General features: G+C 33.8%; 56 protein-coding genes and 2 pseudogenes. 12 read left to right on the top strand and 46 right to left on the bottom strand.

The annotated features are described in order from the left end of the window. Positions 1 to 6: 6 nt before the first annotated feature. From arsD to BAQ44_RS14185, 12 genes and pseudogenes are all read right to left on the bottom strand, one after another. Entirely contained in the window at positions 7 to 366 is a 360-nt protein-coding gene (gene arsD / locus BAQ44_RS14245; protein ID WP_000717840.1) for an arsenite efflux transporter metallochaperone ArsD, read from the bottom strand. 65 nt (positions 367 to 431) lie between these two features. After that, entirely contained in the window at positions 432 to 836 is a 405-nt protein-coding gene (gene arsC, locus BAQ44_RS14240; protein ID WP_000428325.1) for an arsenate reductase (thioredoxin), read from the bottom strand. A gap of 26 nt (positions 837 to 862) precedes the next feature. Further along, entirely contained in the window at positions 863 to 1,918 is a 1,056-nt protein-coding gene (arsB, locus tag BAQ44_RS14235) for an ACR3 family arsenite efflux transporter (RefSeq protein WP_000072354.1), read from the bottom strand. A 28-nt stretch (positions 1,919 to 1,946) separates the two neighbouring features. Continuing rightward, positions 1,947 to 2,294, bottom strand: a complete 348-nt coding sequence (locus BAQ44_RS14230; protein ID WP_000416301.1) for an ArsR/SmtB family transcription factor — start codon at positions 2,292 to 2,294, stop codon at positions 1,947 to 1,949. A 585-nt stretch (positions 2,295 to 2,879) separates the two neighbouring features. Further along, positions 2,880 to 3,421, bottom strand: a pseudogene (locus tag BAQ44_RS14220) (recombinase family protein). 363 nt (positions 3,422 to 3,784) lie between these two features. Then, positions 3,785 to 4,126, bottom strand: coding sequence for a zinc ribbon domain-containing protein YjdM (locus BAQ44_RS14215; protein WP_000067663.1), 342 nt, complete (start codon positions 4,124 to 4,126; stop codon positions 3,785 to 3,787). A 135-nt stretch (positions 4,127 to 4,261) separates the two neighbouring features. Further along, positions 4,262 to 4,501: a D-alanine--poly(phosphoribitol) ligase subunit DltC gene (dltC, locus tag BAQ44_RS14210; RefSeq protein ID WP_000077294.1), complete on the bottom strand. Its 240-nt coding sequence runs from the start codon at positions 4,499 to 4,501 to the stop codon at positions 4,262 to 4,264. Positions 4,502 to 4,542: 41 nt separating this feature from the next. Next, positions 4,543 to 5,067: a hypothetical protein gene (locus BAQ44_RS14205; protein WP_000426344.1), complete on the bottom strand. Its 525-nt coding sequence runs from the start codon at positions 5,065 to 5,067 to the stop codon at positions 4,543 to 4,545. An 86-nt stretch (positions 5,068 to 5,153) separates the two neighbouring features. After that, positions 5,154 to 6,917, bottom strand: a complete 1,764-nt coding sequence (locus BAQ44_RS14200) for a SulP family inorganic anion transporter (RefSeq protein ID WP_001214613.1) — start codon at positions 6,915 to 6,917, stop codon at positions 5,154 to 5,156. Between the two features lie 131 nt (positions 6,918 to 7,048). Next, a complete protein-coding gene (locus BAQ44_RS14195; protein ID WP_000021465.1) occupies positions 7,049 to 7,489 on the bottom strand; it encodes a hypothetical protein in 441 nt (146 codons plus the stop codon). Between the two features lies 1 nt (position 7,490). Further along, positions 7,491 to 7,844 (bottom strand): ArsR/SmtB family transcription factor, encoded by a 354-nt coding sequence (locus tag BAQ44_RS14190; protein WP_000536398.1) that lies wholly within the window; start codon positions 7,842 to 7,844, stop codon positions 7,491 to 7,493. A gap of 272 nt (positions 7,845 to 8,116) precedes the next feature. Beyond that, positions 8,117 to 8,659, bottom strand: a complete 543-nt coding sequence (locus tag BAQ44_RS14185) for a recombinase family protein (RefSeq protein ID WP_000904931.1) — start codon at positions 8,657 to 8,659, stop codon at positions 8,117 to 8,119. Between the two features lie 180 nt (positions 8,660 to 8,839). On the opposite strand from BAQ44_RS14185, the gene BAQ44_RS14180 reads away from it, so the two are divergent. The 3 genes from BAQ44_RS14180 to rnjA all read left to right on the top strand — a co-directional run bounded on the left by BAQ44_RS14180 (position 8,840) and on the right by rnjA (position 12,516). After that, positions 8,840 to 10,303: a SulP family inorganic anion transporter gene (locus BAQ44_RS14180; RefSeq protein WP_000229539.1), complete on the top strand. Its 1,464-nt coding sequence runs from the start codon at positions 8,840 to 8,842 to the stop codon at positions 10,301 to 10,303. A 22-nt stretch (positions 10,304 to 10,325) separates the two neighbouring features. After that, on the top strand, positions 10,326 to 10,745 hold the full coding sequence (locus BAQ44_RS14175) for a universal stress protein (RefSeq protein ID WP_000277007.1): 420 nt from the start codon (positions 10,326 to 10,328) through the stop codon (positions 10,743 to 10,745). 103 nt (positions 10,746 to 10,848) lie between these two features. Next, on the top strand, positions 10,849 to 12,516 hold the full coding sequence (gene rnjA, locus BAQ44_RS14170; RefSeq protein WP_000854867.1) for a ribonuclease J1: 1,668 nt from the start codon (positions 10,849 to 10,851) through the stop codon (positions 12,514 to 12,516). 150 nt (positions 12,517 to 12,666) lie between these two features. Here rnjA and BAQ44_RS14165 read toward each other — a convergent pair whose 3' ends face one another. The 10 genes from BAQ44_RS14165 to BAQ44_RS14120 form a co-directional block, all read right to left on the bottom strand. After that, positions 12,667 to 13,155: an arsinothricin resistance N-acetyltransferase ArsN1 family A gene (locus BAQ44_RS14165; protein ID WP_000405749.1), complete on the bottom strand. Its 489-nt coding sequence runs from the start codon at positions 13,153 to 13,155 to the stop codon at positions 12,667 to 12,669. 110 nt (positions 13,156 to 13,265) lie between these two features. Next, on the bottom strand, positions 13,266 to 14,336 hold the full coding sequence (locus BAQ44_RS14160) for a flavin-containing monooxygenase (RefSeq protein ID WP_000658827.1): 1,071 nt from the start codon (positions 14,334 to 14,336) through the stop codon (positions 13,266 to 13,268). Between the two features lie 26 nt (positions 14,337 to 14,362). Then, positions 14,363 to 14,566, bottom strand: a complete 204-nt coding sequence (locus tag BAQ44_RS14155; protein WP_000236376.1) for a hypothetical protein — start codon at positions 14,564 to 14,566, stop codon at positions 14,363 to 14,365. A gap of 79 nt (positions 14,567 to 14,645) precedes the next feature. Beyond that, positions 14,646 to 16,031 (bottom strand): FAD-dependent oxidoreductase, encoded by a 1,386-nt coding sequence (locus tag BAQ44_RS14150; protein ID WP_000802654.1) that lies wholly within the window; start codon positions 16,029 to 16,031, stop codon positions 14,646 to 14,648. Between the two features lie 182 nt (positions 16,032 to 16,213). Beyond that, positions 16,214 to 16,534, bottom strand: a complete 321-nt coding sequence (locus BAQ44_RS14145) for an ArsR/SmtB family transcription factor (RefSeq protein ID WP_000658768.1) — start codon at positions 16,532 to 16,534, stop codon at positions 16,214 to 16,216. A 180-nt stretch (positions 16,535 to 16,714) separates the two neighbouring features. Continuing rightward, complete coding sequence (locus BAQ44_RS14140) at positions 16,715 to 17,437, bottom strand: hypothetical protein (RefSeq protein WP_002019908.1); 723 nt, start codon at positions 17,435 to 17,437, stop codon at positions 16,715 to 16,717. Between the two features lie 105 nt (positions 17,438 to 17,542). Further along, a complete protein-coding gene (locus BAQ44_RS14135; RefSeq protein ID WP_001124741.1) occupies positions 17,543 to 17,992 on the bottom strand; it encodes a hypothetical protein in 450 nt (149 codons plus the stop codon). 362 nt (positions 17,993 to 18,354) lie between these two features. Further along, positions 18,355 to 19,668 (bottom strand): DUF3854 domain-containing protein, encoded by a 1,314-nt coding sequence (locus BAQ44_RS14130; RefSeq protein ID WP_001108764.1) that lies wholly within the window; start codon positions 19,666 to 19,668, stop codon positions 18,355 to 18,357. Further along, positions 19,658 to 21,433 (bottom strand): LPD1 domain-containing protein, encoded by a 1,776-nt coding sequence (locus BAQ44_RS14125; protein WP_001048059.1) that lies wholly within the window; start codon positions 21,431 to 21,433, stop codon positions 19,658 to 19,660. Before BAQ44_RS14125 ends, BAQ44_RS14130 begins: the two co-directional genes overlap by 11 nt. 112 nt (positions 21,434 to 21,545) lie before the next feature. Beyond that, positions 21,546 to 22,097 (bottom strand): hypothetical protein, encoded by a 552-nt coding sequence (locus tag BAQ44_RS14120; RefSeq protein WP_001027668.1) that lies wholly within the window; start codon positions 22,095 to 22,097, stop codon positions 21,546 to 21,548. A gap of 348 nt (positions 22,098 to 22,445) precedes the next feature. On the opposite strand from BAQ44_RS14120, the gene BAQ44_RS14115 reads away from it, so the two are divergent. Next, entirely contained in the window at positions 22,446 to 23,261 is an 816-nt protein-coding gene (locus BAQ44_RS14115) for a hypothetical protein (RefSeq protein WP_001165543.1), read from the top strand. Positions 23,262 to 23,499: 238 nt separating this feature from the next. On the opposite strand, the gene BAQ44_RS30850 is transcribed toward BAQ44_RS14115, so the two are convergent. From BAQ44_RS30850 to cpaB, 14 genes are all read right to left on the bottom strand, one after another. Next, positions 23,500 to 23,661: a hypothetical protein gene (locus BAQ44_RS30850; RefSeq protein ID WP_000130911.1), complete on the bottom strand. Its 162-nt coding sequence runs from the start codon at positions 23,659 to 23,661 to the stop codon at positions 23,500 to 23,502. A gap of 111 nt (positions 23,662 to 23,772) precedes the next feature. After that, entirely contained in the window at positions 23,773 to 24,396 is a 624-nt protein-coding gene (locus tag BAQ44_RS14110) for a hypothetical protein (protein WP_001088469.1), read from the bottom strand. Continuing rightward, complete coding sequence (locus tag BAQ44_RS14105; protein WP_000029929.1) at positions 24,393 to 24,938, bottom strand: hypothetical protein; 546 nt, start codon at positions 24,936 to 24,938, stop codon at positions 24,393 to 24,395. Before BAQ44_RS14105 ends, BAQ44_RS14110 begins: the two co-directional genes overlap by 4 nt. Before the next feature lie 38 nt (positions 24,939 to 24,976). After that, positions 24,977 to 26,902, bottom strand: coding sequence for a WxL domain-containing protein (locus tag BAQ44_RS14100; RefSeq protein WP_000871008.1), 1,926 nt, complete (start codon positions 26,900 to 26,902; stop codon positions 24,977 to 24,979). Positions 26,903 to 26,933: 31 nt separating this feature from the next. Beyond that, positions 26,934 to 28,019, bottom strand: a complete 1,086-nt coding sequence (locus BAQ44_RS14095) for a DUF916 domain-containing protein (RefSeq protein WP_000844610.1) — start codon at positions 28,017 to 28,019, stop codon at positions 26,934 to 26,936. A 70-nt stretch (positions 28,020 to 28,089) separates the two neighbouring features. Next, positions 28,090 to 28,695, bottom strand: coding sequence for a WxL domain-containing protein (locus BAQ44_RS14090; protein WP_000672678.1), 606 nt, complete (start codon positions 28,693 to 28,695; stop codon positions 28,090 to 28,092). Positions 28,696 to 28,766: 71 nt separating this feature from the next. Continuing rightward, the gene (locus BAQ44_RS14085; RefSeq protein ID WP_000879954.1) at positions 28,767 to 28,973 is read right to left on the bottom strand and encodes a hypothetical protein; all 207 of its coding nucleotides are present in this window, start codon (positions 28,971 to 28,973) and stop codon (positions 28,767 to 28,769) included. A gap of 72 nt (positions 28,974 to 29,045) precedes the next feature. After that, positions 29,046 to 29,249 (bottom strand): hypothetical protein, encoded by a 204-nt coding sequence (locus tag BAQ44_RS14080; protein WP_000879955.1) that lies wholly within the window; start codon positions 29,247 to 29,249, stop codon positions 29,046 to 29,048. Between the two features lie 68 nt (positions 29,250 to 29,317). Then, positions 29,318 to 29,521, bottom strand: coding sequence for a hypothetical protein (locus BAQ44_RS14075; protein WP_000956364.1), 204 nt, complete (start codon positions 29,519 to 29,521; stop codon positions 29,318 to 29,320). Between the two features lie 42 nt (positions 29,522 to 29,563). Further along, the gene (locus BAQ44_RS14070) at positions 29,564 to 30,430 is read right to left on the bottom strand and encodes a type II secretion system F family protein (RefSeq protein WP_000201160.1); all 867 of its coding nucleotides are present in this window, start codon (positions 30,428 to 30,430) and stop codon (positions 29,564 to 29,566) included. A 1-nt stretch (position 30,431) separates the two neighbouring features. Beyond that, the gene (locus BAQ44_RS14065) at positions 30,432 to 31,364 is read right to left on the bottom strand and encodes a hypothetical protein (protein WP_000555803.1); all 933 of its coding nucleotides are present in this window, start codon (positions 31,362 to 31,364) and stop codon (positions 30,432 to 30,434) included. Next, the gene (locus BAQ44_RS14060) at positions 31,357 to 32,793 is read right to left on the bottom strand and encodes a TadA family conjugal transfer-associated ATPase (protein ID WP_000264622.1); all 1,437 of its coding nucleotides are present in this window, start codon (positions 32,791 to 32,793) and stop codon (positions 31,357 to 31,359) included. The genes BAQ44_RS14065 and BAQ44_RS14060 overlap by 8 nt, the downstream gene beginning before the upstream one ends. A 15-nt stretch (positions 32,794 to 32,808) precedes the next feature. Further along, positions 32,809 to 33,630, bottom strand: coding sequence for a CpaE/TadZ family protein (locus tag BAQ44_RS14055; RefSeq protein ID WP_000441034.1), 822 nt, complete (start codon positions 33,628 to 33,630; stop codon positions 32,809 to 32,811). Positions 33,631 to 33,646: 16 nt separating this feature from the next. Further along, entirely contained in the window at positions 33,647 to 34,507 is an 861-nt protein-coding gene (gene cpaB / locus BAQ44_RS14050; RefSeq protein ID WP_000804792.1) for a Flp pilus assembly protein CpaB, read from the bottom strand. Between the two features lie 374 nt (positions 34,508 to 34,881). On the opposite strand from cpaB, the gene BAQ44_RS31050 reads away from it, so the two are divergent. Then, positions 34,882 to 35,052, top strand: a complete 171-nt coding sequence (locus tag BAQ44_RS31050; protein WP_000404240.1) for a hypothetical protein — start codon at positions 34,882 to 34,884, stop codon at positions 35,050 to 35,052. A gap of 27 nt (positions 35,053 to 35,079) precedes the next feature. Here BAQ44_RS31050 and BAQ44_RS29680 read toward each other — a convergent pair. From BAQ44_RS29680 to BAQ44_RS14005, 9 genes are all read right to left on the bottom strand, one after another. Further along, positions 35,080 to 36,440, bottom strand: a protein-coding gene (locus tag BAQ44_RS29680) for an IS3-like element ISBce15 family transposase (protein ID WP_085963576.1) whose coding sequence is annotated in 2 segments (ribosomal slippage) — positions 35,080 to 35,984 and positions 35,984 to 36,440 — 1,362 coding nt in all. Because the reading frame shifts where the segments join, the coding sequence is not laid out codon by codon here. A gap of 263 nt (positions 36,441 to 36,703) precedes the next feature. Beyond that, complete coding sequence (locus BAQ44_RS31045; protein WP_000369764.1) at positions 36,704 to 36,865, bottom strand: hypothetical protein; 162 nt, start codon at positions 36,863 to 36,865, stop codon at positions 36,704 to 36,706. Positions 36,866 to 36,999: 134 nt separating this feature from the next. Beyond that, entirely contained in the window at positions 37,000 to 39,351 is a 2,352-nt protein-coding gene (locus tag BAQ44_RS14035) for a hypothetical protein (protein ID WP_000695233.1), read from the bottom strand. Between the two features lie 117 nt (positions 39,352 to 39,468). After that, positions 39,469 to 40,881: an S-layer homology domain-containing protein gene (locus tag BAQ44_RS14030; RefSeq protein ID WP_071722021.1), complete on the bottom strand. Its 1,413-nt coding sequence runs from the start codon at positions 40,879 to 40,881 to the stop codon at positions 39,469 to 39,471. Between the two features lie 192 nt (positions 40,882 to 41,073). Beyond that, complete coding sequence (locus BAQ44_RS14025; protein ID WP_001181745.1) at positions 41,074 to 41,469, bottom strand: DUF4320 family protein; 396 nt, start codon at positions 41,467 to 41,469, stop codon at positions 41,074 to 41,076. Positions 41,470 to 41,494: 25 nt separating this feature from the next. After that, complete coding sequence (locus BAQ44_RS14020; RefSeq protein ID WP_001168864.1) at positions 41,495 to 41,944, bottom strand: hypothetical protein; 450 nt, start codon at positions 41,942 to 41,944, stop codon at positions 41,495 to 41,497. 16 nt (positions 41,945 to 41,960) lie between these two features. After that, positions 41,961 to 43,460 carry a hypothetical protein gene (locus BAQ44_RS14015; RefSeq protein WP_000239320.1) on the bottom strand — a complete coding sequence of 500 codons (1,500 nt, stop codon included), beginning with the start codon at positions 43,458 to 43,460 and terminating at the stop codon, positions 41,961 to 41,963. Between the two features lie 19 nt (positions 43,461 to 43,479). Further along, entirely contained in the window at positions 43,480 to 44,433 is a 954-nt protein-coding gene (locus tag BAQ44_RS14010) for a hypothetical protein (RefSeq protein WP_001002940.1), read from the bottom strand. Between the two features lie 709 nt (positions 44,434 to 45,142). Beyond that, positions 45,143 to 46,279 (bottom strand): hypothetical protein, encoded by a 1,137-nt coding sequence (locus tag BAQ44_RS14005; RefSeq protein ID WP_000557422.1) that lies wholly within the window; start codon positions 46,277 to 46,279, stop codon positions 45,143 to 45,145. A gap of 906 nt (positions 46,280 to 47,185) precedes the next feature. On the opposite strand from BAQ44_RS14005, the pseudogene BAQ44_RS14000 reads away from it, so the two are divergent. Then, positions 47,186 to 47,293, top strand: a pseudogene (locus tag BAQ44_RS14000) (transposase); the annotation flags it as partial. Between the two features lie 11 nt (positions 47,294 to 47,304). Then, positions 47,305 to 48,417, top strand: coding sequence for an RNA-guided endonuclease TnpB family protein (locus BAQ44_RS13995; RefSeq protein ID WP_000160678.1), 1,113 nt, complete (start codon positions 47,305 to 47,307; stop codon positions 48,415 to 48,417). 317 nt (positions 48,418 to 48,734) lie between these two features. Here the strand turns inward: BAQ44_RS13995 and BAQ44_RS13990 are convergent, their stop codons facing one another. Beyond that, positions 48,735 to 49,340 carry a MerR family transcriptional regulator gene (locus BAQ44_RS13990; RefSeq protein ID WP_000564661.1) on the bottom strand — a complete coding sequence of 202 codons (606 nt, stop codon included), beginning with the start codon at positions 49,338 to 49,340 and terminating at the stop codon, positions 48,735 to 48,737. 586 nt (positions 49,341 to 49,926) lie between these two features. Here BAQ44_RS13990 and BAQ44_RS13985 point away from each other — a divergent pair. The 5 genes from BAQ44_RS13985 to BAQ44_RS13965 all read left to right on the top strand — a co-directional run bounded on the left by BAQ44_RS13985 (position 49,927) and on the right by BAQ44_RS13965 (position 57,415). Continuing rightward, entirely contained in the window at positions 49,927 to 50,262 is a 336-nt protein-coding gene (locus BAQ44_RS13985; RefSeq protein WP_000098927.1) for a hypothetical protein, read from the top strand. Between the two features lie 26 nt (positions 50,263 to 50,288). Further along, on the top strand, positions 50,289 to 51,596 hold the full coding sequence (repX, locus tag BAQ44_RS13980) for a plasmid replication protein RepX (RefSeq protein WP_000918313.1): 1,308 nt from the start codon (positions 50,289 to 50,291) through the stop codon (positions 51,594 to 51,596). A 436-nt stretch (positions 51,597 to 52,032) separates the two neighbouring features. After that, positions 52,033 to 53,319 carry a replication-relaxation family protein gene (locus BAQ44_RS13975; RefSeq protein WP_000837871.1) on the top strand — a complete coding sequence of 429 codons (1,287 nt, stop codon included), beginning with the start codon at positions 52,033 to 52,035 and terminating at the stop codon, positions 53,317 to 53,319. A gap of 191 nt (positions 53,320 to 53,510) precedes the next feature. Beyond that, positions 53,511 to 53,897, top strand: coding sequence for a hypothetical protein (locus BAQ44_RS13970; RefSeq protein ID WP_000365750.1), 387 nt, complete (start codon positions 53,511 to 53,513; stop codon positions 53,895 to 53,897). 17 nt (positions 53,898 to 53,914) lie between these two features. Continuing rightward, positions 53,915 to 57,415, top strand: a complete 3,501-nt coding sequence (locus BAQ44_RS13965; RefSeq protein ID WP_000447304.1) for a DNA translocase FtsK — start codon at positions 53,915 to 53,917, stop codon at positions 57,413 to 57,415. The last annotated feature ends 256 nt before the right edge of the window (positions 57,416 to 57,671 follow it).

Genomic DNA, 57,671 nt, shown 5'->3' with positions numbered 1-57,671 from the left:
CTTTCTCTATTTTTTTACGTTTACATTTAAACGTATCTTTGGCTTCTGACTTAACTCTTCTTCCGTCATATTCGTTAATTGTGCTAATTCTTCATTTGTTAAATGAACTCTTTCTTTTACTATCTTTCCATCTACTATAGTTACAGGTAACACATCTGGTCCTTTATCCATTAATAACTGACTAATAACACTGTTATTAGCAAAAGCATCTGGTTCACTCGCAAGATTATAACGAGTTACATCAATTCCTTTATTTTTCAAATTGTTAACAGCAACTGATATACGAATTAATTCTGAATCAACACTTGGGCCGCAAACTCCGGTAGAGCAACACATTGCAGGATCAAAAATTTCAATCTTTTTCATCTCTGATTTCTCCCCTTCTTTATAAAATAAGCCGAGAAAAAATTCTCGGCTTATTTTGTTTTCAATTATTCTCCTGTTTCAGCAAACTTTTTAATACGTTCACCAATTTCATCACGAACTTTTTGGAATACAGACCACTCTTGACCAGCTGGATCATCAAAGCCCCAGTGAACTCGTTTTACATGTGGTGGCGTTGTTGGACATACATCATTTGCATGGCCACAAAGCGTTACAACAAGATCCGCTTTGTCTAAAATGTCGCGATCAATAATATCAGATGTTTGATCCGTGATATCGATGTCTACTTCATTCAGTGCTTTAATCGCATTTGGATTTACTCCGTGTGCCTCAATACCAGCAGAAAGTACATTCCATTTGTCACCTAAATATTTTTTGCCCCAAGCTTCTGCCATTTGGCTACGACAAGAGTTTCCTGTGCATAAGAAGTAAATTGTTTTTTTGTTTTCCATGATAATTCCACCTTTATTATAATTAGTTATTTTGGTTGTGTTTGAAAGTATTTACGTTGGAACCAAAGTGCTACATTTACAAGCGCTATCATAACTGGCACCTCGACTAAAGGTCCGATAACTGCCGCAAACGCTGCACCAGACTGGATTCCAAATACACCTACAGCTACAGCGATTGCTAATTCAAAGTTGTTACTTCCAGCTGTAAATGCTAATGTTGTTGATACTCCATAACTTGCACCAATTTTCTTACCCATATAGAAAGAGATAAAGAACATTAATACAAAATAAATCAGTAATGGGATTGCAATACGTACAACATCGAATGGTACGCTAATAATAGCTTCACCTTGTAATGAGAACATCACAATAATTGTAAATAATAATGCGATTAATGTAATTGGGCTGATTTTGGGAATGAATACTTTTTCGTACCACTCTCGCCCTTTTGTTTTTACAAAAATAAAACGTGTTAACATTCCTGCGATGAACGGAATTCCTAAATAAATAAAGACTGATTTTGCAACCTCTGCCATTGTAATATCTACAACAGCTCCTTCAATTCCTAACCATTCTGGAATGACTGTTACAAACACATAAGCGTATACTGAGAAAAATAACATTTGGAATACAGAGTTAAAAGCAACTAATCCTGCCGCATACTCCGTATCACCTTTCGCTAAGTCATTCCATACGATAACCATCGCAATACAACGAGCTAAACCAATCATGATTAAGCCCACCATGTATTCTGGCTTATCCTGTAAAAATATAATTGCCAAGGCAAACATAAGAATAGGACCAATAATCCAGTTTTGTACAAGTGATAATACCAATACTTTTACATCTTTAAAAACGCGCCCCATCTCTTCATAACGAACTTTTGCTAATGGAGGATACATCATTAAAATTAACCCAATCGCAAGTGGTATAGAGGTTGTTCCTACTTGTAAGCTATTCATGCCCTCAACAAATCCAGGGGATATATAGCCAACTCCAATTCCTACTGCCATTGCAAGAAAAATCCAAAGGGTTAGATATCGATCTAGGAAAGACAGACGTTTTTTCCCCGTGTTGCTCATCCTTCTCACTTCCCTTTCTAACTATTTATTAACAACCACACTGGAGTGTAGGATTGCTCTTCTCAATTTGTTTAATTTTCTCTGTTTGGTCTGGTACATGCGCTAAAATATCTTCTAAAAGTGCGTATAAATCACTTGTTTGATTTAAAGAATAATAAATCCACTGACCTCTACGCTCTTCTTGCACCAAGCCTAAATCCTTTAACTTTCGAAGATGTTGACTGATTGAAGGTTGACTCATGTCAAACACTTCAAGAAGTTCACAGACACAACATTCACGTTGTTTGAGAATTGATACTATTGTTAGTCTTGTTTTGTCTCCTAGTAGCTTTAGTAACTGTGACACTCTTGTTAATTCTATAACCGTTTTTTCCATATCCACACCTCCTATTTATAAATACATAAGCATACACTTATATATTGAGCGAAAATTAAACATAATATTCATTAAATAGATTCTTTTTTAATTTTCTCTCCTTCTTGAAATAAGTATATAATTAACTACTTATATAATCAACCGAAAAGCTCATTCTTTACAAAACCTTTACAATACTTCTTTACAACGTATTCTTACAGACCTTTGTATCTCTTGCCACATAACAGATATAAAAGAAAACCGAATGGACCTGTTAAAAAAACAGCAACTAACCATACTACAAAATACTGTTTACTCATTTTATGCTGTCGATACTCTAATGTGATATATGTACACATAAAAATGATTAGTAGGTAAATCCCCACAATAAATAATTGATCAATCAAATAGATCTCCCCTTTTAATAAATTTTTCATCCCTTTTGTAAAGATTTGTTAGAAATTCTTTTCTATAACAATAACATAAGTATATAGTTATATACTTAATAATTCACTTTTTTCTATTTTTTAGTTGTTACTACATACTGTAAACATACTGTACCTAGATAAAATAAAAAGAGCCTTTTACAAAGGCCCTTAATGTGATTTAATTTTCTAAATATCTATATAAAGTAGATTTACTGATTCCAGTTTCTTCTCGTATTTCAGCTAAACTATAGTTACCACTTTGATACATTACAATAGCACGCTTTACATTCTCATCAGGTTTTCTTGGGCGTCCTGCTGTAACTCCCTTTTGTTTCCCTTCATACAAGCCTTTCTTCGTTTTTTCACTAATTACATCACTTTGAAAATCAACAAGATGTTTTATAATATCTCCAAAATGATACCCATTTGCATGACTCGTATCAATATCTTCTTGAACAAAGTAAATGTAAGCACCTTTATTATCAATGACTTGTAATAACTCAACAAGATGACGTGTTGAATCAGCTAATGTGAACAGTTTTGTAACAACAATTTTATCATCTTGCTTTAGGTTATCTATCATATTTTTAAGTTGTACTCTTTTTTTGCCGATGAATGTTCCTCTGAGATAATCATCGTACAATTACATTTCTCTAAGCTTTTGAGTTGTTCTTCACATTTCAAGTCATCTTGGGGTTCAGCCGGGATACGTGTAAAAATGGGTCATAGACTGGATTTCATTTCCATGACATAACCTTTTTCTACTTTTATAGATACATGACGGGGTCCCGCCAACCAAATGACATAAAAACCACTCTAAGACTCTAATTTCCAATTTAAAAACTGTTTTTCTATATATTAAGTAATTTCGGTTATTATACTTCCAACATACTCATGCATCGTTTTCCCCAAAAACACAGGTATGGTTGAAATAAGTTCAAAAAAACAGAAAGACCTCGTTCAAGAATATTTATCATGAATGAGGTCTTTTTATTATAAAAGTTGTTTCATTTCTACCTTAAAAATGTTGTATATTCATTGACTTTAAACAATTAAACTAGTTCTGTTGCATGAAAATCGCATTTATATCTTTTTAACAAATTCAGATTTTAATTTCATCGCTCCAAAACCATCAATTTTGCAATCAATATCATGGTCTCCATCCACTAAACGAATACTTTTTACTTTTGTACCGATTTTTACAACAGATGAAGTTCCTTTTACTTTAAGATCTTTAATGACTGTTACAGAATCACCATCGTTTAGTACATTTCCATTTGCATCTTTAATTACCTTTGTATCTTCACTATTTTCAGTTTCTGATTCTAAAGTCCACTCATGGGCACATTCTGGGCAAACAAAAAGATTTCCATCTTCGTAAGTGTACTCTGAATTACATTTTGGGCAATTAGGTAAATTAGACATATTTTTATTTCCTCCACTTGTAGTCATTCATTATATATAGCTTTTTAAAACTTCCCTTTTATAATTTCATAAGACTAACAATTCTAAAGTTGAAATTTAAGAAGTTGCCCTTATCTATGTTTCAAGAACCTATTTTTATCGCAGATCCTTCAGTTTCTTAATGATCATGTTCGGTGTTGCCCATTCATCACGGTCAAAGTCAGAAATAGACACTTCAATGTTTAAACGTTCTTGAAATTCTACTAATAAAGATACTGTAGCAAAAGAATCTAGAATTCCTTCTTCGAATAATTGCACATCTGGGTTCTCTTTTACGATATCATTTTCACATACGTCTTCTAACACATTTAATACTTGCTCTTTAAATTGAGACATTATTTATTCTCCTCTATATCCATGATTTATAATGAATTTCTTCATAGTATTCTATTTTTTAACACATCATTTAAAAGAATTTGCCCCATCATCATTACAAAGTTATCCCTGGTCTTTGTATAATAGTTATTAAGGCTTAACAGATAGTTGTTCCCTGGAACATATGTGATTACAAATCCATTGTTTGTTTCTTTAGGAAAAGGAATATATATGTTTTTAACATCCGGGTTTATGGCAGAAAAATCTTTTGGAAATAAACAATTTAGATTACTTAAGAACTCTTTTCCATTAGAGATAGGTTGGATTTTTTTAGCTATGTTCACACCATCTTTATTTTTACTCGAAGCTACTCCCCATATAATTACACCACCAGAAACATGAGAAAAAAACGAGACATTTTTTTCATAATTATTTTTATCCTCTTTTGAAAAGATACTGTTTGTATAATCCGTTTTTCGTTTAAATGTAAGGAAGATATTCTCTTCTTGCTGTTTCATGATCATATGTTGGATGTATGAAAAACCTTCTTGTTCACACCTTGCAAAAATCTTTTCCGCATTCTCCAAAGCAAACTTTCTCCTTCTCTATTTTTTAATAAAAGGATTAAAAGAGTAGATCTAATCAAACAAACTTTGTATGTGAAGTAAATTTTTTAAAAATCTAATGCATTTGCCTTATTCTTTATTGTATTCACTTCCTGAGATTGTTGAGAAAGCTCGGTACATTCATGAAAAGCGAAATGCTTACACCCTATACATTTCTTTGTATTCAAATGTCCTAAAGCACAGTTAATGGCTTCCCCGGTATGATCAAAAAAGTTTTCTTCCCCAATCTCAGCATACAATCCATTCTTATCTAGAGTTGCTTTTAGCTCTGATTGAATTCCTGAAATGAGAAGTACGCCACCTTGTTTTTTAAAATGCTGAACAATATTCCTAAAGTAAGACTCTCCTGTTGTATCAATAAAAGGAACTTTTCCCATACGTAAAATTAAAACTTTGGGTTTATAATGAATGGTTGCTAAAATATTTTGTTCAAATGTTTGAGCAGCCCCAAAGAATAATGGCCCTTCTATTGTGTAAATACCAATTTGCGGGCAATCATGAGCTTTATTTACCACATGGGGTAACAATTTTTCATTCTTTTTTGTATGATCAGGAAGCACTTTAGATATGACAAGCATATTACTCATACGTTTTGTAAACAAAATAACCGCTAAAATAAGACCGATTTCTACAGCTGTTGTCAAACTTGTAAATACAGTAAGCAAAAATGTTACAAGCAAGACAAGGGAATCCCCCGTCTTCATTTTAAGTATGTGAACAAAATGTTTTTGTTCACTCATATTCCAAGCTACCACCATTAAAATGGGAGCCATACTGGCAAGTGGAATATGTGAAGCATATGGAGCCAATAGTAGAAGTGTGAATAACACAAATACCCCGTGAAAAACACCTGACATCGCAGATGTAGCTCCGCTCTTAATATTAGTTGCTGTTCGAGCGATCGCTCCAGTTGCTGGAATTCCTCCAAATAACGGTGTAACAATATTGGCAATTCCTTGACCAATCAGTTCTTTGTTACTGTTGTGTTTACTATTTGTCATACCATCTGCCACGACAGCGGATAAAAGAGATTCAATACCACCCAACATAGCAATAACAAATGCAGGACCGATTAACTGTTTTATACGCTCTAATGTGATTTCGGGTATACCAAATTGAGGAAGTGTGTTTGGAATCGTACCATATGCTGTACCAATAGTAGGTACATGACCTGAGAAAAATATAGTTGCAATTAAAGTTGATATAACAACACCTACTAATGAACCTGGCACTTTTGGCAAAATCTTTGGTGTTATGAGTATAACAAAAAGGCAAATCAAAGCAGTTATAACACTGTAAAAATTGATCGTACCGATATGAGTGAAGATTTCCTTCAGGTTTGCTATAAATTCCTCATGCTTTTTTATACCTGTTAGACCTAAAAAACTAGCAATTTGTCCCGTAAAGATAATGACAGCAATACCTGATGTAAAGCCAATTGTTACAGGTCGTGGAATAAACTTAATTAAAGAGCCTAGTTTAAAAATTCCCATAAGACATAAGATAATTCCAGCTAATAAACCAGCAAGTAGTAAATTTTCATACCCATAGGTAATAACAATTCCTAAAAGAATCGGAACAAAAGCACCTGTAGGTCCTCCAATTTGATACTTTGAACCACCAAATAGCGAAATGAGTATCCCGGCAATACATGTTGTATAAATCCCATACTCTGGCTTAACACCAGAGGCTATAGCAAAAGACATAGCAAGTGGAATCGCAACAACTCCAACAATTATTCCTGAAAGAAGATCCTTTTGAAAATGTCCCAATGAATATCCTGCAAACCTTCCCGTAAATAACCCTCTCATTACAAACCCTTCTTTTCTATTTTTAATAAATCTTACTTCCTCCGAAAGAATATTATCTTTTATTGAATTTGAATTGCAAATTCATTTCTTATACTCTTACACTTTTTCCTTATTTAAAAGAGAGCATCATCCTAATATTGGTTATATGTTTTGCTTAAATGACGCTCTAGTTTGCTGATATCTCCACCTTGTTGTACGTAGAATTTCAATCTTTCCGCTAGAAGCTCTCCGGCTCGACTATCTAGCTTCTTCGTATCTATAAACGAGGTAATTCTTACCTTATCTGGAGTAATATCTCTACGAAACATTTGTCCTGGAATTTCAATCCAGAAACGATTCCATTCATCCAATAACCCTATTTGGTCAAATAAAAAGCTCTGAATCCCGCATAACCAAGCTGTACAAGCAGTATTTCTTTTTTGACATCCAACTCCATCCTGTAAATGTTGACATGAAAAACAACAAGAATTTCCACTTTTAATACAAACATTACAAACGTGATGAGCTCCTATTGAGCGAAATATGTCCATTCCATGTTGAATGATATCTTCTTTCTTAACTTCAATGCTCAACCTAACCCTCCTTACCTATCGTTTCAAGTTCTGTTTCATCTAGTTCTTCTAACATTGAAATCGTATCGATTAAATGGTTGTTAAAAATTTTTCGTGCAACTACCAGTAAATCCACAATCATAGGGTCTCGTAGAGAATATAAAACTCGTTTTCCATCTTTAGTACCAACAACAATGTTTTTTGAACGTAGTACACTTAATTGTTGAGAAACAGCTGAACCTTCCTTGTTAAGGATGGTTTGAATTTCATTTACACTTCTTTCACCCTCTGACAATAGTTCTAGAATACCTATTCGCAAAGGATGTGATAAGGCTTTAAAAAAATCAGCTTTAAATTGTTGCATTTCGGTTCCCATTAAAACACCTCTAGTATTTATTTTTAATTATAACCCCAAAAGTATCATATACATCTTCAAATGTTTGAATATGTATATGATACTTCTAGAACTTAAAATTTTCAATATAAACATTTAAACCAACATGATGAAATTTTTAACATGATTTATATAAAATAAAAAAACAAACGATTCTTTAGAGAAAGAATCGTTTGTTTTTTATTAGTGAGTAACTACTTTTCTACACAATTTTTGTAGGTTAAATTAGGTTCTATGCCAAGTATAATTACTATTTAATTTTCTAGATACCTGTATAGCGTGGATTTGCTAATCCCTGTTTCATCTTTTATTTGAACGAGACTATACTCTCCACTTTGATACATGACTATCGCACGTTTTACATTTTTGTCAGGTTTTCTGGGTCGTCCAGGAGTGATTCCTTTTTGTTTTGCTTCATATAAACCTTTTTTTGTTTTTTCACTTATCACGTCACTTTGAAAATTAACAAGATGATTTACAATATAGCCGAATGGATATCCAGCTGTATTGCTTGTATCAATTCCCTCAGTAAGAGATTGAAAATAAGCACCTTTCCTATCAATGTTTTCTATTAACTCCACTAGATGGCGTGTTGAATCAGCTAATGTAAAAAGTTTTGTAACGACTATTTTATCACCTGGGTTCAGGTTACTTATCATACTTTTAAGTTGTGTTCTTTTTTTGGCTGATGAATGTTCCTCTGAAACGATTGTTGTACAATTTACTTTTTCTAATTTTTTTAGTTGTTCTTCGCATTTCAGATCATCTTGATACGGTCTCATATATCCGATTAACATACATGCTCTCCTAACAGTTAAGACGTTTCTTTTATCATACCATAACTTGGACGAGTAAAATAAGTATCAAAAAGGTTCCTTTTTGGGACGATAAGTGTTAGACTGTTTTTATCGTAATGTGAACACGGCTTTTATGAGACTTAAAAGCCAAAAAATAAATGATATGAGGTGTATAAAACAGTGGTAGAAAAATTAAAAACAGAATGGTTTTCAAATGTTAGAGCGGATATCCTTGCGGGGATTGTTGTTGCACTAGCATTAATTCCAGAGGCAATTGCATTTTCAATTATTGCAGGTGTAGATCCGATGGTGGGATTATATGCATCCTTTTGTATTGCAGTTATTATTGCCTTTGTAGGTGGTCGTCCTGGAATGATTTCAGCGGCAACAGGTGCAATGGCATTACTTATGGTTCCTTTAGTAAAAGAGCACGGGCTAAATTATTTATTAGCCGCAACAATTTTAACAGGTGTTATACAAATTATTTTTGGTGTATGTAAAGTAGCACGATTAATGAAATTTATCCCACGTGCTGTCATGATTGGGTTTGTTAATGCTTTAGCAATTTTAATTTTTATGGCTCAAGTACCACATTTTATTGGTATTTCCAATCTGACATATGTATTTGTTGCAATTACATTAGCAATTGTCTATATTGTACCGCGATTTATTAAATCAATTCCAGCTCCATTAATAGCGATTGTATTATTAACAGCGATTGCGATTTATATGCATTTGGACTTACGAACTGTCGGTGATTTAGGAGCGATTACAAAATCATTACCATCGTTCTTTATTCCAGACGTTCCATTCACATTTGAAACATTAAGCATTATTTTTCCATATTCCATTGCTTTAGCGATTGTTGGACTATTGGAATCTTTACTAACAGCGTCTATTGTAGATGACATGACTGGAACAGAAAGTAATAAAAATCAAGAGTCCCGAGGTCAAGGAATCGCTAATATTGTTACGGGTTTCTTTGGTGGTATGGCAGGTTGTGCAATGATTGGGCAATCTGTAATCAACGTAAAATCAGGCGGACGTGGTAGACTGTCTACTCTAATCGCAGGACTATTTTTAATGTTTCTCATCATTGTATTAGGAGATTTAGTTGTACAAATTCCAATGCCTGTTCTAGTAGGTATTATGATTATGGTTTCCATTGGTACATTTGATTGGTCTTCGTTCTCATATTTAGTAAAAGCGCCAAGAAGTGATGCAGCAGTTATGTTAGTGACAGTTATTATCGTAGTTGCAACGCATGATTTATCTAAAGGTGTAATTGCTGGTGTATTACTAAGTGCTATATTCTTTGTTGCTAAAATTTCAAAGATAAAAGTTACAAAACGACAAGATGGTTCAAATATGATATTTGATGTAGATGGTCAATTGTTCTTTGCATCTGTAGAAGGATTCGTAGAATCATTTGATTTTAATGTTAAAAATAGAAGCATTGTCATTGATTTCTCAAACACGCATGTTTGGGATGATTCGGCAGTTGGAGCTATCGACAAAGTTGTTATTAAGTACCAAGAAAATCAAAATATTGTTACCATTACAAACTTAAATTCTTCTAGTAAGAAACTCGTAGAAAAATTAGCTGTATATAATAACCCAAATAGAAAAGCTTCTTCACATTAATTCATGATTAGGAGTGAAAATTATGTATAAAAAAATCCTATTGGCTGTAGATGGTTCTGAACATTCCTTACGTGCTACACAAGAAGCAATAAAAATTGCATCCTTAGCTAACGAATGTACAGTTGAGATTGTATTTGTAGTTGATTATGCAAAAGCAAAGAATGAAGTTATTCACGCACAAGGGAAAGAAGAATTAGAGTTATCCCGTCGTAAGAGACTTTTACCTATTGAAGAAAAATTAAAAGAAAATCGTATTTCTTATGAAGTTAAAATATTACATGGTGAACCAGGGCTAACCATTGTAGAGCATGCGAATAAAGGTCATTTTGAATTAGTGGTACTTGGTAGTCGTGGACTCAATGCGTTGCAAGAAATGGTACTAGGAAGTGTGAGCCATAAAGTAGCTAAAAGGGTTCAATGTCCAGTACTGATTGTAAAATAATATATTTTTTGTATGATTCCTGATTTTGAAAATTCTTATTCAAAATCAGGAATTTTTATAATAAAGGAAACTTGAAATATTTTAATATGTAAGGAGTTGGCACATGAAAACACTACAAAGTGGAAAAACAAAGATTTTTGCTTTAGGTGGCCTTGGAGAAATTGGAAAGAATATGTATGTCATTGAGTATGAAGATGAAATCATCATTGTAGATGCCGGATTTAAATTTCCTGACTCTGAACTATTAGGTATTGATTATGTTATACCCGATTATACGTATCTAGAAAGAAATAAAGATAAAATAAAAGGATTATTCATCACACACGGACATGAAGATCATATTGGCGGGGTTCCCTTTCTATTTAAATGCATACAAGTACCGATATATGCTGGGAAGCTAGCTGCAGCATTAATTAAAAGTAAATTTGAAGAACATAATATCCGCCATGTTGAAATAAGAAATATATTGGATGAAACAGAAGTTAAATTTCAACACACGAAAGTACGTTTTTACCGAACAACACATAGTATTCCTGACGCATTTGGTATAGTAGTCACCACTCCAAATGGAAATGTTGTACATACTGGTGATTTCAAATTCGATTTTACACCCGCTGGTACTGAGGCGAACCTACACAAAATTGCTGAAATCGGAAAAGAAGGTGTATTGTGTTTACTATCCGACAGTACAAATAGTGAAGTTCCTGGCTTTTCAATGTCAGAAAAAAAGGTTGGGCAGTCTGTAAAGGAAATCTTTTCAGAGGCTCAGGGACGTATCTTATTTGCCACTTTTGCATCTAACGTTCACAGATTGCAACAGGTTGTAGAGGCTTCTATTTTGTATAATCGTAAAGTTGTAGTTGTAGGAAGAAGTATGGAAAAAACAATTCAAATCGGAAGAGACTTAGGATACATCCAAGCTCCAAAGGACATATTCGTTGGCGTACATGAAATCAATCATATTCCAAGTCACCAAGTAACTATTATATGTACGGGAAGTCAAGGGGAACCAATGGCAGCTTTATCAAGAATTGCATATAATAATCACCGACAAATTCAAATTATTCCTGGAGATACAGTTGTTCTTTCTTCCTCCCCGATTCCAGGGAATGTGTTAAGTGTTAACAGAACGATTAATCAACTATATCGAGTAGGTGCAAATGTAATTCATCATAAAATAAGTGATATTCATACATCTGGTCATGGAGCACAAGAAGAACAAAAATTGATGCTCTCCCTTTTAAAGCCGAAATATTTCATGCCTATTCACGGAGAATATCGTATGTTAAAAAAGCATGTAGAATTAGCTGTAGAATGTGGTGTCCCTTTAGAAAATTGTTTTGTTATGGATAATGGGCAAGTATTAGAAATCTCCAAAGGAGAGGCTAGAATTAGTAGTAAAACCATATCTTCTCAGGCTGTGTATGTTGACGGGAGTGGTATAGGTGATATTGGAAACATTGTTTTACGTGACCGTAGAATTTTATCTGAAGAAGGAATCATTATTATAAGCCTAAATTTAGATTGTAAACAAAAGCGATTAGTATCTCAGCCGGCGATTGTTACAAGAGGCTTTGTATATATGCGTGGATCAGAAGAACTCATGAAGAAAATAGAAGATATTGTAGAAGATTGTATATGTAATTTACTAAATGAAGGGATCATAAATTGGGCACAAATAAAACAAACACTTGTAGAAGTATTAAGTCCATTCTTATATTCCAAAACCGGACGTCGGCCAATGCTTCTTCCAATCATTATGGAAGTTTAAAAAGAAAAACATTCATAATATTTATACCTTATTTTATGTATTCCAATACGTCAGGTTCCAAACTATTAAGGTACTAGATTAATAAAAAGCAAAAACCAGTGATGCCACCAATCACTGGTTTTTGCTTTTGGATTTGAAATCATTACAATATTAGCCTAATAATTTTTCCATAATCATAACATCGACATGCTCGCCGTCCATGATTCCCTGTTTTTCAAATACCCCTACTTCTCGATAGCCCATTTTACGATATAACCCTTGGCCAAGATTATTAAAAGAAAAAGTGAATAAAACAAATTTATAGAATTCATTTTGTTGTCCATTTTTTTCTAGTGCTAAAAGTAAATTCTGTCCCAAACCTTTTCCTCTATATTCTCTTTTTATGTATATAGATAATTCTCCTACTCCACGATAGGCGCATCGATGACTGTATGGATTAATGGAAGCCCAGCCAACGATATGAGAATTTTCTTCCATGACAATTACTGAATATCTTTTTTCTCGTTGAAATAGCCATTCCATTACATATTTATCTGTTCTTATTTCTGTCTCTAAAGTTGCAATACGATCTTCGATACCCTCATTATAAATAGTCGTAATTTCTTGTACATCTTGTTCAGTTGCTTTTCTAATCTCCATACTTATTTCCCCCTAATCTCCCTTACCTTTACATTACTTTTGATTTTTGACTTAAGTTGTGCAATTTAAGGACGTAACCAAATCCCCACCAAGTCATAGGGTTAATATCATTATCTAAAATATTCATTTTTCAAATAGCTTATTAGCTTTCTCACAACAAATTTAGCATCCGATCCAACTCCCCTTAATGTCGCAGAAGAAAACGAACGTTGACCTTCCAAGCCAACATAATACACCCCTTGGACCTCTGTACTTACACCAGCTATTTGTAAAGGTCTTCCTTCTGAGTCCAGTGCTCCAATAGCATTGAAGTAAGAGAGATTAGGGTGATAGCCCGTTGCAAAAATGACCGTATCGATTGGCTCCTTCTTCCCATCAGGCCAAACTACACCATCAGTGTAAAAAGATGTAAACATAGACCTTTGATCTGGATTCCCCCTAGCTAATCGTTCCTTGTAATCACCTAAATCGATGACTCCTCCTGAACTCGGTGCTGTTTTTCCAAATCGCCAAAACGGAAAGGTATCTACACCTAATACCTTAAGCCAAAAATGTAAATCCTTCCCCCACACTTTTTGTTTCATGAGTTGAACAGGCTTTCGTACAGCTAAAGATACTTTACTTACATCGGCCAGTTCAAGTGCAATTTGGACAGCTGAATTTCTCCGCCCCACCACCACTACTCTTTGATTAATATACTGATTCGGACTCCGATACATAGCGGAATGTATAATATTCCCCTTGAATTCCTCTTGATCCTTTATTATCGGATTAAACGGACTGTGGAAAGAACCAGTTGCATTTATAATAGTTCTAGTCAAAAATGTCTTTCCAGAGACTGTTTGAACTTTAAATATTCCATCTTCTTTTTCTATAGATTCTACTCGCTGATTTAACATAACTGGTAGCTGAAAATTGTCCACATAATTTTGCAAGTAATCAATCACTTCGTTCCTCGTGGGATAATCATCAGGATGCCCTGGGAATTGCATTCCAGGTAACGATGAAAAACGTGCGGGAGAAAACAATTTCAGACTTTCATAATAGTAAGGCCAAGACCCAGCTGTTCGCTCACTCGCTTCTAATATTAAAAACTGTAATCCTTTTTTTTGAAGGTGATAACCAGACGCAAGACCAGCTTGCCCTCCTCCAATTACAATGGAATCTAATATTTCTTTCATCATTATCCCACCTTTGATTTACTTATTTAATTAGATTCTTTTAATTCTCGATACGCTTCAAGGAAACTCTGATAAGTTTTCTTTCCTAAACTGTTTTTTTCGAGTCTGAACATACTTTGAAAAACATAATCCTTTGCATTTTCAACATTACATTGGTGGGCATTCATTATTAATCTTATATAGGATACAAAATAGTCTTTCTTTAAATTACCCGCATGATTAATAACCATTTCATTGTGTTCTCCTTTCAAACTTAATTCTTCTGTAAGGAGGCGTAATATAAATTACTACTCCTTACAGTCAGTCTCCTTAACAACAAGATTCTGTACCACAACATGAATCATCTACTTTATTAGGCTTTACATTCACACTACAAACACCAGTCTCTGGCAAATCAAGTTCTACTTTTTCAGCTGCCTCATAATCACCAGTAAGGTAAGCAACTATAGATCTAACTTGTTCATATCCTGTCGCCATAAGGAAAGTAGGCGCTCTTCCATAACTTTTTGAACCTACAATATAGAAACCTTTCTCTGGGTGTCGAAGCTCTTTTTCACCATGGGGGCGAACAGTGCCACAACTATGAAGGTTAGGATCGATTAGTGGTGCTAAAGCCCCTACACTTTCAGTAGCAGTATCAATAGAAGTACGTATTTCACTTATCATAGATAAATTAGGACGATTCCCTGTATTTACAATCATCTCTTGGATATCAGTAATTTTTATTTCTTTCTCATCTTGATGACCTACAATGTCCATTCCATTTTTTGTACTAACTACGTATTGAATTTTATATGGTGTCATTACTTCCACGATTCCTTCATCAACCAATTGATGAATGTGGCTACCTAAGGTTCCGCGCGCTTCAAGAGCATCTTTTTCCTCTCCCCCGTATGCTTCTTCCACACGTTGCTTTCTCATAATCCATACAATCTTAGTCCCTGGATAGGACTCCTTTAATTTTGCCAACTCCAATAAAGCATTGATTGCAGAATGACCACTTCCAACGACAGCTACATGCTTATTGGCATATCGCTTTTGTTCGTTTCCTAATATATCTGGAATACCATAAAAAATATGCTCGTTAAGGGATTGCTCTTCTTTCAACCAGATACCATTAGAATTTGCCGGATTTGGATTTCCCCACGTACCGGAAGCATCTAATATCGCTCTAGCTTCATAAACTTGAAGTACACCTTCTTTTTCTGTATAGATCATAAATGGCATTTTTTCACGATTCGTTGTTTTCATTTTATCTGTATCCTTCTTACCTATAGATAGTACTTTAGTATTCAAATGGATAAATGGTTTAATTTCCGGAAGATTCGCAAGCGGTTGTAAGTATTGTTCTACAATTTCTCTTCCTGTTGGTAATGCTTTTATGTCTGGTGATTCCCAGCCATGTTGTTCAAGAAGAGCTAGAGCTGCTTTATCTATGTTATATTGCCAAGGTGAGAATAACCGCACATGGCCCCATGTAAGGATGTTTGAACCTATATTTGCCCCAGCTTCTAATAAGATAAATGATTCACCATGTTTTGCTAAATGTGCAGCTGCAGCTAAACCTACAGGACCTCCCCCAATAATGGCAACTGGTAACTGTTTTAATCCTTGCATATCGATATTGCTTTGTAATGTTTGATTGTCTGTTCCACAACAATCTTGTACTTTGAATGAAAGTTGAATAGGTTTCATAAAAAAACCTCCTAATTTTCTTTAAATTTGTAAGTGTAAAATATAAATTTAATTATTTAAATCAAAAAAAGTTGATTTAAATACCAGAATGATTATTCGAGTTTAATCATTTATAAAAAGCTGTATTGATCAAAAAAAATTGATTAATAATATATTAAAATGCTATTTCGCCCCAACCAAAATTATGACATAGGACGAAATATACAGCATAATTGCTCAGATAATAGTGCATCTACTTCTTCTTTATTAATGTTATAGTAACTCCATGTCCCTTTTGTTTCTTTTGTAATAAGATTTGCATCAAGTAAAAGTTTTAAATGATACGAAAGTTTTGATTGTGGTAATTCAAGAACACCCGTTAAATCGCATACACAAGTTTCTCCACGTTGGCACAATTCATACAAGATGTGTAACCTTTTTTGATCTGCCAATGCTTTGAACTTTTTTTCATATTTTTCAAAGGATTGAGGAGTTGATTGATTGTATAATTTTATTTCTTTCATGGTAATTTCCTTTCATCAATTTTTTTTGATATTTATAATATATATGCCTTTCATTACTTTTGCAACTAATAAATCAAAAAAAATTGATTTATTAGTTGCAAAAGTAATTATTAATTAAAAAGACATTTACTAATATCATCCGTAAATGTCTTTTTAATATTAACGTAAACCACTGACTTTTTAAGAAATCCAACTGCTCACTAGATTTACAAATTGACCAATCTTAATAGCAAGTTGAGATCCCCCTTCCACCGTTGAATTAATTTCCGTCAAAGCATTTGTTGTTCTTCTAAGAAGAGACGGCTTCGGTTCATGACCTTCCTCGATATTTTGTACTACCTCTCCAACAAAATCTATAGCATCTTCTTGAACATCTTTATTTTCCATAGATGCCCCTCTTAGGAGTTCCATTAGTTCTTGAGCTATTTTTTTAAGCTCCTTCCCCTCATCTTGGTTATTTATTTGATTAGCTTCAATATTCCCTTGTTCTGCATAATTAAATTGTCCTACATTACCTTGAATTAATACTTTTGCATTCGGTTTTTCATCAATTCCCAATTCAATTGCCATCTCCTCTAAATAATCTGTAATATGATTTACTAAAAGTCTTACAACTTGATAATTAAATTCTCGTACTTGATCTGAAAATTTTGCTCCTTTATAGAAAGCATATCCAAATGTTAATTCATGATAATCATTTAAGTGCACTGTTGCATATTTTAAAAGTTGATAAATAAAGCTGATTTCTTCATTATTATCAATAGGAATATCATACTTTGAACCATATGTCTTTAGTCCTATCATTTCCTCTAAATTATAGTCTTGTGTATGACATTTACGTATAAAGTCATAAATAATAGGTTCACTTTCAATATATGTAACAAACTTTTTAGCCAATCTCATGGTCTCATGTATATCACTTGAATTCAACAAATCTCCAGAGACTCTCCTAAAATTTTTAGAGAGAATTTTAAATTTTTTAATAGGAATAAGAACTGAAGCTTCCAACTAATTCACCCCACAGTATGGACAAAATGGAGAATGACCTGCTTTAGTTAATATAGTTAATTTAGCTTTTCTATCACAACATAAAAACATCACTTCATCTAAATCATCTTTTTCATATAATACTCTTGGTTGTTTTGTTGTCATAAGTTTCCCAGCTTTAAATTTCATGCCCTTACTTCTTTTCAAAGACTTTTCTAATCCTTTAAATAGATCATTTACCGCTTTTGCCATTTCATTCTCTGCTAATATCATAGCATTTTCCTTAATATCCTCAGTGTAGTATGTAGAAACTGGACAAGGAATACCACAACTAGGACAAAATAACTCCATAACATCATCTTCTTGTACTTCATCGGCTCTTAATTTAAATTCTTCTCCACAAAATGAGCACTTAAAAGATGAAAATCCAGCCATGTCGCTTTGTTTAGAAATTATAAATTTTTTTGGCATTACTATAGCTCCCTTTATTATGTCTTAACTAAAAAGTTAGATATATATATGCATGTATGTAAAACCGACTTCTTAAATTAATAATTAGTATAATTCTTCAAATTTCTATTTAATATATACCTCAATAAAAACAATAATTTTGTCAATACAGAATCCTAACCATTATTAATTCTTTAAAACCTCCTAAAATTCCTTTTTTGACCTATAAAAAAAAGCATGACGTACAATTGTCATGCTTTTCCTCATATAATCTAATAATATTTTAAGTCTACATCTTTCATGTATCATGTATAACTTTGTTGTAGAATAAACAACTTTCTTGTATAATCCACGACTTTGTTGTAATTACACATTATGATTTTTTATATTGTGCGAAAAACTGGTTTGAAAGCAGCTTGCATTGCATCATCCAGACCTTTCCCTTGTGCTGGGTTCCATGCCGCAATAATTACGTTATAGCCCTCTTTCTTTAACTCTGTCGCAAAAGCAATTAAGGCAGCTCTTACTTTTTCATTCTCTACTAAGTCAGCATCAAATGCTAAGTATACATTTTCTACTCCCATATCTTTTAATACTGGCATAACGATTCTCCATGCATTTACACCTGGAATCGCAAGAACTGTTGTCCCTACTTTAGCTATTTCTTCTTTATTTAGTCTTTGAGGAAGTAAATCGGCAATCAAATCCGCCTTCATCGGCCCTTCTGTAATCATTACTGATTTTGTTTTGTGCAGCATACCAGACTTCCAATGTTTCAAATGTGAGCTTGGTACCGCTACATGTACAGGAAGTGGATTTTCACTACCTCCCGCACCGGTTCCTTCATTTTTATTTGCTGAAGAGATCCATAAGTATTTTTGACCTTTATGTATCTTTACAACAACCTTTTCCCCGTCGATTAATAATTCTTTATTTTTCCCTATTTCTAGTTTTCCTTCATAGATACAATCCTCGTTTTTCGTTATTTTCACAACATTAGGCTGTTGGACTAGTTCGGCTTGTATACCTGTAGGCCCAGATTTCACATGAACAGAGTTCTTTACTTCATCTACACGTACTTGCCAACCAACAATTTGATTATATTGGTTTCGGAATGGAATCATAATTCCTGGAAAACCTGCCATTAAACGAAGAGAAGTTTGTCCTTTCTTCATTTCATAAAATCCAGGTATTCCCTTCCAACAATCTTTTTTGCCAATTTGTTTAAATAACTTTTCCCAAATAGTTGTGTACGTATTATCATCTTCCAACACAATTTGTTGCTTTAAAAACGAACGATATTGACGTACCTGTACTTCTTCTTCAGTCATTTTTCTATCTTGCAGTAAATGTATATGATGCTTCTCCTCTAACGGCAAAAATCCGATTAAATTACGATTAAATACATCTAATTCTTCCTTACTTCGCTTACTATGCCCCTTTACTACATCTACCTCTGGTAATTGGTATTGCTTCTTACCATTTAGATAATGGATATAACTTGGATTACTTGAATTTTTACCGTATACCCACTTACTTTCCACACGGGTACATGCTACTTTCTCCTGTGAAACATGCAGCATACAGTTTCCAATACCATTACAGATTGGGCATGGAACACGATAAAATTCCCACCAACTTCCTCTTGGATGTGCAGTTGTTAAACGAAATTGTCCTTTTTGTATGTTATAATTCATCATTTCCCACTCCTTGTATACTATTTATTATATATGGAACAGCTACTTCCATTAAACTCTTTATACTTCTATTTAGATGTTCTCTTTGTTCTCCTAACGGATAGACAAAAGAATATGTATCACAAACTAAATAATCGTTTCTATGTTCTTGATCTAGCAAAGCTGATTCTACATATGCTTCAAATGCTCTAGCAAACATCTCATGATTTGTAGACCAATACTTTTTGGTTCTCTTCTTATCTAACTTAATGGCTGTATCAAAGTATATAGACCCTTTCACTTGATAGGATATTTCAACAAGTTTTTCGCCAGTTTTTTTATAATGATATGCAGCTAACATTTGTGCGGTTTTCTCGAATTCTTTTTCAATTTTACGCTCCATACGCGTTTTTGTAGCTCCTGATAAAGTATCAAGCTTCCTACACAAACTAGCATGATGTGATTCTAAAATATTTGAAAGATTTCCTTTAAACACATCATAACTATCGATAACACCACCATAGAAATACCACTTTCTACTGTAGGCATTTTCCACGTTGATTACTCTGGCAACTTTTCCTTGTTTACAAGCCTCTAACACAGCTTGCATCTTTTCCTTGATAATAGCAGGCAAGATATTCCCAATACTCTTCCCGCTTGATAAGAAAGCAAGACTACCATTTTGAAAATCGTGACTACAATCATATAAGAAATGATCCAATGCATGTCCCCATTCATGACACAATGCCCCGACTCCATTATCACGAGTTAAATTAATGACTTTGGTAGAAGGTTCATAATGTGCTAATGCATTGCCGCTTCCTCTCGCACCAATAGCAAGTCCTAAGCGTCCTCCTAACCCTATATACTCAGGTGGAATTCCCAATATACGAGCTAAATCCTGCAATGCTTCGGATACATGCCCGATATGTTCTTTTGCATATTGTTCGGTGCAATAATGACCAAATTGCATCCCCTTCAACCCAAACATAGCAACTACGTCTTCAGGTTTGGTAGCAATTTCTACTTCTGGTCCTTTTCTTTGCAGAGTATCTGGCAGTTTCCTACTCCAAGCAGCTGCGGATTTCTTACGAGTCGTAACCTTTTTCGTAAGTAAATCCTTCCATGTTAGTTCATGTGATACACGAAGATACGTAGAATTAATACTTTTTGAATTTGTGCAAAGTGATATGAATTTCTTTCCTAATATTAATAACTCCATACCATCTGCATCAATAAACTCATCAAAATATTCCTCTACCATTCTTTTAAATGTGAATGTTACATTCTTATTTTTTCTAAATGCAGACCAACTATTGTTCATTTCCATTCCATAAGAGACCACAAGATCTACCCATTGTTCTGAGGTATGTACCGACTGTATATCATGCCATATTCTTCTACATGCTTGAACATATAGTTTCCTTGCAGTCGGTGTATCTACAATTGGCTTCTTATTAATTCTGCCCACTAGCAGTTGCTTTAACTTTGCAACACGTGGTGGGACATCATTTTCTTTTTCATGTTCAAAAGAGAATGGAATCAATGTATTTCGATCCAATGCATTTAGCGCCTCTACTGGAGATTCTTTTTCAATTTCAGCTAAAATTTCTAAAGAAAATGATACTAAAAATGATTCTTTTAAAGCTCGTATCTCTTTCTTTGCTCCCACTAATTTCTCACCTACATCATAACTGTATCGATTGCGAACTTGTTTATCTGTTCTCACATCTTGTACCATTACGTCTTCTCCAACCTCTAAACCAAACAGTTCAAATAAATTCATACTAAAATCCTCCTGAATAAAATAAAAGACAGAAATTCATAGTCATTTTGCACTACGGATTTCTGTCATTCCCTCTGTCTGTACACTTCCATATAGTTATGTAAATTACTCATTACGATACACTCACACCTGTTAAAGAGAATAGATCCTCTTTTGTCGGATTTAGTGCTTGTAACCAGCTATCTACCTCTAAGAAGTTTACTTTTTTTAATTGTTCGCCTTTTTCCGCACGCTTAACCACCTCTAAACCTCCATGATGATGCACAATCATTACAAGATCATCTTTCTTGAAAATACAATCTACATCTGCAGAGTTTATGTGGTGGTTACGTAGAATTGGTTTCCATTTCTTAAGTGAATACCCTTCTACATTTAAAAAACCACGGATAGCAGTAAAGCGAAAACTCGTTCCTCTAAAACATCTTTCCAATAAAAAAAGGAAATCCCGTACACATCCATTAAAATGAACATGATACAAATAGATTTCCCCTGCTTGTTTTGCTGCTCGCTGTGACAAGTTTGATGGTTTAATGGAAAACTGATAACAATCTCGTTCCCAAAATGCTCCTTCTTTTGTAACTCTCATTCGTAATGCACGTAAACTTGGAATAAGTTCATCTGGATGTGCAGAACAAAATAAAGATACTTCATAACTGATATTCATAAATAAATCCCCCTAAATAATAATTTTGCCCAGTGTAATAATGGGTTCTAACAATCAAACAGACTTGAAAACAACACAAAAAGGGCTTCTTCAAGTCGATTAAAAATGTGCATAGCAAAATAAGCTATATATACACTAATCGGCTCAAAGAAGCCCTTTCATAAGTGAAACAAGACGCAACTTGCTTCTACAACTCAACCACAACACAATAAGGTGTGGGAATAAACGGAATCAATTAAACAATAAATATAGTTATATATTATTAAATTTATTAAGTATTATCAAGTGTCGTTATATATTTATAGTATTTAGCGGTATAATACAAATATATAAAGGAGGTAGAATATTTTGCAAATAGGGTATGATTCAAATAATCCAAGATTAATTCCTTCAGTTGTATCTTTTATCGATGTATTAGGATTTTCGCAATTGGGCATGAAAGCGATTAATTCCGACGAAGGAGATGTATTTTTAAATCAGATACATACATCATTAAACAAAGCTCGACACGCTATCACCAATCAATTGTCGCTAGCAAAGGTTAAGGTTTTTACTGACAACGTGGTAATTGGATGGCCTATTTATGGAGATGGCGAGGGAGAATTAGGAACCACTTTCCTTAACCTAGCACAATATCAATTCTCTTTAGCGCTTGATGGATTCTTTATACGTGGTGGAGTAAGTGTTGGTCCTCACTTCATGGATGAAGAAACTGTTTTCGGCCCTGAATTGATTACAGCATATAAACTAGAATCTCAAGTAGCTGTTTATCCTAGAATTATTCTAGGTGAAAAAAGTATAGAACAAGTACATAAATATATGGCTTATTACCCATCACAATATGATAACCCTTTTTATTTTGAACTGCTTGAGGATATGGACGGAGAGTGGTTTTTAAATTACCTATATGTTTTATTTGAATTGTACGAGGAAGAAGCGTTTAATGGGGATTTCACACCATTCTTCCCCCATTTAGAAACACATCGTAATCAGATTTTAAGTGCATTACATACCTATGCAAATAATCATAAATTACTAAAAAAATATTCATGGATAGCAAATTATCATAATTATTTTTGTGATGAATTTGTACCTGATGCACCTGATGATCTTAAAATCGATTCTCCAATAAAAATGTCACAACCAAGAAGAATAATTACATAAATCATAAAAGCATACTATTTTTAACAATTTAGCATTTCAAATATTTTATAGTTATATCGTGCATATTCTTTTTCACTTTCTTGAAATCATGTATAATTAAAGTATCCTACACGAGATATTGAGTCATATCTCATCGTCATTTTAAAAGACCTCCATTTTATATGGAGATCTTTTTTTAGGGGATAAATAAATAACTACTAATTTTACACGGCAGGAAATTCCCCCTACACATTCTCTATTAATATCCACCCATCTTAATTACTAACATAGTCATAAACATACTAAACATGAGGCTTTTTAAGTACTTATTTTCATCTTTTGCTCTAAAAAGAGCTAAACAGCAGAATAAAGCCCATCCTAACCAAAATAGCATTCCTAAAATCATTGGTAAATCAGTCAATTAAATCTACTCCTTCGAATATTTTATCTATTACACTATTTAATATATTCATTTTGACTTCATATTTTAAGCCCAAAATAAAAAAGACAGAAGTTTTTCTGTCTTTTTTATTTATCTTAAAGTAATCCATTCATAACTTGCCCACTCTTTTGGTTTTTTATCGTACTTAATACGACCAGTCGTACAGAAGGAAGCAATCATCCATTGTATAATGTTCATCTTGGCATATGGATCAATACAATCCTCTATTTTTTTTAATTGATAGCCTGTACTATTTTTCTGCCAAATTGTATATAAACGAAAATGTGTTGTAGTAACAAGCCTAGCTTTTGTTGTAACTTGCCATTTTGCAATTTTCGTTAAATCCTCTTTGACTTTTCTCTCATACTCTTGTTTTATCACTTTATAAGTCTTGTCTTTATTAATTAATCCATTAGAGAATGTAAAAGGCATTTGATGCACCTCATAAACTGTTCCTTCTTCATCTCCTAAAATATTTGATTCTACTAGGAATATGTTTTTTAGTTTTAACTGTTCCGTTAATTCTTTTCCGCTCCGATAAAACGGTTTTTTTATCTTCTGAAGCAAGACAACCTGTACAATTAATCCGATAAGTAACGGATACGCTAGTATAAACACCATATTAATAAACATATTGGTAATAAGTACCCCTACTAATGCGAATATCGTGAAGTAAATATACGTTTCTCTTTGATGAATGATTCTACTATTCAAGCTAAAATACCTCCGTTTTGATAAAAAGTGAAAGCAACATATACAATTGCTCCTAATAAAATAGAACAAGCCCCCGGAAAGCTCTGTATCAGCTGTATTTCTTTCTTTGGTAGCTTTGCCCCAAATATAGAAGCAGCATGCTCCAATTGGTCTTTAAACGCCCCCACAAACCCCAAAATTTTAATTAATCGATACACACTAGCAATCCAAAAGAATAGTAAATGGAAAGCTGTTAATGTAATAGCAGTAAGGATTGCTGATTCTTCCACTAAATTACTAACATATATAGCTACCACCACAAGCATTTTTGTATCACCGGGTGAAGAAAATTTAAATGTCTCTAACAACAAACCACACGCTAATGCCATAGCTAGTACAATCACAATCTCTTTCCCTGTTCTTATTCCAGCAAAATACGTGATTCCTATACCTACAATTAAGAATAGCAAATGCCATATATTTTTCGTTTTTCTATATTTCAAATCAGTAAATACATTCAGGGCCATATATCCTAGTAGTATTCCTATTACATATATACTCATAATTTTTTCTCCTTATTTTTTCCTATTTTAATGAATTATTACGGTCCACTCACTAGAGACCAGGTGACCGTAGAAGTATAAGTAGCTTGCCGATTCTTCCCTACATAAGTTGTCCCTGGATCTAACTGCAGTTGTAATCCATTTTGTCCAAAATCGACTTGATATTCTCCAATTGCTACATCTTTTGAAGCCCGTATAATAGTGTGTGCCGCCCCAGTATCAATAGGTGTACTTGGAATTTGTATGATAGGTTTCCCTGTCTCTGGACCTTTTACTTTAGTTATACTTACCTGATTTTTTAAGGATAAAGAACCCTTTGGCAATTGTTTTGCAATATTCGGCTCTGTAAATGGAGAAATTGTCATATTCAATCTCCATCCATCCGCTTGATTTCGACTATCATGTATCATGAGTTTCCCTAATGTACCAAATGAATTTTGCTTTTCTCCATTTAGTTGAATAGGAGTAAACTCTACACTTTTAGGAACAGTAAGCATGTCTACTCGTCCTTTTTGTGTTGTAGATATATGCTTCGTCGTACTTTTATTCCCAGCTTTATCTACTGTACGGATATGTACATATTGTGGTTTCGCATAATCAGTTGGAAACTGAATGCTAGTCTGATTTGTAAACTGAACACCACCCACTTTATCAAGTGAAGTGTCGGATTTATCATTCACTACATATTCATATCCCTTTACACCACTTGTTACAGTTGCAGGAACTTCCTTAGAAAAATCCGAAACGCCATTCCTGCCAACTCCACGAATTTTATAATGATAGGTACTCCCTTCATCTTTAGCAGGGGCAAACGTTACTTTAGTTTCTTTCAGTTCTCTATTTTCAAATTGGAAGCTTTCAGGTGTTGTTGGCACTGCCTGATCTTTTGCTTCTTTATCTACATAGTCAGAGAGTCTACCCTTATATATTTGCTGATTTCCCCTGTATACTTCCGCTTCCGATGCATATCCCACTTTTAACTCATCCACATAGGTAATCCCTTCTGAATAAGCAAGCATATAAAAAGTTACACCTCGTTGCTCGGTAATATAAAACGGATTATTTGCAACTTGAGTATTCATACTAAACGTAGACCATCCATTTATATCTTTATTAGAATCATTCTTTGTGATCGTACGATTATTTGGTAATTGGATAGGTGCTGCCCATTTTCTTGTTTTTAGGCGATCACCTTGTTTCATCGGGGTCACAATAGGACTATTTAATATTATCTTTCCCTTTCCAGAACCATCCTGATACGGTATTACCTTTTCAATCATAGGGGAATCTTGATACACATCTTTGTTTATATCCGAAGTTATATGTCTTCTATCCCTTGGTATGTTGGTACCCGGTTCCTTCTCTGGAAACAAAGAGATATTACTAATTTCTATTTCTTTTGAACCGCCTGGAACATCTTTCAAAACAGTAGCATTATAATAGTCAAATTCTCTCCCTGTTTCCCAGCCTCCATCACCATAGAAACTAATTCTTCCTAATCCTTGTGACTTTGCTTTAAACGTTGCTGAAATATAAGCATTATTAGGTACGTTTAATCGCTTAAAAACAGCAATGGAACTCTCTCTTACTGTATAAGGATATAAGACACGATTCCCTCCCGATTTTGTATCAAATACTTTGTATCCACTAGTATCTGTACCATTTGGATAAAAGACTTCAGATTGTAAACTTTGATTCCCGTTTCCGTAAAACTCTCCCCAACCACTCATCAAATTAACGTCTTTGGGGTTATTAAAATCAATTTTCCATAAGACGTCCTGCTCTAAGATATCAATCGCCCATTCTAGCTTCACTTCATTTTCTTTTCCACTTGCAGTGAGTGTTGGAATACCACTTTGCTGTTTTACTATTTGATCAGCTAATACAGAGTTATCTTTTGAATCACTAATTACGCACGATACACCTAAAAGTATGATCGAAGTAAGAATCTTCCCCCATTTCACTGTTTCCTCCCCCATTCCATTTTTACGCTATCTAAGCTGCCTTATTTTGCTCCTTCTGACTTGCATGTTTTTTTCTCCACCATACAAATACAAACATTGAAATAATTAATATAAAAACACCAGCGGCTATTATATATATTTGATTAGAATATCCAGGCAACACTTTTATTGCACCTGTTTGTTCCGCATACTCTGTTACATTAGAAGCAGTTATGCGTATCTGTTCTGTAAATATTTTTGGTATACCATTCTCTTTTATAGTGACTTTTAGTGTATACTTTCCATCTTTGTATTCTTTCGCTTTCCATGGGATTGCTAATCCTACCTTAGATTTTGGCGCTACATTGAACGCTGGAATATTACCATGAAATAGAACGTTATCCTGTGATAAAACTTCATAGTAAACTGCTACATCCCTTACAATATTTGCATTTGTATTTTGAATAAGTGCATGGACTTGTGGTTGTGTTGGATAAGATTCTACAGTTGTGCCATTTAGTTTAAGATGTTCTTTACTAACTGAATTTTCAGTCTCTTCATTATTCAATTGTATTGCTACCGCATATTCAATGCGATTATGTACAGAAAAGTTCAATCCGTCCTTTTCAAGCTTCTGTGCTTTAGTATCGTGGGCTAACTCAAATAATAATCCTCCTAAAAACACTCCATCTTGATTTGGTGTCGTTAAATGTACCTCTATAGTTTTCGTTTGATTCCCCTCTAAGTTAACAGCGTCAGGAGCTTGTACATACTGATCCATATAGAAATCTGTATCTGTTAATATACTTTGTGAGACTTCACGATTTGGTACATACATAATACCTCCATTTGTAGAGGTGAGAGCGTTAGCAACTTTTACATTGACTTTGATTGGAGTATTAGCTTTATTGTGTACATCCATTTTTACTGTTTGATTCTGTTTCTTTTTCACCTGTAAATTAAAATAATTTTTTATATCGCCTAGTTGATTATCCGGGACATGAATGCTTACATCAAATGGTAAACTATCTTGTTTTTCTTCTGCATAAACTACTTTAAAAGGTTTTAAGCTTATACTTAAAATGAATATAATCACAACCAAAATACTAATTAAAATTTTATATACATAGCTTTTCATTCTGCCCCTTCTTTCTATGTACAGAAGAGAATCATACATACGTGATTCCCTTCTATATAATAAATTTCTTTTAAGGTCCTGTTACAATAGAATATGTCAGTTTTGACTCATATGAGGTAGCACCAGCCTTATTCTCAACATACGTACTATGTGGATTTAACGTTAAAGCTAGAGACTTATCATTGAAACTAACATTATATTTCCCCATACCTTCATCTTTTTTCGCACTTAAAATCGTAACTTGATTATCAGTATCTATAATAAAGTTAGTCGTTTTAAACTCTGGATTGGGTGAACTTGTCCCTCCTACTTTCGTTATAGCAGCACCACCACTATTCAAAACTAAGGAACCCTTTGGAAGTGTCCGATTTGACTTTGCATCTCCACTCACTTTAAATTGATCTGCTTTCACATTGATTCTCCAACCATTCCCTGAACCAGTTGCATCTGTCACTGTTAGCACACCAGGATTTGCATGTGTCACTTGCGTTTCTCCACTTAGTGTTACCGCGTTAAAGTTACTAACTGGTGTAACAGCAATATTATGTTCCCCACCTGTTATACTTTGATTTAGTTTTGTATCAGCTGTTGTTGCTGCACTTGCAGGTGTACTAATTAATGACATGCCAAGGGCTAATGTTGCTAATGTAGGAATCATTACTTTACTGAATTTCATCATAGTACCTCCTTATATTTTAAAAGGAGGGAGCTATATAAAACACGCCCCCTCTTATTTTCAATTAAAATTTATTTTTTGTTCCAAGAATCTACATCCGCATTGCTTGATGCTTTTGTGAATCGAGCTAGAATTGTATCATAACCGCCTTGGATTGCTTTCCATACAAATGGCCCAATTACTAATACAATAATGACCGCTAAAGCAATTAACATACCGTTTTCTGATGATAGTTGTGAATCCTCATTTTTTAACCAATTCTTCATTTTTGCTAACATTACATTTCGTCTCCTTTATATATCGATTTTAAGAATTTACTAAAATAAGAACTTAATTATTTAAATCTTTTATTACTTATTCCAAGAATTTACGTCTGCATTGCTTGATGCTTTTGTGAATCGTGCCAGGATCGTATCATAACCACCTTGGATTGCTTTCCATACAAACGGCCCAATTACTAATACGATAATGACCGCCAAGGCAATTAACATACCGTTTTCTGATGATAGTTGTGAATCCTCATTTTTTAACCAATTTTTCATTTTTGCTAACATGATTGAATCTCCCTTATTCATTTATTTGAACTATATACATAATAAACATCATGAACCTAAAACTTTTATTACTTGTTCCAAGTATTCACATCTGCATTGCTTGATGCTTTTGTGAATCGAGCTAGAATTGTATCATAGCCGCCTTGGATTGCTTTCCATACAAATGGTCCAATTACTAGCACAATAATTACCGCCAAGGCGATTAACATACCATTTTCTGATGATAATTGTGAGTCTTCATTTTTTACCCAATTCTTCATTTTCGTTAGCATATATTTTGCTCCTTTACCTATTCCATTTTGAATAATGTTTTTCTATATACTTGCAAATCCTTGCATTAAGGATTGAATAAGAATGACCATCGGAGAAGTAAGCATACATCCAATAAGCGCAACGTTAAATTTATTCATTTCCATTGGCTTATTTTGAATGAGACGATTATAGTTCTCATGTTTTAACTCACGCATCATTTTAATCTGTGCATCCATAATACGTAGACTCTGTACCTTGTCCGTTTTTTGTGCTTGTTGCAATGCAATTGTAAAGGTATTTACCTCTGGACTATTTAAGGCAGCTGCAAAGTTTCTAAATGGTTGATCCGAACCCGCATACATTTCTAATTCCGCTGTAAGTGTAGATACATACGGTCGAAGATGTCTTCCAGCATATATCTGCGCCTTTTTTACTGCTTCTAATGTTGTATGTGTTTTTAACAACTGCAGCATAGGAATTAAATACTCCGGTAATTCGAACTTCCTTGCTTCTATCGCCTGCTTGATTCTTATCTTTAATAGATAATCTGGATAGAAATAAAGCAGTGGTGAAATCAAAACGCCCACTTTAAATAAGTAGTAATCGTGAAACACTGTACATATCAAGAAAACAGAGGTGAAAATGATGGGATATGCTACCTTCATTTTCAAATATTCTTCTGGTTTCGTATCCAAACCAGCTTCTTCTAATTTTTTCTGGATCAGCTCTTTCTTTTCTTCTGTCAGATACTTATGTGATAGCGACTGGAAGGGAGCGAGCATCATTTGATTTAAATTCTTTTTTTCAATTCGTTTTGCATTTTCTACATAGTTTGTAAGTAGGCTACCGCTGTCTTTTTTACTTTGTAGAAAGGTAGAGAATACCCAGTACATGACAACGAATACCACTAAAGCTAGAATCGTAGCCAATTTATTCCCCTCTTTCTGTTGGATTATAATTTGCAATCTTTTCTACACGGGTCGCTAAGAAAAATACAATGAACATATTTACCGCTAATGCAATTTTCCCCATCATAGAGCCTGCTACAAATCCATATGCTTCTTTTGACATCAACATAATCACAATCGGCATGGCAATCACGATTAAGCAATTCTGTACAAACGCACGTTGTGCTTGTGACAAACTAGAACGTAATCTTGCCAAATATAACTTTTGTTTTTCGAAATCTTCTGCAATATCTAATAAGACTTGTACTGAATTCGATCCGCCTTCTCGACTACACACTTCCAACATTTCATGGAAGAAAACCAATTCTCTAAAATTAAAAGTTTCATTGAATCCTTTAAATGCACGGTGCATTGTAGTTCCACCTTCTAATAAAAGAGAAACTTTTTCTATTTCTTCTTGAATGCTCTCATGCATCATTGGCTTTACTTGTACTAACACGCGTTTAGCGTTATTACTAATTTGAAGCGCATTCGCTACTGCCTTCATATAAATAGAAAGACGGTCAATGACAACTAAGTAGTAACGTTTTTTTCTTCGATAGAGAAGAAATTTCGGAACTAAAAATCCACATAAAGCAGAAATCAGTGTAAAAGGATCTCTTCCAAAGGAGAAGTAGAATATTGCTGCTATACTCATTCCGGAAAGAATCGTATATACCCAGTACATGCTTTTCGTCAATTTCCACTCGTACTTTTGGGCTTCTTGGATAACAGATTGTGGAAGATACATTCGTATGCCTTTAATATTCCTTAATTCCAAGCGCCTTTCTTCTTTCTCATTTTCTTGTACAAATTGGGAAAGTGCAGAACCTTTAGATTTTGCAAAAAGTAAAACAAGTAATACTACACTAATAAAGATTAATAATATACATCCATAGGCGAACAAACTATGCATACTGCACCTCCTGTTGTGATAGGAACGGTGCATAAAGAGCTGGATTTACAGAAGTAGCAGAACGGAATTTTTTCTCCATTTTAGCTGACATTTTCCCTGTAATAATGTGCTGTCCATGAATTTTTCCTATGTTTTCATTTATCTCATCCTGTTCCTCGTATGTCGGGATAAACTGAGAAAGTTCATTAAACTGTATATCACCTCGATAATCTAATAATTCAATCATCTCTGTAATATAACGATTCCCATCATCTTTCTTTTCTAAAAAGACAATCACATCGAATGTCTGTGAAATTAATTCATATAAATACTGGGCATCAATATTCGCACCACTTTGCAGACACATGAGCATTAAACGTCTGACTGCTTCTATGGCACTTCTTGCATGGACAGAGGTAAAGCCAGGATGGCCTGTTTGGAAAAAGTTAATCATTTTTAATGCTTCTTTACCCCTCGATTCCCCTACAATTAATCGCTTTGGTCCTTGACGTAGTGCATTCGTTAACAATCTATCAAAATCAATTGCATTTTCTTCTACTTCCGATGCCCTACATTGCATCGGAACAAAGTGATGTTCTGGAAAAATTCGATGCAAATATAATTCAGGGTTATCTTCTACTACAAGAGTACGTTCTTTTTTCTTTCCTTTCGGAATATGAGAAGCAAGAAATTTCATAAACTCTGATTTCCCTGTCCCTGTTGCTCCAGCGACTAGAATATTCATTTTGGCTTTCACGGCTGCAGCCAAAAAGCCCAACATCTCTTTTGACGCTTGATTAGTAGATAACATTCGCTCTTCAGAAGCACGAAGATGATCTGCATTCTTACGAATCGTTATTGTTGTCCCGAGTCCCCCAAGTTCATCTAAAGCAATATTGATACGGATATAGGGAAACACGCAGTCCACATATGGTTTTGCTGTATTTAATGACTCTGACGTACTATTTACCATCTTATAGGCTAAAGCCTTTACCTCTTCTTCCGTCTCAAATCGGTAAGGGAATGTTAACTCTCCCTCTCCAATTTTTTCGTAAATAATTTCTTTTGTACCATTGATATAAATATCGGTTACATCCTGATCTTCTTTTAAAGGTTCTATAATTCCAAATCCCACAATATCATCACATACCATATTTAATAATTGTTCAGAAGGTACATCTGAAATGACGACTTGATTACTTAATAGAAAGCTTTTAATGATTTGTTCTACAGCTGCTCTCTTTTCTTTATTCATAAAAGATTCGCTTAAAATATCACGATGGTCTTTTACTAAAAATGCACGAATTTCATCCGTGATATCTTTAATTTGTTGAGCTGTAGTTGTTCCTAACTTTCGAGCTGATTTGGAACGAATCATATAACCAAAATGATATAAATCAACTCGATTTCGCTTTAAGGCGACTTGTTTTCCCTGTAAATAGCCCCACATACTACTGCCTCCCTTTTAATTTCGTAAACCAAAGAGACCCTTTTTCATAGAGGATGTATGCTGGGTTGGAATATCAAGACCAGCTGCTTCCATAATGTGATGGACCTTTGTATTAATTTGCGGGGAACCAAACTGCATCCCCCATTCATAACTCGTACGATCCCTGTCATACGGAATTGTCACCGCAATTTTTTGGGAAGAAAGCTTTTCAATATCTTCTACATAATCCTCATCTCCCATATTTAAAACATGAATCATACGAGGCAATGTTAGCTTTGCTTCTTCTAGTAGTTGTAATTCTCTTTTAATTGCTATTGCACCACGAGGGTTGCCGTTTAACACATGAATTACAAGGTCTGATTGGTATAGGATTGGATAACTCAGAACCTCAGATAATTCAGTTGGTACTGATAGAATGATAGAATCGTATTCTGTATCTACAAGTGATTCTATAAATGTCGTTACAAACAGTTCTTTGTTTTGAATCTCTGGGAATTGAGCTAAGTTATAACCTGATGGAAACACTAGAAAATCCATCTTATCGTGCAATTTTTGCATCAACCTTGGATTCATTTTTCTCTCTAATAAATCTTGCTTGGTACAAATATATTGCGAGAGATTGTATTCATTTTCTTTTCTTACAAGTTCTAAGATGTTTTTACTATCGTGGCTAAGACCAGTTCCAACCGCAAAGCTAGGTCTTACTTGGTCTGCTTCAACATAAAGCACCTTTTTCCCTAAATGAGCTAATTCATTTGCCATCGCAATACTTAATGTGCTTTTCCCTACATTTTCGTTTGTTGCATAAAAGGCAATGATTCTTGCTTGCCGCTCCATCTTAATAACCCCTTTCTTACTTAGATTCATTCAGATACTGTGCTACATACTCTTTTACATTTTTAGAAATTGGATTAGTCGAATGCTTCTCTACATAGTCTAAAATGTTCTTTTGATCAGATATTTGTGAGAATCCTTCAGCTGGTTCTAATTCTTTCCCTGTTTGCTCCACCTTTTGTCCAACTGCAACAGGAATGACATCTCCAAGTGTTTTTGCACGATTTAAGTATTGAAGTTGTTCAGGGGAAACAGCCAGTGTGTATAATCGCGTTACTTTAGGCTTTTGTTTTCCTTCTTGTTCCTCTTTTGATTCTTTCTTTTCTAGCACAAATGCATCTTCTGTATTGCTATCTTTTGCAGCCGTCACACGTACACGTTGGAACAGACCACCAAAGACAACCTTCTCATTGTCTCCTTCTTTCACAACTTGTTTGAAATACAAGTCCACATACGTGTTTGGGATAATACTATTCCCCGAACTTGTTTCCAAATCAACGAGTAACGGAAAAGCAACTTCTCCATCTTTCAAATTTAAAATAGCAGAGTCCGGTAACTCCTCTTTCTTTACTACTTTGTTTTTAAAGAGATAGCTATTTTCTGTAATGGGTTGCCCATCATTTGTCCACTTACCTACAACCTCTTTTTTATTTACACGTAATGCATTTGGGGGAATCGCATCACCAGGTAAAGTTCGTTCCACTAGCATGTCTTCTTTAATTTCTGTATGTGCAGGTATATCCTTTGCGGCTACAACAATCTTTGTTGGTTTTACAGCATTTTCTACTGCGAAATGATTGTATCCATAGATACCCGCTACTGTTGCAGCGGCTAGACCTACCGCAACAATCTGCTTCTTTTGAAACTTAGATGGCTTCAATGTTTGTATTCCTCCTTATGTAGCCTTTAAACGCAAAAAAAGGACACACCTATGGCATAATGCGCCTTAGGTGTGTCCTTTTAGCTAATCTAAAGTCTATATGAAAATGTTGGATTTGGTTTCTTTAATATTACAATTTCAATATTATGATATATAGAGTTATATGTCAATCATTTCTAAAAAAAATATTATTTTTACCATTTCAAACCTCTGATTTCAAAACTCAAAAACCCTTAAAAACATTGTCATATCAAGGTTTTTAAGCTATTAACCCACCCGTAAATATGGTATAATTAATATAACGTAACTGAATATTTCAGGGTGGTTGGTTGCTATCCTTTCTCTTTCATTTTATGGAGAAAGGAGGTGATCGCATGGAAATACTTTTCACGATAGCAATTGAAATTTTAAAAGTAATTGCTAGAGAAGTCGCTGTTTTTTTTGCAAAACGAGTAGGTAAATACCTATCAACGTCTTGGAAGAAAGCACGAAAAAAGCGACGAAAAACGAAAAGAACCACCCACAATGCCTGCAAGCGTGTGTGAACTGGACCCGAAAAGTTAGACATATATTTAAGCAGCTAATAAGGATTGAATTCTGTATTTTACAGGAGGCAATCCTTTTAATTTTGCCTTAATCCTTTTATTATTGTAATAATAAATATAATTCTCTAGTTCTTCCCTAAAGTGTTCCATACTTTCAAAATCTTTAAGATAAAGTAATTCAGATTTTAATAAGCCAAAGAAATTTTCAATGACTGCATTATCTAAGCAATTTCCCTTACGGGACATACTTTGAGTTATATTATTTTCTCTTAAAATATATTGATATCTATCCATTTGATAGTGCCAACCTTGATCTGAATGAAGGATAGGAGTATCTTCTTTATCCAAGCATTTTAAAGCCTTATCTAACATCCTTTCGACTAGAAGGAATGTAGGGCGTTTCTCAATATTATAGGAAATAATCTCACCATTAAACAAGTCTAGAATAGGAGATAGGTAGAGTTTTTCACCAAACAAATGAACTTCAGTAACATCTGTAACCCACTTTTCATTAGGCTTAGAGGCCTTGAAATCACGCTTCAAGACATTTGGCGCTACCTTCCCAACCTTCCCGCGATAAGAGCGGTATTTAGTGATTCTTACCAACGATTTTAACCCTAATTGATTCATTAAGCGAAGGACGGTTTTGTGGTTAATGGTATAGCCCTGATTACGTAATTCAAGTGTGATACGCCTATAGCCATATCGCCCTTGGTGTTCCTGAAAAATCTGCTTAATACTTTCTTTAACCTCGTTATATTTATCTTCACGACTCATTTGTTTCACCCAGTAATAATATGTACTACGAGCCATTTCAGCCGCTTTAATCAAGTCGATAATTTTATATTCATGCCTTAACTCATATATTATGTGTGCTTTGTCTTTTTCAGAGATTGTTGTTTTTGTTGAATTAAGGCGTGTAACTTTTTTAAATAAGCATTTTCCATGCGTAAGTATTCAATTTCTTTTTGTAAATCATTTTGAGAGTTAATATTTTGTTTTTTCTTAGGTGCAATAGCCTGTTTCTTCTTCACAGTGGAGTACCCCTTACTTGTTTTACGAAGAGCATCTATCCCCTGTGATTCTAGCATTGATCGCCACTTCCTAACGGTACGAGGAGATGGAACGTTGAACATAGCGGCCGCTTGTAGGGGCGAAGCTCCTGTATTGTTCATAAAATTCAATACTTCCATTTTAAACTGAATGTCATACCTTGTACATTTAGAGTTTAAGGACTCTATTCCTTGTTCTCTAGTACGTGCCACCCACTCTTTTAATAACGATATACTGACTTGATATTTTTTGGCAGTCACTTTAAAAGAATCATTTGTATTTAAATAATGTTCAACGGCATTTCTTTTTAATTCGAATTTATATTTTCTAGACATAATAAAACCGCACCTCCAATTGTTAGTTATTTGTCTAACAAATTGGGTGCGGTTCAGTGAAGGGCGGTTCTAAGAAAAAATAAACTTTTTTAGCAACTAGCCACCTTGCGGTAACAGTTACATAAGGCGAGATGTTGGAGCATCTCGTCTTCTTTAGTTTATGCAAAAACTATTGTTATAATACTTCTACACTTATTATAACATCAACTATTGTACATGTCATGCAGATTTAACCGCAATAGTTGATAAAAAAGACATTATTATTAAAACGAAATCAATTTTGTTCCCGTTTCAAAATACTTTGCAGGAGCATAACTTGTCCCATTCCGATCCTGAAATTCACTTCCAATATATAGCGAGATAATCATTGCGATAACTCCAATAAAAATCGTTCGTTTCATACGCTGTTTTTTATTATTATCCATTCGAAAATTCTCCTTTCTACGTAAAAAAGGCACACCTCATTAAGGGATGTGCCTTTGGTTTATCCATTCAGCTACTAGTTTAAGAAGGATTATATACTTTTTATCGATTCAACTAATTATATAATACTATTTAACTAATTTTTATTCTTCATGTAGTACCAGTTTGATAAGTCTGTAATTATGTGTTCTTTTCCAACCCAGTTCCATCCAGGCGTTTGTACAGGGAATGGGAGGTCTGCAAGCACCCTTCTCTTCTTAAAGTCATCATACGCGACACCTTTAATTTCTACCTCATTTGTCAGGCACAAGCTCATTTCATTCACACCGGCAGGATTTGTCTCCACATTGAAAGAATACTTCCCATCTTTCGTCTTTAATGGTGCATACCATTTTTGTCCACCATCAATAATTTTCTCTTGTCCATCCCAATATAAAGACTTAGTTGGTCTTTTACTATCAAAGACATGTCCCGTTATTTCAGACAAATACATATTTTTAGGTAAGAATTTTGATGTTACGCCATTATTAGAAACACTCTCTAAATCATATGTTGTTTTTAGTCCTTCATCTGCAAATGGATACTGTGCCGTTGCTTTTGTAAATACACCTGGATAATTGGCATTCCAATCATTTTTGTATTTCCCATTAACTTCATAAGAAAAACCATACCCAGCATGGAGCTTAGATGGTGCTAAATTATCAATACTTCCACTTAATGTTTCATAGAACATTTCTCCCACTGTATCCTCTTTTGACACACGTTCACTTACTGTTTCTACCACACCTTTTACACTCGTTACTCCGCACATCCCTTTTTCATGAGATGGTGTATAGATAGCTGTTTTAATAGGATTATTTTTGTATGTGGTTTCTTCTATATCTAGACGGTTACCAGCAGGGTTAATTTCTGCCTGAATTGTTCCTTTCCCCTGATGTTGCCAGCCAAGGTTCAAGGTTTTCTTTTCTCCCTCAGTTAACCTTACCTGTTGTGACGCTACTTGTTGTCCGTTATGCTTGAGCACGACTACTGTTTCAGGATTTGCATATTTTGCTTCTAATGAATCTAACTTTTTAATTTTATTTTTCTCTTTTTCTAGTTTCTGTCTTGCTGTATCTAGTCTACTTGCAGCATCGTCTAATCTATTTTCTTCCCAAGAACAGTCTCTATCAATGTAGTAATCATTGCCTTTTTCATCTTTCTCATGAATTGGATTACGACGACAATAACTCAAACTAGACTGTGCACTGTCCCTACCTGATTCAGCGCTATATACTTCCTGTTGAGATTTATTAATATTATTATTCACCTTTGCTCTATATTGGTCACGTTCCGGTTTAAAATTATCACGTGATACATCTATTCTTGTTTTTATATTCTTTCCTTCTCTTGCTGTTTCTCCTTCAATTCGGTCAGCAGAGAAATCAATTTTATATTTAAAATCATCTTCATCACCTGGATCTGGATTAGGTGTTACTTCTGTACCACAGTTTCCATCTACAATGAAATCAACTGTTTTCTCATTTGAATCCCTTTGAACTCCATCAATAATTTTTAATTTTGCCGTATATCGACCACACATCTGAGGTTGCCAACTTATATCTTCTTTCGTAAATCGTCCTGCATCACCTTCATTTGGTTTTTGATTATCTTTTTGTGGCGTTGAGCGCAAGTAATTTTCTTGATGATGCACTTTTTCACCATTTTTAGTGATATCCAACAGCCATTTCACACGATTCCGTTCACCCGCTATCGATGAATAAGGGTTACCTATATCGAGTTTGGGACCACGTTCTGTATATCCTTTATCTTTACTTACGTACTCGAAACCGTTAAATGTAAACTTAACAGGTGTATCCTTCTTACCATTAGAAGCTTTAAAATCTTTTATTTCAGGTTTACTAGATCGTACATACCATAGGTTATATTTATTTATTCCATTTACGCCGCCAGCACCTGCATATCCACCAGAAAGGTAAGCTATATCACGAATCCAGTAAAATGCTCCATAATTCTCAGAACCTGTATTATTAAAAATGACATGACTGTTTATATTATCTAAAACAAATTTAGGATTTCCCCAATATTTATCAGATATAACACCATTATTCACTCTTTCGATTTCTGTAACCATCCGATCTCCCACTGTGACAGCCTTATTCCAATAACCATCGTTTGAAATCCGCACAAAAGGCTCACTTAGGTCTTCTCTTTGTACCAAGTTTGCTTGTGGGTTTTCAAAACTAAAAGAACCATTGTAAACAGCCGGATAGTGAAGGTCTCCTTTGTACGCTAAATCTATACCAGGTGGTGCATAATCTCTTCCAAATCGATAGAATTTACCTTGCATTTGTAAATCTTTTGACTTAAGAAACTTATCCTCATTTCCATTCAGAAAAGGTACATCGGCATTTTTTGCCTCGACCATTGTAGGCATCGCTAATAAAACAGAAGTACAAACCAACAGTAGTTTACTTTTTATTTTCATTATTTTCCCCCCTAAAACATAAAAAAGGACAAACCTGTACCATTGGTTAGGTACGTAAGGTTTGTCCTTCACGCATATCATTTGTTTATCTTATTATAATTATAAATTATTATATCATTATTTAGAATGAACGTCTACATACATTGTGTGATCAGCCATAGATTGTCCAATGCGAATTTTATAGTTTCCTTTTTCATAGTTGTTTATTTTTCGTGCATCAACCGTTTCTTGAATTTCCTTATCTAGATTTAAGCCACTTAGTAAAGTAGTCCATTGTTTCGCTAATTCAACAGTCGCTTTGTTGTTATCTAGGAAATATATTTTAAAATCACCTGAACTTCCAACTACAGAAAATTGTGCTCCAATAGAACCTTCTGGTAGATACATATTACTATCTAATAAATCAATAGAACCACCAATCTCTTTATATTTTAAGCTTGTACTATAGGTACTATTAATATCTTTGATGATACTCTGAGCTTCACTAGATACTTGTTTCTGTACTATTGGGTTTTTTAATGCTTCTGGATAATAAACCAATTTCTCATTTGCTAAACTAGCATCTAAGCCTGCTGGTACTTCTGGCTTTGTCTCTGGCTTAGTTTCAGGTTTTTCCTCTGGTTTTGTTTCAGGTTTTGGATCTGGTTTCACTTCTGGTTTTTCCTCTGGTTTTGTTTCAGGTTTTGGATCTGGCTTTACTTCTGGTTTTTCCTCTGGTTTTGTTTCAGGTTTTGGATCTGGTTTCACTTCTGGTTTCACTTCTGGTTTTTCTTCTGGCTTTGTTTCAGGCTTTGTTTCAGGTTTTGGATCTGGCTTCACTTCTGGCTTAGTCTCTTTTTCTACTGCATTAATAGAGTTATATAAGAACTGGCTATATTGTTCACGAGTTACATGTGCATATGGTGAATACATTTTACCTCCTGTACCAATAGTAACGCCATTTTCTTCTAATGCACTAATTGCTTTTAATGCCCATGAGTTTTTATCAATATCAGTAAAGGAAGTTGTCTTAGTAGCTTTGAACTTGAAAGCATTTGTAAGTACTTGCGCCATTTGTTCACGAGTTAAGACATCATCTGGACCGAATTTCCCTTCACCATAACCATTTACTAGACCTGCTTTAGCAAGTGCTCTAATTTCTTTTTCAAACAGGTGTCCTCTAATATCTGTAAATGGATTTTTGAAGCTAGCATCTGCATCTGCTGGTTTAACGTACATATAAATCATACGAGCAACTTGCCCACGAGTTACGTTGTCACCAAAACCAAAGATATTATTTCCGTATCCTTGTACTACTTTACGATTTGTTAAATCATAAATTGCTTTTGTAGACCAGTGATTTGCTGGAACATCACTGAATTTTAATGAGTCTGTGTTATCAGCCTTAGCAGTAAATGCTCCTGCTCCTAGTAATGATGTACCCATAATTGTTAATGCTGTTGCTGTTTTTAAAAATTTGTTAGCCATTGTTTGTTCCTCCAAGTATATTAGTTTTTTAATAGATTCCTTTATTGTATCGAATTTAAATATAAAATCCAGATACTTTAACATATAAATTTATAAATTAGCGTTTTTTTATAACCGCTGTTCTATATGGAAAATATTACCATATAAAAATAGGCTTGTAAAGTATTTTTATATATTTATTTATAAATATTTATTTCTAGTAAAAAAACTACACTTTTCAGTATAGTTTTTAACTCTTTATATATATTGATATTCTCAACGGAAATAGATTTGTCCCATTCCATCTTTGTTAGCCCATATTGGTGCTTTCACACTATCAATCCCTATCATTTTAAAAATAAAGAAGTGATGTTCAGCTTTTATCTTAAAATTTAACGGCTGATTATGATCCACGCGCCCTTTAGTATATTCATATTTCCATCCATCCATATTCTGCTCTTTCATTTTCTTCTCTATATCAGGAATTAGATTTACGTTTTTTCCTTCATATGTGTACTGAAAACCACCTGTTTGTTCTGCTAACTCTACTGTACTAGAAGCAAAATCATGTGCTTTTACTAACTGCATTCCATACAGTACACCTTCTGGTATAAGAGTTATCAATAATAAAGAAAGCGTTAGAAAAAGCGCTGTTGTTACTGTATTTTGCATTTCTTACACACCTACTTTTTCTTATTTATTTCACGTTTCCTCCAGCTTTCTTGTTGTCAGAATCTGCTTCATAAATAAATATGTGTCTTGCGTTACTCTTAATGTTACCTTTCTTTTCATCAAATTGTTTCGTATAACTAGCAGCTTCCGCTTCTCCTTCAACCGCAATCATTGCAGGTTGCTCTTGTACAGCATGTACAGAAAACTCTCGTTTTGATGCAGGATCCTTAAATGTTGCATTTTGTTTATAAGACTTTTCAAATTCTTTCTTTGCGATACCTGGTTCAATAGCAATTTCTTCTTGCGCTCGTAAAACACCTACTTTTACGGCTTTATCCATTGCTGTACTTCCAGCGCGTTCTGATGCAGACTTATTATCTGTGTGTGTTGTATCTCCAATAATCATATCTGTCATTAAGAATAAACAGCCAACAAATAATAATATTGAGGCGGCCCCTATAATAAATTTTTGCATCTTTCTTCACCCCTCCTTAATTTTCAGACTTCCGAAATCGAAATCCACTTAAAATGGAACTTTTCTTTTGATTCAACAATTGGTTTGGCAGTAATAACTCTGCTATTTCCTTCATTATTCCTTCAAGCTCTTTATAATAGTTCCGACTAGATAGTAACGTACTACTTTTTAATTGAGATTCAAATACATCCTCTATCTCATATGGTGCTAAAGCAGTTAATACCTTATCGCCAAAACATTCTTCTACTACTTCATGCTTTAAAAGTGCAGTAGAAAACTTATTCCCAATAATTCTCGTTTTCTCTAAAACTAAGTAAGAAACAAGTTTTCTCTCCTTTTGTGTAAGAGGATGCGCTATCTTTAACAATTGATGCAGATCTGGTTCTGCTACAAAGAAAATAAAATCTGCCATTTCACATATTTCATGGTATAAATCTTTATCCCAATCGTACCCCGCATCAATAATAGATATAGGCGCTTCTTGGTTAGCCAATAATACCTTAATAAAATGGTCAAAGTCCTGCTCTGTTTCGTTTTTCAGCTCTTGGTCCACTATAGGATTCTTTACGATATAATTTATTCTTCCTTGCTTCCATTTTGGAATTGATAATATATCAGATTCCTTCTGTAGCATCTCCTTATATCGCTGTAACATAAATTCACTACGATAGTTTTCTGGTGCTTCTGTATATCCCTTTAATAAAGGATACGTATATCCATCATCATATAGATTCTCTATATAGTTCACATCAATCTGTAGTTCATTTAAGTAAGCAGCTAAAAGATGTGAAACAAAAGTTGCACCACTTCTTTTGTTCATGCTGGCCACAACAATTGTTCTTCTCGGAATAGCAATACCTATTTGTTTTTCATATACCGGCTCAAAAGCCAATTTATATTGTTTTTTTATAATAGGTGCTTTTTGTGACTCACCTGGAACAGACTTACGCTTTTGATTGTTTTTAAATAGTTTCTTGGAGTTAGAGGAAGCTTCATTGTTGCCACCTTCCTCTAATTCACTTGATACTTCCTCTTCTTCCTCATCAACAGGAACTTCGGGTAACTTTGTTTGTTGTGGTGCCTGACTTGCGCCTACAATTTCTGCTACATTTTTAATATCCGACTCCTGTAGCAGCTGCGGGATAACTTTATTATCAATATCAATTCTACGAGAGTTAAAAATGTCATAGATACCTAGATAAATCAGTTTCGCCAAAAACTCATCATCATTTTCACGCTCTGTAAATACCACAATACGAATATCTCGATTAAAGCGAATATCTCTTAGTTTCTGTAAGATAATCAATTCACGTTTCTCTTCATGTCCCGCATCAATATTTAATCGTTTGTCATTAATACATAGAATATCGGGCTGTTCTGTATCTAGAATTTCATCTAGATACTTGATATGCATCACATCACTATCAGCTACTTCAAATCCCGCACCAATAAAATCCTCACGTAAATATGCCGTATATACAGTATCACTAATAGCTAAAACGATTTTTTTCACCATAGTTAACCTCCTACAAAATCTAACGTTGGATTAAAATCATGTTTTCAATTGGAATTTGTGCCTCAAGATGAACCTTCCCAATAATCTCATTCAAAATATACTCAATTTCAACTTGTTCCATTGTACGTGGAGCTCCAAAATCAGAATTTAGCTTTACTCGTATTTCTAATCGATCTTGTATCTCATGTAAAGGTGTACCAAGATAAAGAATGCTGTAGTATAAAACACCATCTTCAATATTTTTTTGAATCATATCTTTTGTTTGATGAATAAACGTAACCTCAGCAAGCTCAATAAAAGGATCATTAATTGTTACTTTGCTATTCCAATTTAAATTCCAAATCTCGCAATGTTCTTCCGCATGTACAACAACTCCATTAACAGAAGGCGTAATCGCGAAAAGACGATCTACAGGAACTTTGGTTAACGAGGTACTATTACCTTTCTTTAATTCAATTCCTTTTTCCATTCGCTCATGTTCAAAAGCATATTCAGCACCAGTGAATGCAACTTCGCAAAATACTTGTTCTAACAATGGACGAATCCCTTCATATGTTCGTATAGCAAATACACTAAATTCCTGTGTTTCATCTGTACGAATGATTTCGTACAATTCATATTCAGATGCATTTGCTAAGGCAAAAGGAATATCTTTTATAAAATTCGGATCAGTATATAGATTCTCAGGAATTTGCGTTTCAGGATGATTTATAAACTCAAGGCATAATTGATATCCTTTTAAAAATGCATTTTTAACAGCTGCAGGGAATAGAGTTTCAAAACGTTTCACATTATTTTTAAACGTTTTTTCTTCAATTTCGTTATTAAATTCTCTTTCCTGTAAGATATTTGCCTTATTCCCTAGTAATAAAAAGTAGTGATTAATAATGCGACTAATATCCTCTTCAAATGCTGCATTCTCCTCACAATACTTTGTAAATCGTTCTTTACTCATGTTCACAATTTCGTTCATAGCTTCAAATTCTCCCTTTTTATTGTTATTTATACAAAAAAAAGACACACCGATGGCAGGTTATGTGCCTTCGGTGTGTCCGTTTAGCTAGAAATTAAATCTATTAATTTGTATATTTCTCTTAGTTAATTGTAGTTCACGTATAAGAATACCTCTATGAATTTTAAAAGTCAATAGATTAATTACCTCCTTGTAAACTTATATTTATTCCTTCTTTCTATTTTTCTATGTATTTAATTTAAAAAAATACAAGTAATTAAATATAAATAATCCAAGTATTTTATATAAAAACAACAAGAAATATATATAACTAAACTCAATCATTAATTATAAAGAGATTCAGCAAACACCTCTAAAGCCTTGTATTACATACGTTCCTGGATATTAAGCTAAATTCACTATCGTAATATCCCCATTACATACAAGCTCTACATCATAGAAATCACAAATTAAGAAGTTAAATACCATATTACTAAGAATTCACAAGGTTAGAATCATATTACTAAGATAACCACAAGTATTGAATCGAATTATGAACATACCGAGTCGTAACCAAACATAACGTAAATCAATTATATGCTTCCGTAAAAATGCTAATAGATATATTTTCCTAAATAAAAAAGCATGTCTTCAAATTAAAGAACATGCCAAATAACCCTTGCTTTTAAGTAACTTTTTAACAAGGGTTTCCATATATATTTTTTTAAAATCACATAAATTCCGGATAAACACCATTCTTCTTATGATAATTTATCATTGCATCGTGTTTTTTCCCTGTAGACAAGTTTTTTTCCTTAAAACCTATCCAGGACTCTCTAAACTTTACACGCATAAATGCTGGAATAGAGAATATTTCTTGCTCTTTCAAACAACTTTCCACTTGATCTAATGCATAAGTCATTGCGTAAATTAATAATTCACTTTGTTTTTGTTTCGTCGGTAAATAGATTGCGATATCAACAATTTCTTGTCTAAATGCAGTCATTATATTTTCTTTATCTTTTTTACGTAACGCCTGTCCCATATGTTTCAAACGAGACACCGCTTCTTTTCTGCACTTCGCTACTGGTCTATGTAATTCTTTTTTATCATTCTCAATTACGCAGTTTGAAGAAAATACAACGTTGAACTTCTCAATGATGATTTGTTTTACCTGTTTCCTTGCACTAGTAATTCTTGTTTCATTAGATTTCTTCTCTTTAGAATCGATTGCAGTAAATTGCACGATGGGGTTAATAATTTCTATGTAGTGTCTTACTTTCTTTGCATTACGATTTAATCTCCTTTTTAAGGAAGACATCTTTCTTGTAATCTGAAACTCCTCAATTTTATGTTTATAATGTTCCATACCTACTTTTCTTGAAAAAGTATTGATTAAATCTAAAAGGAATATAATCCCTCTATTATCACGAGCCTTTACTAGACTACTCATTATCGTTGTTTGAATTAGGTGAAATGGAATACGGAAATACGATAGCGATATGCCTGTCATCTTTGCAGTTTCTGCAGTAGTGTGGTTATACAACGCATAATCTACAATTTCATATACAGTACGATTTCCAACAGGTGTTTCTTTTACGAGTCTACGCTCCAAACAAACTTGAAACCCTGTATAAATTGTTGTGTAGGGAATCCCACTTTTCTTAGCAAGATCCATTATTTGAAATTCACGTGGTAGCATTCCTATATCATTGCATTCAAAGTGAAGCAAGATGTAAGTAGCTAAAGCTGAAGATGGTAACTCTTTTCTTTCATTTTCTAGTTTTACGATGTTTAATAGTCCATCAAAAAATTTAACCCCATGAACTTTAAAGTTCTGTTGGGAAAAAGCCATTTGCGTATGCATAATGTTGCTAACTCCTTTCGAAAGAGCAGAAAAAGGCACTGTCATACCACGGATACAAAAATACTACTCTCTTAAAAGAGTAATACTTGTATAACAACGGTAAACAATGCCTAAAATTACGCAAGAAATCCCCTTTTTAAGTTGCACAAATACATAAGATACAGTAAAATTATCTTATAATTTCATGCAAAATAAAAAGGTTTATTGGCTTTGTTTACCGCGGTCGATTGAAAATTTCTTTTGGGATTTTTGTGCGGTGTACCACAATGAAGTAGTTGGCGCTATTTCATTGGGCTGATGAACCTTTTTTTGCTTTTTTATATTTTATTTTTTATTATATAAATATTTTATTATTAATAAATTTGTATCTAAAAAAATACAAAAATATAAAGTAACTACATCATATATAGTTTTTCCCATGGTTGCAAGGTGATTTTTTCAAAAGTATGACCTTTGCTAAATGACTATGTATAAATAACCACCACTCAAACACCTCGTTGAGCGCCGCTCAATCAAAAGTCAATTCACAATAAGTAAGAACAACTTAAACAGCCTCTGATCAACCGCCTGATTGTCGCTCAATTAACAAAATATCATCGATAAAGCGCATTAATGGCACATTTTTCATTATCCACACCTTAAATCACCCAACTAATCACCAGTCACTTGTGTGTAAATACTGTTATTTTCGTATGTAGGTTGAGTGGTGATTGAACGGTTGATTTCATTGCATTAAACCTAATTGTAATCAGTCAATTAATCACCGGTCAATCATATTACTATTTTAGAATGAATGATTAGCGAATGGTTGAGTGATCGAGTGAAGGTGTAAGTTTTGAATAAGAATAAACTGTTTTTTTTATGATTAATATAAAAATAGTTTCATACTACTAATTAAGTAGTATGAAACTATTGAAAGAGATGTTTTGGTCAAGAGGTTTTTGCTTACTAACTACTGGTGGTTCATCAATAGACGTAGTAAAAAAATATATTGAAAATCAAAGTGAAAAGTGAGGTGAAATGATATGACAAAGCATAATAAAGCATATAAATTCCGTTTGTATCCAACAGGAGACCAAGCACATCTTATGCGTAAAACCTTCGGTTGTGTACGTTTCGTGTATAACAGAATGTTAGCCGAACGGAAAGAAGCGTATGAAAAACACAAAGATGATAAGGAACAACTAAAGAAACAAAAGCTTCCCACTCCTGCGAAATACAAAGCAGAATTTGAGTGGTTAAAAGAAGTTGATTCATTAGCACTGGCAAATGCTCAACTAAACTTGCAAACTGCCTATAAGAATTTCTTTCGTGGTCAAAATGACTTCCCAACATTCAAAAGCAAAAAAGACAGAAAGTCTTATACAACGAATGTAGTGAACGGAAATATTATGTTGCTTAACGGTCATATTAAATTGCCAAAACTGAAAATGGTACGTATCAAGCAGCATAGAGAAATACCACAAGACCATGTAATCAAGTCATGTACGATTTCTATGACACCTACTGGTAAATACTATGTGTCTATCTTGACTGAATACGAAAAAGAGATTGTACAAAATGAAGTAGAAACAGTTGTTGGATTAGACTTTGCGATGGATCGATTATACGTTAGTTCTGAGGATGAGAGAGCCAATTATCCTAAGTTCTATCGTGAAATGTTAGACCGATTAGCAAAGGCACAACGAGTATTATCAAGAAGAACAAAAGGTTCTATTCGTTGGAATAAACAACGTATCCGTGTAGCTAAGTTACATGAAAAAGTAGCGAACCAACGTAAGAACTTCCTTCATCATAAGTCTAAAGAGTTAGCTACTCATTTTGATGTTGTAGCTATTGAAGATCTAAATATGAAAGGCATGTCGCAAGCACTTCATTTTGGAAAAAGCGTCGCTGATAATGCTTGGGGTATGTTCACTTCTTTTTTAGCTTATAAACTACACGAACAAGGCAAACAACTTATGAAAATAGACAAATGGTTTCCTTCCACAAAAACATGTAGCAGTTGTGGAAATGTGAAAAACATGTCATTGTCTGAGCGAGTATATTCTTGTATATGTGGTGTAAATCTTGATAGAGATTATAACGCAGCTATCAATATCAAAAATGAAGCAATACGCCTATTAGCGTTGGCATAGATAGCAATAAAATAACCCTTGGAACGAGGGGGTTAGCTCGGTTGTCTTAGGACAAATTCGTTAGCTATCAAAAGTAACGACTAACCGAGAAGCCACCACTTCAAACAGTCCATTAGGACGTTAAGTGGCGGGTAGTTCACAGATTGGAAGAAATAGAATTAGAAAACTCTTTGTATAGCAAAATAAACCTAAGTTCTATGATTATTATAAGTTTAAAACAATAGCTGTGAATGAATCATATTGATAATCAATGAACTAAGCTTTTGAAATGATATTAAGAATAAGCAAAATAAAAAGGCTATCAAATGATAGCCTTTTTATTTTTTTCCAAAAAGCTTAGAGAAAAAGCCGCCTTTTTGTTCAGTATTCTCTTGTCGCTGAGCATTAGCACTTTTTTGTTCTTGAATTAATCGTATAGTACTCATTAACTTTTCGTCACGTTCCTCTAATCGCTTATTGATTCTATCGAAATTATCCTGACTTTGTTTAGCCACCGCAGCGAAGAATTCCATATTTTGTTTTGTTAATTCTTCAGTCACTTTAGCTGTAACTTCCTCAGTAATTTTTTCCGTCAAAGCTTCTATAAAGTCTGGATTGACCTGTTGTGCTTTAACTAGTGATGTTTCTTTTGGTTCACCATCAGCGTCAACATCTTCAGCATAAACATTGCGAATAACCGTCGGATCCATATCTAAAAGCCCAACAATTTCGTGCTTTTTCTTTGACTCAGAATAATAATGTTTAATCTTTTTTACTGTATCAATACTATCCTCATGAACATATTTAAGTTGGCGTTCTTTTTTTATGTTCAAGTACTCATCGAAATCATTCAACCATCTACGAAGAGTACTTTCAGGAATATCAAGCATGGTTGCTACTTCAGATACGCGATAATAACCATCGCTTAACTGTTCATCAATCATTTGCTCACCACCTAACTATATGATGCCTGTCCTATAATACATTATATAAAAATTCTATAGAAACTAAAAGAACCCCTTTGTAGATTACATAAAATATCATGGACTTTTATACCTGATCACTCAATCATTCACTGCTCATTTATTTAGCTGCATACCAATAATACCTATGTTATCGAGCGGTGATTAGTCGGGTGAGCGTGATTAACACTTGATTATGTACAAAATCACCTTAAAATTCTGTGAACTGAACTAAAAATTTTACATGGATTTTCACTTATTAAAATGCATCTTTTATAATCATTACGTATTCATTACAGTGTTTATTACCGTAATAAATGCGTAACAATTAAAATATTAATTACGGTAATTATTACGGAAGTATTTAAAGTATTGATTTAATAAGATTCTTGATTATCATCCGTAGATGTATTATAGTTAGTACATACAATACTTCGGAAATATATACCGAAGTATTTACGGCTTTTATAACGGTATTAAATTCCGTATAATTATCTTGTCTTTTTGTACCTATAGATAAAATTTATTATTTATTAAAGGTGGTGTGAAATTATTGTCTAATATATCAATGAGTAGTAGTGAAATTATTGATGTGCTTTGTGAGAATTTAAATGATGGGATTTGGGCTTTACGTGTGCTATACGCCGAGGGCGCAATGAACAAAGAAAAGTTATGGGATTATATCAACCAATATCATAAAGACTATCAAATTGAGAATGAAAAAGATTATGAGGGTAAAAAAATACTTCCATCGCGATATGCTTTAGATATTATGACTGCAAGACTTGAAGGAGCAGGGTTAATATCTTTCAAAGCAATAGGACGTGTTCGAATTTATGACGTAACAGATCTAGGAAATGTTTTAATTAAGGAACTGGAAAAACGAGTTGAGAAAAACAACTAAAATATATATTTGAGGAGGATATACATATGGCAGGCAATTTTTCAGAAATCGAAAGCCAAGGAAATATTAGTTTGAAATTTGGATTCTTAGGACTAGGTATGGGTGGATGTGCAATCGCAGCAGAGTGCGCAAATAAAGAAACACAAATTAAAAATAACAAATACCCATATCGTGCGATTCTTGTTAATACAAATAGTCAAGATTTTAATAAAATTGAGATTAAAAACACAGGGAACGTCCGTAAAATACAGTTAGAAGGATATGAACAAGGTGCAGCTCGTAATCCACAGGTTGGAGAGGAAGCATTTGTAAAGCATGAAACAAAGATTTTCGAAGCGGTAAAACAGGAATTTGAAGATCGTGATTTTATTTGGATTACGTGTGGTCTAGGTGGAGGAACAGGAACTGGTGCTCTATTAAAGGCTATTGAAATGCTCTATGAACATGATTACAATTTTGGATTGTTACTGACTTTACCACGTGATGCTGAGGCTTTAAAAGTATTAGAAAACGCAACTTCACGCATTCGTAGTATTGCTATGAACCAAGAAGCTTTTGGCTCAATTGTATTAATAGATAACGCTAAACTATATAGAAAATTTGAAGAGGAAAATCCAAGTGCTTTAGCAAACGAATATACTAGCTATAGTAACAAATATATTGCTGATGCATTACATGAGATTAACCTAGTTACTTCATCATTTACACCGTTTTCAGATACACATTTTGATGCGAGTGAATTTGCTCAAGTAATTAATACACCAGGCGTTTTATCATTAGCAAAATTAGAACTAAAATCAAATCAATTAGACACTGAAAACCCGCTAGGTTACTTGACTCAATTAGGTAACGCACTAGAAAAAGGCGTTTTATACGATACAGAAAGAGAAGAGCTAGAAAGTGCTAAAAAAAGCGCGCTATCTATCGTTACATCACCGCTGCGAGCAGGGCGATTATACAACTTCTCATTCCTTAATCAAATGGAAAACTTCTTAAAAGAAAGAACTCCATATGTAGATGAACGTCCTATAGCTCCATACGTTAATAAACATACAACAAAAAAAGAAGAGGATATAGTAAAATTCTATTCAGTTGTTGCAGGACTTCCATTACCAAAACGTGTTAGTGATATTATTGATGAGATTACGAGAATTAAAGAAGAACGTGAGCAAGCTAATTCAAAGAAATCCAATGCTGTTTTAAATAAACTTTTTGCATTTGATGATTCAGTACAAGAAGAAAAACCTAAAAAGAAAAAATTAAATTTTGGTGCTGAACCTGAAGTAGAAGTTGCTGACGATTCACAACCAGCAAAGAAGAAATTATCATTCTAAACAATAGACCGACAAATATAATTTTGTCGGTCTTTTTCTATTTCAATAGCAAAAAGAAACTACAATGCACAAGTGATTAATCTATTATATTTTCTGTATGTGTAACATGTCTTTATATAATGTAATTGTTTAAATAAATTGTTAGGCCGTCCTAACGATTTTATTCCAATACTTGAACCTTTAAAAAATTGTTCGGTTAAAACATGTCTTCCGTCCGAACAATTTTAAAAGAACTGAAAGACTATATAAATCAATGTTTCTAGCTAATTTTTAGGAAGAGAAGTAATCCAAACTTCAGCGTACAAGTTTTAGTATCTAGATTAAAGCAAATTCAGCTTAAACTTTTAATAATTTACAACTAAATTTTGCTGTAATAAGATATATAGAAATGGTTGTTATTTATTGAAAATACATTCGAGTTATGGAGTTGCATATAATGAAAAGTAAAACGTATAAATATACAAGCAAAGGTACACAGAAATCTTTTCGTTTAAAAGAGGCCGATATATTTGTATTTACATTTTTATATTACAAAAGGTATCTTACTACACGACAAATTACTCAGCTTTATAGTGCATTTGAGGGTAGAGATTTTTCTGAGGATAGTGTGTTTACGAAACTTAATCGTTTTTCAAAATACGGTGCTATCCTGACTAAAAAAATTGATAAAAGAGATGATAGTATAACCAGACGTGCGACATTCTCCTTAAAAGATAGAATGGTTGATTACCTTCAAGAATTAGGAAGGATTCCTGCAGGATCTTCAAAACGTAGATATTCTTCTTCAATCTCACTACATACACTCTGCTCAAGAGAAATATTAGTACGCACACTTTTGGAAGTGTCGAAAAAGACCAATACGAATAAATTATTATGCGAGTTAGATATTCGCTCATATCATCAAAAACAAAAGAAAACAGAAATTGAAGATGCAGGGTTACTTCTAATTCCTGATGAACACATTTCATATAAAGACAAAAATATTTACATTGAAATGGATATGTGCAAAGAAACCAATGCTACCTTAGTTGAAAAGGTGGGGAAGTATATTGAATATGCACAAAAAAACACTAAAAATATAACTGTTGTTTTTGTTATGTATGACAAGTCGATGTTCCTTGCAGAAGATGCAGAACCTCCATACGTACGTATGAAGAATCTCTTATTTTCTATGCGAGAATATCATGAACATTTAATGAATCTACCAAACCTAAATATGCACATCTGCTCTTTGAAAGAAGCTGGAGATGTTATTTCAGATATTCTTCTAGGAATAGATGATAATCAAAACTTTGAACAAGATATTCTCTTACCTTTATCTAAACGTACAGTAGGAGATGCTGATTGGCGCTATGCATTTGTTGAAACAGTTCAAACATTTAAAGAGAAAATAGATGGTGGTCTTAGACGAACGTATAAGAGAGATAAAGATGTAATGCAAGATTTCTTCTTTATTTTTGGGAATGAAAATGATTACCGAATGATTGCTAGATTAGACGATGTTGTGTTTTCAAGAAGAGAAGGTGATGAAGGGGTGCCGCTTGTTGTGATTTATCCAAAGCGCAAAAAGGCTAGAGATATACTTTTAATGGACACGTATGACAACGTATTACTGCTATCCCTCCAAAATGAAGGTGTTACTATCGATGCGGATGAACAGATCATGGCACGTACTGCAAATAACATACATCCGAAAAGACGCAAGCTTGTTGAATTATATTAATCGTTAATTTTTTATATACTTTTATACAATTTTATTGATTTTTATTATTTAAGGTGATAGAATTACGTTTGAACTAAACACAAAAAACTACAATCAAATCAGAACATATGAAATTAAGGCAAGCGACACACGCTGTTTTTACAGTGGGTGTCGCTTGCCTTTTTTTATATGGAGAAAGGTGGAAAATCAAAATGGATTTACAATATGCAACTACTACTACTGGGGGAGTGCTCTCTGCTAGAGAAGCATTTAAAAACCCGGAACTAGTCCTTAATCATATTACAGAAGAGGGGGCAACGTTTAGTGTTTCTCTACAAGATATCCAAATTCCAGGGAAACCAAATTTCTATTGGTACGATGTCATAATTGAAACGGCAACGGATAAAAAGATTGAGGTAAATATCGCGGTACTTTCTCAAGAAGAATACAATCAACTCTGTGAAAGAGAGAGTATTGATTTATATTTAAAACAAACTGAAGATGCAGCAAAATTCTTTCTCGAAAAATCAAAGGAACTATTCCAACCAGAATTCAATAATCGATTCCAGTTTAAACATAAAGCTCAACTATATCTGTAAGAAGTAGGTGAGCCTATATGGAGACATTTAAACAACGATTACCGTTATTTACTACAATCGGCTTAATTAGCGGATTTATTCTTTCATTTGGATTCGGTTTAGTAAACTACATCAAGTTACTCTACTATGCATTTGAACCACCGTCTTATCCTATAGAAATTACATATGTACCGCTTATTTTAATGTTCTTTTCTTTACTATTAGGAGAGTTTAGCTTTAGGTTTTACAGCCGTATTCCAGCTTTACATATAAATAATGGGAAACTAATAATCTTGGTTGCTTCCCACTTTGCGGTTGATATTCAATTTTTATGGTTTGCAACTGCTCCGATCCATGCAAAGGTTATTCCTTATCTAGCGGATAAATCAAAACATCTTAATTTTGGTGAGTATGAAGCCTTAGGTCATGTCTTAACAGGTAATTTTCACACACTCACTATGATTTTTGTATTTTTACCAACAGTATTTATGATTTTGTTTACACTTTGGTATAGTGGGCATATTGTTCGCTACCGAGAAGAGATATTAAAGTGGGTACAAAAATACGAATATAAAAATCACAAATTACAAAAATGGTTTAATAGCCAAGAAGAACAAATATATCCTGATGTAGAAATTGGACCGCATATTGAGCATAAAGAGATGGTTCGTATTAAGGGGAAAGATAGAACGTTAAATTGTATTATTATTGGTCCTATTGGTTCTGGTAAAACATCTAGTTTAATTATTCCCATGATTAATCAAGATTTACATTGGATGGCGCGTTTTATCAATAAGTTCATAAATGTCTTTAAAAAGAAGGATTATCATACAGAAGAAGTAAAAGGAACATTTTTAAATGGTGTGACTGTTATCGAACCGAGTAATGATTTATGCCAAAAGGTTTTTAAGTTAGTGCAAGCACATAAAATACCTGAAAGTGCAGTTTACTACATTGATCCAACTAATCCTGATACCAAAAATATAAACATTCTGCGAGGACCAGTAGATAAAGTAGCAGAAGTTTTCGCAATGGTTATTCAAGGTTTGTCTGAATCTAACAATGCATTCTTTGAACAAGCGCAGCGTAACCACCTTAAACAACATATCTATTTATTAAAGCTTCACAACCCACAAAAAGATGTTACCTTCGACGATTTGATTGAGATGTATGACGATGTAGAACGTGTTCACCGAATGCATAAGCTATTAAAGGTACAGGTCGAAAAGTTATATGATTTTGTTCAAAGTGGAGCAGCTTCACGTGACCAAAAAAATGAATATAAAATTATAAAAGGTATAGACGAATGGTTTGATAATACCATTCGTGAAAAGCTGGATTTTCAAGGTGAACCAGCCGTTTATAAATCGGGAAAATACCGCGGACAACCGATGCATTATGACAGAGAAGAAGAATATGTAAAAGGTTTACGCAACATATTAAAAGATTTAGCTTCAAACGTTTTAATACGACGTGTTTTATTTGGAAAATCCGATTTTGATTTCGATGTTCATTTAGAGCAGGGTGGGATTTTGTTAGTCAATACGGCAAAAGGAGAATTAGCAGACCTTTCAAACGTATTAGGAAAATTTGTATTGTTAAGTATGCAAAATGCAGTATTCCGTAGAGATCCAAACGTCTCACCTTACCATCATATTATTGTCGATGAGTTTCCGGATTACGTTGTGCGGCCGTTTAAAGAATTCCCTGCACAATCTCGTAAATATAAAGTAATTTTAACAATCGCTAGCCAAACACTATCGCAATTAGCTCTCGACTTCACAGAGCAATACATGTTTACTTTACTAGGTTCATTCCGTAACAAAATGATATTTGGAGATGTAACACCATATGATGCAAAAATTTTCTCTGACATGTTTGGTGAGAAAGAGGAATTTAAAGAGGCAGAATCCGAACAGGGCATTTCTCCTATGCAAGAGAATCCAGTTAGTCGACTAGGATCAACCTATCAAAAAACGAAAGAAGTTGTTATGTCACCAGGAGATATCATGGCACAAGGGGCATTCATCTGTGCTGCTCGTATCGTACAAGATAATCATGTGCAACCTGTACAACAAATCACAAGTAACTTTGTACCAAAAGAAGAATTTGCCCAAGCAATTATTCAAGTAGATACAAAAACAGGTGAATATTGGGAAAATGAGCGTCTTCGCCTTATTAATGAATCTATAGAAAAAGCTAATCCTATGAAGCATGTAGATGCAGAAAACATGAAGAAAATACAACCATTACCACCTATACAAGAAGGTGAGATTGAACAGAATAACTCCATAGAAACAAACGAGGAGCATCAACACATTGTATCATTGGAGGATTATAAGGGACAAAAGTCTCAAAATGAAACCTTATCTAATGATCCTGCAGCAATGAACCAGCAGGGGAATGTTGATGATGAAGTTGAAAATAAGTTGTATGAAGATATTAAGGAATTTATTATCGAATCACAACAAGTCTCGCCATCTCTTCTGCAAAGAAAATTCAAGATTAGCTATATGAAATCTATGCAATATATTGAGAAGTTAGAACAAAATCTAGTTGTAAGTTCTTACACAGGGGATGGTCCTCGTAAAGTATTAATTTCAAATAATAGTAGTACATCAGAAGAAACAAGTGTTATTACTACTCATTCACCTGACAATACTATTTCACCGGAAGTAGCAATTCCAATTGAAGGCGAAGAAATCGAACAAGAGGAAACTAGCTCCTTTAAGGATATTCTATACGAAGATGTTTTAAGTTTTGTGAAGGAATCGGGAAGTATCTCTATATCTGTACTACAAGACACGTTTAAAATTAGTTATACACGTGCATCGAGATTAATAGATGCCTTACAACGAAATGGTGAACTGCCTGTTATAGCAGAAGAAACACATGTAGAAAGTATAAGCTCTGAAATAAAAGAACCGGCCGTGAAAGAAGATATTAAAGAAACCATAGATATAGCATTACCTCCTATGGAAGAATGCTATGAAATAAACATGGAGGTAGCAGAACTAAACAAAGAATTATCTATTACTATGTTAGAGCAAGATTGGAATAAAGATTCCATTATTCATTCCGTGATTCCTGTTGAGACCGAACCATTGTTTGAAGAATTCCCATCTGATGGACTTCCCGTTACAATGATAGGAACTGCAGAAACAAGTATAGAATCTACTTCACTTCCCGTTACAATAACAGAGCTAGAAGAAACACATGTAGAAATCAACACGGTTCCAATTGAAGAAACGCTTAATCATATCGAAGAAAACAAGCTAGATGAAGATGTAGCAAAAGTTTACGAATCTATTAGTATTACGGTACAAGAAAACTTAGAAAAAAATAGAGAAGAGCATTCGAAAAATGATGAGAAGCAACCAGAATATAAACCTATGAGTTATAAAGAACGCCAAGAGCACTTAAAATCTCATCAAAAAAATAAGAATAATACTACGCAGTCGCTGCTTAATAAAAATGAGAAACCAAAGCCCAAAACATCGAACGTAATGAGTAAGGAATTGAATAATTTCTTTGATTAATAGTTTGTAAATCTTAAATTAAATCTAGTATTGGTATAGCCAGCATTTCGGAAAAAACCACGCTAAGCCAAAAATAAAATAAGCTGCCCATATAGGCCATAGCCATCAAGTTAAGAAAATGAATAAAATTTAACTAAATGGGTCATCCTTCCATGCATACCGCATGGAAGGATGACCCATTTTATGTCTAAAATTAATGATGTTACACAAGAAGAGTTACGTTTACTAGGTGAAGAATTTAAAAGTAAATTTTCGA

Origin of the sequence: Bacillus mobilis (assembly GCF_001884045.1) — a bacterium.
Lineage (GTDB): Bacteria > Bacillota > Bacilli > Bacillales > Bacillaceae_G > Bacillus_A > Bacillus_A mobilis.
This window is presented reverse-complemented; position numbering and strand designations above follow the sequence as displayed.

Coding starts and splice junctions, on each gene's coding strand:
- arsD (WP_000717840.1), bottom strand. CDS start 366: ATGAAAAAGATTGAAATTTTTGATCCTGCAATGTGTTGCTCTACCGGA.
- arsC (WP_000428325.1), bottom strand. CDS start 836: ATGGAAAACAAAAAAACAATTTACTTCTTATGCACAGGAAACTCTTGT.
- arsB (WP_000072354.1), bottom strand. CDS start 1,918: ATGAGCAACACGGGGAAAAAACGTCTGTCTTTCCTAGATCGATATCTA.
- BAQ44_RS14230 (WP_000416301.1), bottom strand. CDS start 2,294: ATGGAAAAAACGGTTATAGAATTAACAAGAGTGTCACAGTTACTAAAG.
- BAQ44_RS14215 (WP_000067663.1), bottom strand. CDS start 4,126: ATGTCTAATTTACCTAATTGCCCAAAATGTAATTCAGAGTACACTTAC.
- dltC (WP_000077294.1), bottom strand. CDS start 4,501: ATGTCTCAATTTAAAGAGCAAGTATTAAATGTGTTAGAAGACGTATGT.
- BAQ44_RS14200 (WP_001214613.1), bottom strand. CDS start 6,917: ATGAGAGGGTTATTTACGGGAAGGTTTGCAGGATATTCATTGGGACAT.
- BAQ44_RS14190 (WP_000536398.1), bottom strand. CDS start 7,844: ATGGGAACCGAAATGCAACAATTTAAAGCTGATTTTTTTAAAGCCTTA.
- BAQ44_RS14185 (WP_000904931.1), bottom strand. CDS start 8,659: ATGTTAATCGGATATATGAGACCGTATCAAGATGATCTGAAATGCGAA.
- BAQ44_RS14175 (WP_000277007.1), top strand. CDS start 10,326: ATGTATAAAAAAATCCTATTGGCTGTAGATGGTTCTGAACATTCCTTA.
- rnjA (WP_000854867.1), top strand. CDS start 10,849: ATGAAAACACTACAAAGTGGAAAAACAAAGATTTTTGCTTTAGGTGGC.
- BAQ44_RS14165 (WP_000405749.1), bottom strand. CDS start 13,155: ATGGAGATTAGAAAAGCAACTGAACAAGATGTACAAGAAATTACGACT.
- BAQ44_RS14160 (WP_000658827.1), bottom strand. CDS start 14,336: ATGAAAGAAATATTAGATTCCATTGTAATTGGAGGAGGGCAAGCTGGT.
- BAQ44_RS14155 (WP_000236376.1), bottom strand. CDS start 14,566: ATGGTTATTAATCATGCGGGTAATTTAAAGAAAGACTATTTTGTATCC.
- BAQ44_RS14150 (WP_000802654.1), bottom strand. CDS start 16,031: ATGAAACCTATTCAACTTTCATTCAAAGTACAAGATTGTTGTGGAACA.
- BAQ44_RS14145 (WP_000658768.1), bottom strand. CDS start 16,534: ATGAAAGAAATAAAATTATACAATCAATCAACTCCTCAATCCTTTGAA.
- BAQ44_RS14140 (WP_002019908.1), bottom strand. CDS start 17,437: ATGAGATTGGCTAAAAAGTTTGTTACATATATTGAAAGTGAACCTATT.
- BAQ44_RS14135 (WP_001124741.1), bottom strand. CDS start 17,992: ATGCCAAAAAAATTTATAATTTCTAAACAAAGCGACATGGCTGGATTT.
- BAQ44_RS14130 (WP_001108764.1), bottom strand. CDS start 19,668: ATGAATTATAACATACAAAAAGGACAATTTCGTTTAACAACTGCACAT.
- BAQ44_RS14125 (WP_001048059.1), bottom strand. CDS start 21,433: ATGAATTTATTTGAACTGTTTGGTTTAGAGGTTGGAGAAGACGTAATG.
- BAQ44_RS14120 (WP_001027668.1), bottom strand. CDS start 22,097: ATGAATATCAGTTATGAAGTATCTTTATTTTGTTCTGCACATCCAGAT.
- BAQ44_RS14105 (WP_000029929.1), bottom strand. CDS start 24,938: ATGAGTATATATGTAATAGGAATACTACTAGGATATATGGCCCTGAAT.
- BAQ44_RS14095 (WP_000844610.1), bottom strand. CDS start 28,019: ATGAAAAGCTATGTATATAAAATTTTAATTAGTATTTTGGTTGTGATT.
- BAQ44_RS14090 (WP_000672678.1), bottom strand. CDS start 28,695: ATGAAATTCAGTAAAGTAATGATTCCTACATTAGCAACATTAGCCCTT.
- BAQ44_RS14085 (WP_000879954.1), bottom strand. CDS start 28,973: ATGTTAGCAAAAATGAAGAATTGGTTAAAAAATGAGGATTCACAACTA.
- BAQ44_RS14080 (WP_000879955.1), bottom strand. CDS start 29,249: ATGTTAGCAAAAATGAAAAATTGGTTAAAAAATGAGGATTCACAACTA.
- BAQ44_RS14075 (WP_000956364.1), bottom strand. CDS start 29,521: ATGCTAACGAAAATGAAGAATTGGGTAAAAAATGAAGACTCACAATTA.
- BAQ44_RS14065 (WP_000555803.1), bottom strand. CDS start 31,364: ATGCATAGTTTGTTCGCCTATGGATGTATATTATTAATCTTTATTAGT.
- BAQ44_RS14060 (WP_000264622.1), bottom strand. CDS start 32,793: ATGTGGGGCTATTTACAGGGAAAACAAGTCGCCTTAAAGCGAAATCGA.
- BAQ44_RS14055 (WP_000441034.1), bottom strand. CDS start 33,630: ATGGAGCGGCAAGCAAGAATCATTGCCTTTTATGCAACAAACGAAAAT.
- BAQ44_RS31050 (WP_000404240.1), top strand. CDS start 34,882: ATGGAAATACTTTTCACGATAGCAATTGAAATTTTAAAAGTAATTGCT.
- BAQ44_RS31045 (WP_000369764.1), bottom strand. CDS start 36,865: ATGGATAATAATAAAAAACAGCGTATGAAACGAACGATTTTTATTGGA.
- BAQ44_RS14035 (WP_000695233.1), bottom strand. CDS start 39,351: ATGAAAATAAAAAGTAAACTACTGTTGGTTTGTACTTCTGTTTTATTA.
- BAQ44_RS14025 (WP_001181745.1), bottom strand. CDS start 41,469: ATGCAAAATACAGTAACAACAGCGCTTTTTCTAACGCTTTCTTTATTA.
- BAQ44_RS14020 (WP_001168864.1), bottom strand. CDS start 41,944: ATGCAAAAATTTATTATAGGGGCCGCCTCAATATTATTATTTGTTGGC.
- BAQ44_RS14015 (WP_000239320.1), bottom strand. CDS start 43,460: ATGGTGAAAAAAATCGTTTTAGCTATTAGTGATACTGTATATACGGCA.
- BAQ44_RS14010 (WP_001002940.1), bottom strand. CDS start 44,433: ATGAACGAAATTGTGAACATGAGTAAAGAACGATTTACAAAGTATTGT.
- BAQ44_RS14005 (WP_000557422.1), bottom strand. CDS start 46,279: ATGCATACGCAAATGGCTTTTTCCCAACAGAACTTTAAAGTTCATGGG.
- BAQ44_RS13995 (WP_000160678.1), top strand. CDS start 47,305: ATGACAAAGCATAATAAAGCATATAAATTCCGTTTGTATCCAACAGGA.
- BAQ44_RS13990 (WP_000564661.1), bottom strand. CDS start 49,340: ATGATTGATGAACAGTTAAGCGATGGTTATTATCGCGTATCTGAAGTA.
- BAQ44_RS13985 (WP_000098927.1), top strand. CDS start 49,927: ATGAGTAGTAGTGAAATTATTGATGTGCTTTGTGAGAATTTAAATGAT.
- repX (WP_000918313.1), top strand. CDS start 50,289: ATGGCAGGCAATTTTTCAGAAATCGAAAGCCAAGGAAATATTAGTTTG.
- BAQ44_RS13975 (WP_000837871.1), top strand. CDS start 52,033: ATGAAAAGTAAAACGTATAAATATACAAGCAAAGGTACACAGAAATCT.
- BAQ44_RS13970 (WP_000365750.1), top strand. CDS start 53,511: ATGGATTTACAATATGCAACTACTACTACTGGGGGAGTGCTCTCTGCT.
- BAQ44_RS13965 (WP_000447304.1), top strand. CDS start 53,915: ATGGAGACATTTAAACAACGATTACCGTTATTTACTACAATCGGCTTA.